The following is a 56,594-nucleotide window of genomic DNA, read 5'->3' as shown; positions in this document are numbered from 1 at the left end:
TCGTACAGGCTGCCGTTCCAGGAAATCTTCAGGTTGGCGCCTTCCTTTTGAGCCACGCCGATGCGGCCGTTATAGGCGGCGGACATGGCCACATCACCGGCCAGCAGCCATTGCGGCGGCTGGGCGCCGGCTTCCCACCACTGGATGGAGGATTTGATGGTGTCCAGTTTCTTGAAGGCGCGGTCGACGCCTTCGGGCGTGCCCAGCACCTTGTAGAGCTCGTCGCGGCTTACGCCATCGGCCAGCAAGGCCGCTTCCAGGGTGTACTTGGCGCTTTTGCGCAGGCCACGCTTGCCAGGAAATTTCTGCAGATCCCAGAAGTCGGCCCAGGATGCCGGCGCGGTTTTCAGCTTGTCGCCGTTGTAGGCCATCACCATCGACCACACATAGGTGGCCACGCCGCACTCACTGACGGTGCCCGGAATGTACTGGCTGGTGTCGCCAAGAATGGTCGGATCCAGGCGCTCGAACAGGCCCTCTTCGCAGCCGCGTTGCAGCTCCGGGCTTTCCAGTTCGACCACGTCCCAGGTCACCTGACCGACGTCGACCATGGCTTTGACCTTGGACAGTTCGCCGTTGTATTCGCCAGCGATTACCTGGCCGGCACCGCTCTGCTCGAAGGGTTTGAAGTAGGCGGCGGTCTGCGCGACCTTGGTGGCGCCACCGAAGGAAATCACCGTCAGGCTGGATTCGGCCAGGGCCGAGGTGCTGGCCCCGGCCAGAATGGACAGGCCGATGGCGGCCCGGATGCATGGACGCAAGTGCTTGAACATGGAAACTCCCTCGCTGTTTTTTACGTTGTAGGTCTGAGGCAGTAATGGCCGAATCGGCGAACCTGCGCGTCGTACCACGCGTCAGGGAATCTCTGTTGTTATGGGCGTCCGCTCCGTGGGGAGCGTGAACGGCAATCCGTTCGGGCCGTCGTGGCGACCCGTGGGGTGTTCGAGTGAGGGACATGGTGCGTCAGTCCGGCGAGGAGGAAAATTATTAAAAATATGCTCGAGACATACGAAAAAACTTTGCAAGCCTTCGCCCCGTAGCGGCGCATTACTGGGGTAAGGTGCAGGGAGTAATGGCGGTGAGATCGACACGTGGCTTCCTACACCCTCAGGCAACTCAAGTACTTCGTCACCACGGTGGAAGCAGGCAGCGTGGCCGAGGCCTCGCGGCAGCTGTACATCGCCCAGCCATCCATCTCCACGGCGATCAAGGGCCTCGAAGAAAGCTTCGGTGTGCAACTGTTCATCCGCCATCACGCCCAGGGTGTATCGCTCACGCCCAGCGGCGCGCGCTTCTACGAGAAGGCCCAGCAACTGCTGCGCATGGCGCGGGAGTTCGAGCAGAACGCCCTGGCCGACAACGACATCGTCGCCGGGCAGATCGATATCGGCTGCTTCGAAACCGTGGCGCCGCTCTACCTGCCCCAACTGATTGCCGGCTTTCGCGAGCGCTATCCGGGGGTGGACATCCGCATCCGTGATGGCGAGCAGCAGGAGCTGGTGCAGGGCCTGACCGCCGGCTCCTTCGACCTGGCCTTTCTGTATGAGCACGACCTCGATGGCACCATCGCCACCGAGCCGTTGATGCCGCCGCAGAAGCCCTACGTGCTGTTGCCCGAGCACCACCGTTTCGCCGGCCAGGCCCAGGTATCGCTGCGCGATCTGTGCCTGGAACCGATGATCCTGCTCGACGTGCAGCCGAGCCGTACCTATTTCGTCAGCCTGTTCCACGAGCTGGGGCTGACCCCCAATATCGTCTTCAGCTCACCGTCGATCGAAATGGTGCGCGGCATGGTGGGGCAGGGCTTCGGCTTCTCGCTGCTGGTCACCCGCCCGCATTCGGAATGCACCTACGACGGCAAGCGCGTGGTCACCGTGGACATCACCGAACCCGTCGCCACCTCAGGCCTGGTGGCAGCACGCCTGAAACGCGGCCAGCTCACCAAACCGGCGCAACTGTTCGTCGACTTCTGCCGGGAGCGGTTGAGCCAGCTTAGCGAGAGTGCCGGGCTGTAGAGCCGGGTAAACGCGGATATTGGCCCTCGCCACTGTGGGAGCAGGCCAATCGTGGTTGATGCACGGTGGATGGGTGAGGCGTCGGCTACCCTGCGATTCGCTCGTAGGGTGGTGCTTCAGCCCACCGTTGCGGGGTTGGGGTCGCGCTGACTCGCCGGATTCTGGTGGGCTGAAGCCCACCCTACGCCACGAAGTCACTCTCTCCTCTGTGGGAGCGGGCCATGCCCGCGATTTCGCGCGCATGGCGCGCTCCCACATAAAAGGGCCAATCGTGGTTGGTGCACGGTGGATGGGTGAGGCGTCGGTTACCCGCGATTCGCTCGTAGGGTGGCGCTTTAGCCCACCGTTGCGGGGTTGGGTTCGCGCTGACTCGCGGGATTCTGGTGGGCTGAAGCCCACCCTACGCCACTGTGAGAGCGGGCTAATCGGGACGGGTAAGGCGTCGTCCACCCTACGCTACGCTCTCTTCTGTGCCCCATCGAACAACCGGGAATCACAGCGGCTCGCGCAGGTAATCCGCCAGTCTCGAGAGCATCGCATCACACCCCTGGAGCTGTTCCACGCTGACGAACTCGTCGGGCTTGTGGCCCTGGTCCATGCTGCCGGGGCCGCAGACCACGGTGGGGATGCCGGCGCCGTCGAACAGGCCGCCTTCGGTGCCGAAGGCCACGGTGCCGAAATCACTCGACCCGCAGATCCTCGTCAGCAGGCGCGCGGCCTCGCTGTCGGGCGGTGTGGCAAGGCCGGGGTAGGCGCTCAGCGCTTGCAGGCGGATGTCGCTGGCGGCGCTCACCGCCTGCATCTTCGGCAGCAGTTGCTGGGCGGCGTAATTCTGCAGTTCATCCGCCACACTCTGCGCGTCGAAGCCCGGCAAGGCGCGCACCTCGAAATCGAACTCGCATTCTGCTGGCACGATGTTCAGCGCGCGGCCGCCCTTGATCAGGCCGGTCTGCACGGTGGAGAAGGGCGGGTCGAAGCGCGCATCGTGGTGCTCGGGCTGGGCCAGGCGCGCGCCGATGTCTCCCAGGTGGCCGATCAGCCGCGCCGCGTACTCGATGGCATTCACGCCGTAGGGCGCGTACGCCGAATGGCAGGCGGCGCCATGCACTTCACAGCGCATCGCCAGCTTGCCCTTGTGGCCGAGCACGGGCTTGAGTTCGGTGGGTTCGCCGATCAGGCACAGGGTCGGTTTGTGCGGGCGTTTTTCCAGCTCGGCGAGCATGGAACGCACGCCGAGGCAGCCGACTTCCTCGTCGTAGGAAAACGCCAGGTGCACCGGCACCTGCAGCGGGCGTTGCAGGAACCCTGGCACCGCTGCGAGTACGCAGGCGATAAAGCCTTTCATGTCCGCCGCACCACGGCCGTACAAGCGCCCGTCCCGCTCGGTCAACTGGAACGGGTCGAGGGTCCAGGCCTGGCCATCCACCGGCACCACATCGGTGTGGCCGGACAGCACCACGCCGCCACGATCCGGCGGGCCGATGGTGGCGAACAGGTTGGCCTTGGTGCCTTCGGCATTGTGGAACAGCTCGCTGTCGACGCCGAACCCTGCCAGGTAATCGCGGATGAATGCGATCAACTGCAGGTTGGAATCACGGCTGACCGTGGCGAAGCCGATCAGCCGCTCGAGCAGGGCGCGGCTGCTGGGCTCATTCATCACCCGGTACTCCGTAGCTTGGCGCGGCCGTCGGGTCGAGGGCGCGGGTCAGGTAATCCTGCATCTGCGGCCGGTAAGCCTGCCACAAGCCATCCAGCTGACCGATGGGGTCATCGTCGGCCCAGTCGACCCGCAGGTCGATGATCGGCCAGACCAGATCGCCCACCACCTTGAGCGCGGCCGAGTGCACCGGGCCGGCTTCGCCGCCAGCGGCCATCGCCCCATGCATGGCCGCGAGCAGGCGGTCAGCCAGTTGCCCGCTGGCATTCTCGAATGCCTCGACCATGGCCTGGATCACCGCTTCGCCCGACAGCAGATTACCCGCCGCCACGCACTGCTCACCGGCCACCGCGTTGTACAGCCCCAGCGCTTCCTTGCCGCTGAACAGCGCGGTGCGACCGTGGCTGTCGATCACCGTCACCTGGCGATACTGGCTCCAGCCATTGGCGCTCAGTGCGCGCTGCAGAGCGTCGTTCGGCTCCAGCGTCTGCTGTTCCAGCAGGTCGAGAATCTGCGGGCCGAGGGCGGGCAGGGTGACGTTCTGGGTGGCCACCGCCCCTACGCCGGCACGCAGCCAGGGGCAGCGCGCCCCTACGGCAATGCTCGACGAGCTGATGGCGATGCCCAGTTGCCCGGTTTCCGGGCAGCGCCCGACGATGGAAAAGGTCATGCCTGCCTCCTCATTTGGCTTGCCAGTCGTCCGGGATCACGGCGATCACGTCGATTTCCATCAGCCACTGCGGCTGACCGAGGGCCGACACCACCAGGCCGGTGGAGATCGGGAACACCCCCTTCAGCCATTTGCCGACTTCCTTGTACACCGGTTCGCGGTAGCGCGGGTCGATCAGGTAAGTGGTGGTCTTGACGATGTGCGAGAGGTCGCTGCCGGCTTCTTCGAGCAGTTGCTTGAGGTTCTTCATCGCCTGTTCGGTCTGCGCCTGCGGGTCGCCAAGGCCGACCAGGTTGCCGTCGAAGTCGGTGCCGACCTGGCCGCGCACGTACACCGTGTTACCGGCGCGCACGGCCTGGCAGAGGTCATTGTCCAGGGACTGGTTGGGGTAGGTGTCCTTGGTGTTGAACATGCGGATACGGGTATGAGTGGGCATCAGTTGACTCCCTGCAGGCGGGTGATGGGGGCGTCTGCCTGGCGCTGCGCGGCATCGCGATAGGCGGTGTACTTGCGTTGTGTGGCGATGTGATCGGCGACGTGCTTGGCGTCGTGCCACACGCCCCAGATGAACGACGAGCCCCGGCGCGACAGCCATGGCAAACCGAGGAAATAGATGCCCGGCTCGCGAGACACGCCGCGCTGATGCTGCGGCTTGCCGTTGGCGTCGAAGGTGTCGGCCTCCAGCCAGCTGAAGTCGGTGGCGAAGCCGGTGGCCCAGATGATCGACGTCACGCCGGCTGCGATCAGGTCCAGTTCGCGCAGCGGCTCGGTCATGCAGGCTGGATCTGCAGGGATTACGCGTGCCTCTGGTTCCTCCGGCAGATCCAGGCCATTGCGGGCGATGTAAGCATCCGCCGCATCGAGCAGCGCCAGGTAGTTCTCGTCGCCGCGGCGGACGTTATCGACCAGGTCGTCGGCAAACTGCACCACGCCGTTTTCGAACGAGCGGGTCAGGCCGACCAGCGTCATGCCTTCATGGGCCAGGCGGCGGAAGTCGATGGTCTTGCCGCCGCCGGCGCCGCTGACGGCGATGGTCACGTGCTCGCGGCCGGCCTTCGGGGTTTCCTGATCCCATTCGCCGAGCACGCCCAGCCACCAGCAGAAATCCCGGTCGCGATAGCTGCGCGGCGGGCGATCATGGGCGCCGACCGACAGGTACACCTGGCGCCCGGCCTGCATCAGCTCATCGGCGATCTGCGTGCCCGAGGAGCCCGCGCCCACCACCAGTACCGCACCGGCGGGCAACTGCTGAGGATTGCGGTATTCGGCGGAGTGGATCTGCGTCAGACGCTCGTCCTGAGGGGCGATGGCCGGGATAACCGGGCGCTGGAACGGCCCGGTGGCAGCGACCACGCGGTTGGCCTCGATCACCCCCTGTGAGGTTTCGACGGTGAAACCGGGGCGATTGGCATTGCGGCGGACCTTCTTCACCTCCACGCCGGTGCGAATCGGCGCGTTGAAGGTGCGCGCATAGGCTTCGAAGTAGGCGGCTACCTGCTCCTTGGCGGGAAAGGCATCCTCGTCGAGGTCGAATTCCAGGCCGGGAAAGCGGTCATGCCAAGCCGGCCCGTTGGCCACCAGCGAATCCCAGCGCATGGTGCGCCAGCGTTCGGCGATGCGGTCGCGCTCCAGCACCAGATGCGGTACGCCCAGCTTGCTCAGGTGCTCGCTCATCGCCACACCGGCCTGGCCCGCGCCAACCACCAGGGTGTCTATTTCGATCTTCTCGACAGTCATCTCTATGTTCCTCTGAAGGAGGCCGGGTGCCTTTCGGCCAAGGCTGGCCTTGGGGCACTTCGCGCAAGCCGCTCGTGCATTGAGGCCATTGTGTTCAGAGGCAGGGGATAGCGAAATTAGCGTTTTTGTAGTCGTTGACCAGCAAAAAGCTGGGCACCGCCGCACGGGGCGGCATCAGGCAGGGGCGGCGCCGGACATCACCCGGTTGCGGCCAGCGCCCTTGGCGGCATACAGGGCCACATCGGCAGCGGCGACCAGGGCCGCTGGCGTCGGCAAATCCCGCCCCGGCACGCAGGAGACGACGCCGATGCTCAGGGTCAGCGTGGCGTAGGGCGAGCCCTCGTTGGCAATCGCCAGCGCCTCGACATCGGCGCGGATGCGCTCGGCCACGGCCAGTGCCGGCGCGCTTTCCGCGCCCGGCAGGATCAGCGCCAGTTCCTCGCCGCCATAGCGTGCGGTGGTATCCGCGCTGCGCTTGGCGTGGCGCTTGAGCACCGCCGCCACCTGCCGTAGCGCCTCGTCACCGGCCGGGTGGCCGTACTGATCGTTGAAGCGTTTGAAGTAATCCACATCGACCAGCACGAAGGACAGCCACTGCCCCTGGGCCGCCGCCGAGCTGAACGCCGCCTGCAGCGCTTCATCCAACCGGCGCCGTGTGGCCAGGCCCGTGAGGGCGTCTTCACCGGCGATGATCTCCAGCGCCTGGTTGGCCTCCGCCAGCTCCCGGTGCATGCCCTTCAGGCTCGCCTCCATCTGGCCCTGACGCATCAGCGCACGCCAGATCAGCCAGGCCAGCGACACGAATAGCAGCAACACGATGCCGCTCAGCAACCACGTCTGCCGGGCGCGGTTTTTCCAGGCCTCTATCGCCTGCTCTTCGGACACCGCCGCAGCCACCACAATCGGGTACTCGGCGCTGGAGTCGAAGCCATAGATGCGCCGAACGCCATCGAGGATCGCCGTCAGCACCATGCTGCCGCGCGTCACGCCATCGTCGTTGATCATGCGCAGCACCGGGCTCTTCGAGACGTTGACCGCATAGTTCTCGGGCGCCATCTGCGACCGGGCGAGGATGGTGCCGTCGCGTTTGACCAGGCCGATCACCCCTTCGCTACCCAGGTCGATGGTCTGATAGAAATCCACGAAGCGCTCGATCACCAGTGTCGCCAGCACCACGCCGCGAAACTCGCCGCCGGCATCGTTGAGGCGCAGCGACAGCGAAATGACCCATTCACCGGTCATGCGGCTGCGAATGGGCGCGCCAATGAACAGGCCATGGTTCGCGTTCACGCGATGCAGGGCGAAGTAGTCCCGGTCGGCGGCGCTGTAGTTCGCGTTGGGTTCGGGGATCGTGGTGATCAGTGCCCGGCCATCCGTACCAATCACGGTAAAGCCTTCGACATCACGCAGCACCCCTAGCTGCGCGCGGGATACCTCCAGCACCTCATGCAGGTTCTGCGCGTTGTAGCCGGTAATCTCCAGCTTGCGCTTGATGCCGATCAGCACCGTGTGCGCATCGCGGATCGTCGACTCGGCCTGCCGGGTAAGCGCCGTCGACAGGTTCTGCATATCGTCGACATGCTGCTTCAGCGCCTCGCGCTTGTCCCATTCGACCTGCAGGTAGGTCAGCGCCAGAAAGGCAACGCCCACCACGAGGGTCATGAGCGCGACCAGGCGCCTGAGGTGACCGATTTTCGAAGTCTGACTCATCGAGTGTGCAGGCCCGGCTTAGGCAGTGTTGCTCGTATCGCCCTGCGCCATTGGCGGACTCGGCGGGATAGGCTGCGTTAGATGAACGCGCTGGTTCACCTAATGATAGAGGGCTATGCGGCAATTATGAATGGCTTGGCTGCAGGCTGGCAGTGCGCGCTCGAATTCCGTGAGATGGCGTCGTTGTGGCTTGTCGTGCAGGCCAGGCGATACTGCGATCCGGGCGGCGCGAGGGGAGAGTGGCGGATGGACACAAACAGCATTTTTTTCATGAGGGTCGGCAAGGCTACAAGCTGTCGCAAGTGCTGGAGCCTTACCGACGTCGTCAGGGTCAGTAGGTGATGCAGACCGACTTCGTCTCGGTGAAACCTTCGATAGCGGCTCGGCCAAACTCCCGACCGATACCAGACTGCTTGTAGCCGCCGAAGGGCAGGTTGGGGTCTACAGGTACGTGATTGTTGACCCACACCGTTCCGGCTTCGATACGCGGGATCAGATCCATCACGCGGCCCAGATCATTGCTCCAGATGCTTGCGGTGAGGCCATAGCGGCTGTCGTTGAGCATGTCCAGTGCCTGCTCGACATCGTCGAACGGCAGCACCGAAAGGACCGGTCCGAAGATTTCTTCCTGCACCGAGGTCATGTGCTGCTGCAGGTTGCTGAGTACCGTGGGTTGCACGAAGTAACCCGGCAGGTCTGGCTTGCCGCCGCCCGTAGTGAACTGCGCACCTTCCCGGCGGGCGATGTCCAGGTAGCGCAGCACGCTATCTTGCTGCTTGCGCGAAACCAGAGCATTGATCTGCGCGTCGGGATCCATGCCAGCGCCGATCTTCAGCGCGGAAACCTGGGCGGTCAGCGCCTCGACGAAATCCTTGTGACGGCTGGCATGCACGTACAGGCGTGAGGCGGCTGCGCACACCTGACCCTGGTTGAGCAGGCCGCCACCGATGGCACCGGCTACAGCCTTGTCGATATCGGCGTCAGCCAGTACCAGCATGGGGTTCTTGCCACCCAGTTCGAGGGTGAAGCGGGTCATGTTGTGCAACGCCGCTACGCCCACTTGCTTGCCCACCGCGGTTGAGCCGGTGAACGACACCTTGTTGACTTTCGGGTGCGCGACCAGTGCCGCTCCGGCCTCCGAACCCTTGCCAATGAGTACGTTGAACACACCTGCCGGTACACCGGCCTCGATGGCCAGCTCGGCCAGGCGCAGCGCAGTCAGTGGCGTCTCGTCGGCGGGCTTGATGATGATGGTGTTACCGCAGGCCAGGGCTGGCATGACCTTCCACAGGGCGATCATCAGCGGGAAGTTCCACGGCACGATACCGGCGATCACCCCGGCTGCCTCGCGGCGTGTATAGGCGTTGAAGCGCGCCCCGGCGGGGACCGGAATCGATACGTCCAGAGTCTGGCCCTCGATCTTGGTCGCCCAACCCGCCATGTATCGCATGTAGTTGAGTGAGGCACCCACTTCGACGGCGCGTGCCAGGTGGATCGACTTGCCCTGATTGAGGGTTTCCAGTTGGGCCAGCTCTTCACCGTGGGCTTCGACCAGATCGGCGAAGCGCAGCAGAATGCGCTCGCGCTGGGCCGGTGCCAGGCCGCTCCATATCCCGGATTTGAAGGCCTGCTGGGCACTCTGCACGATGAGCTCCACCTGATGGGCATCGGCCTGCTGTACGCGGCTGATCACTCTGTTGGTGGCCGGATTGAAGAGATCCTGGTGCGCGCCGGTGCGGGGCTGGCGCTGTTGCCCGTCGATGAACGAGGCATGGGTTCGTGCAAGAAAGGCCTCGACGCTGGCAAGAGTATCGATCTGGGAAGTTGTCACGGGCGGCTCCTGAAACTGGGCAGGTTGATAATTCGCCGATGGCGATCACCTGCTCAGCATAAGCAGGGGCGCCCGAGGTGACTTGACTCTGCCTGCCGGGGTGACATGACTCTGCGTGCATACGCTGGCGATCCGTGAGGCGAGCGGCTGGCCCGTGTCAGAGAGAGGCAAGGCGCGTGGCAAACAGGAGCAAGCGCAGAGTCGCCCGGCTCGTCATAGTCATGGCGTCGCTGCCGCGTGGTGGTTGCGGCGATGTTGGTCCACGTCATTACGCATCTCTTTACCGCCGGCTTGGTCTCTGGCGGTTTTTTTTGCCTGTGCACCCGGCCGGAAACGACAACGCCGCGGCACAGCCACGGCGTTGAGGGGCATGGCGGTTATCGTCAGAACGGTACGGCCACCACCAGTTGGCTGTAGACGTTGGTGCCATTGCCGCCGACCTGATTGCCGCCGCTGCGTTCATCCTTGCTCGGCTGGTACAGGCCCAGCAGCGGGCTGATGATCAGGTGCTCGCTGACCGCCCATTCGGCATAGATGTCCAGCTCCCGGGCATCGAGGTTCAGGGCATTGCTCTTGTGCAGCGTATTGAAGTCGAAGTACAGGGCGCCGAGGGTCAGGTTCTCCAGTGGCGTGACCTTGAAACCGACATGATGCACACCGGTGTTGCTGTTGAAGGGGCCTGAGTAGTTGGCCGCCACCTCGCCCTGGAACCAGGTGCCGTAGCCCGAACTCAGGCCATTGAACAGCGAGTCCCAGCTTTCGGAGTAGCGGCTGTAGCGGTAGGTCAGCTTGGGTGCCCAGGCGATATCGGCGAAGGTATAGCCGGCTTCGGCGTACCAGGCTTTCTCGATGCCGGCCTCCTTGTCCTGCCAGGCGTATTCGAAGCCGAAGCTGGCGTTCTCGATACCGGCGTCGCCTTCACCGCGCAGGCTGTACACATCCATGCCGTCGCGTTGTTGCTGGAATTCGCTGGCCCACTGGTCGGTAACGTCGAGCCCGTGGATCCAGGTCAGGCCGAGGGTGCCGGCCTTGGTGGTGTAGTCCAGGGTTCCGGCAGCCAGCTCGGTTTCCGCCTGGGCACGGTTGTCGGATTTCAGCCACAGCACGCTGCCGTGCAAACCATCCTGACCGCCGAGGCGCAGTACGGCCGTGCGATCGAAGGCATGACGGGCAGCGAGGTAATAGGCACCACCGCGATTCAGCGCGCCGTCGGCCGGGCCGTTGCCCAGGTTGGGGCCGTCATCGTTGAGCAGGAAACCGCTGCCGATCTTGATGATCTGGCGGCCAAACGAGGCATCCACGCTATCCTTGCCGAGCCGCGGGAAGAGGTTCGCCGAGCGCCAGCCCAGGTAGGCTTCCTCGATCTTGGTGGTGCGCTCGGAGCCGTCGGTGTTGCCGGCGGCATCGCCATCGCCCCAGGTACCCGAGCTCACCAGATTGAAGGCGCCGTAAGCCGTGCCTGCACCGGCAAGGCCCTGGTCACCGCTGATGCCATATTTGATGAAGCCTTCGCGCCAGGTCGAGCCACCCGCGGTGCCGTCGTAGTTCTTGCGGCTGTTGAACCAGCCGTAGACGGCCAGCAGATCGGCATTGAGGTGGGTGTCGTCGTCGGCGTATAGCTCGTACGCGTTGACGCCCTGGCTGGTAGCCAGCGTGGCGATGCTCAGGCAGATGGCCTGGGCCAGTGTTGGACGGCGGGTTGGTTGCGCCATGACGAGTGCTCCCCTGTTGCTGTTATCTGTATCCGGAATTTCTGCCGTTCCGGGTTGGCAGTAGTCTGCTGGCAGCGCAGCAGTTGCGTGCCTCGACGGGCCATTAGTCACGCCCGTGGGGAGCCACGTCTTGTCTGTGGCTGCCAGCGTTGTTGACCGCGATGGCCAGCGGGAGGTGTGGGGATGCTGGATGTCAGGCAGCAACAAGAACAGCGGCAGCCAGGGGCAAGACGACCTGCAGGGGCGGGCGCAAAGTGTCCCGTACTGGTCGCTGCAAGCGTTATGTGGTTGGTGATGTGTGCGGTGATCAGGTCGGTCGATCCGCTCACGGTGCCGCAAGAGTGCCGAGAGCCCTAATAATTAAAATCTGCTTTCGAGGTCCACGACGATGTCGACCCACGACAAACTTCATGAGCATCTGAGCCGAGGAACCGTGGGGTTTCCCACGGCCCTCGCCAGCACCATCGGGCTGATCATGGCCAGCCCGGTGATCCTCACAGCCACCATGGGCTTCGGGATCGGCGGCAGCGCTTTCGCCGTGGCGATGCTCATCGCGCTGGTGATGATGCTCGCGCAATCCACCACGTTCGCCGAGGCGGCTTCGATATTGCCCACCACCGGCTCGGTGTATGACTACATCTCCTGTGGCATGGGACGCTTCTTCGCCATTACCGGCACCGTCGCCGCCTACCTGATCGTGCATGTGTTCGCCGGGACGGCGGAAACCATCCTGGCGGGGGTCATGGCGCTGGTGAACTTCGAGCACCTCAATACTCTGGCCGACAGCGCTGGAGGCTCGTGGATGCTGGGCGTGGGATTCGTCATCGTCTTCGGCATCCTCAATGCCTTCGGTGTCAGCGTGTTCGGCAAAGCCGAGGTGTTACTCACCTTCGGGATGTGGACGACCTTGATGATCTTCGGTGTACTGGGGCTGTTGTCGGCACCGGCTGTGGCGCTCGAGGGTTGGTTTGGGGCATCACTGGTAGGCACCGATCTGCTTACCGTCCTGTCGCTGGTGGGCATGGCCATGTTCATGTTCGTCGGCTGCGAATTCGTCACCCCACTGGCTCCTGATCTGCGCCAGTCGCACAAGACCATGCCTCGGGCCATGGCTCTGGGGCTTTTGGGTGTCGCCTCCTGCATGTTCATCTATGGCGCGGCGATGAAGCGCCAGGTCGAGAACGTCCTGCTCGATGAGGCCAGCGGCGTTCATCTGCTGGATACGCCCATGGCCATTCCGCAGTTCGCTCAGCAGGTGATGGGGGATATCGGCCCGGTGTGGTTGGGTATCGGCTTTCTGTTCGCCGGGGCCGCGACCATCAATACGCTGATGGCCGGCGTGCCACGCATCATGTACGGCATGGCGGTGGATGGCGCATTGCCGAAAGTCTTCGCTTATCTGCATCCGCGCTTCAAGACGCCACTGGTGTGCATCGCCGCAGCCATGCTGATTCCCTGTGCGCATGCCGCCTACCTGGGGGGCAATACGGATCATATCGTGCCGCTGATCCTCGCCGCGGTCTGTGCCTGGGGAACCGCCTACCTGCTGGTCACCCTGTCGGTGGTGATCCTGCGCATTCGCCGCCCGGATCTACCGCGGGCCTACAAGTCACCGTTCTTTCCACTGCCACAGATCGTTTCCAGCGTGGGCATTCTCATCGGTCTGTGGTTCATCGCTCCGCCAGGCATGGAGCGCAGCGACGTCTACGTACCATTCGCCATCATGCTTGGCCTGACCGCCGTATACGCCCTGTTCTGGACGGTCGTGGTTCAGAAGGTCAATCCGTTCCGCCCGGTGCCGGTCGAGGAAATCCTGGAAAAGGAGTTTCGCAACGAATCGGGTGTGCACATCAGCGAGTCCTACGCCCATGCTTCGAAGGCTGTCTGATTTCTTCGCCAGGGCCAGTAGCCCCTCCGGCTATCGGCCGGGGGTAACGCTGGAGCACGTGCGTCGCAACCTGGCCGGGCTGGGCTTCGAGAAGCTGGACGGCACCCGGGGGCGTTTCGACGTTCCCGATGCGGGACTGCAGTTCGAGGCCCATGAGCGCACTCATTCGGAGCTGCTCATGCACCTGGTGCTGACCGACTTCGTGCTCAGCGTACCGTCGTGCAAAACCGAGCAGGCCAGGCTGGAGCTGCGCCACAGTGGTGCGATCAGGCGCGCCGGTATCGTTGCCCAGCGTCGCGTTGGCGATGTGCAGGCGGTGGAGGCCGCCATGCTGGCTGACGAGGCGCTCATGGGCGCCCTGATGCCGCTGGATTTCAAGCGCCTGCAGATCGTGCGCAGCGATGGCAGCTGGCACGTGTCCCTGGAGCACATGGCCGCCAGTGAGGTGGTCAACCGCATGCCGAGTTTTCGCCGTTACATTCGCCTCGACGACCGCCAGCGAGGCGCGCTGATCGCCGCCCTGAGCCACCTGCAACGCATCCTGCGCAGGCATTGAACGCGCCGCTGCTCCGCACGGCGCGCATTCGTTAACCTCTTATCGAACTGGCATCGAATCTGCATATTTTGCTGCAGAGGAATCCCTGTTGCGCCTCTATCGATAACATGTTAACTATTTAGCGACAAAAACAAATCAGCATCCCCCGGAGGTGCGTATGAACGGCCAGCTCATGGCTCACGAAGGATTGGAGGGTTGGCAAACCGCCCTGCAGGCGATCTGCGGTCAGTTCGAGACCCAGATGGCGTTCAACCGATCCCTGTTCATCGGGGAAATATCGCTGCAGTGTCATGCCAGCCTGCCGATGGCCCACCTGCGTACCAATGCGGGGCTGATCGCCCGAAATTCGATCAAGGCCGATCACGACAATGACCAGAGCTGTTTTCTGGTCAGCCAGCGCAGCGGCTTTTCCCAGATTTCCCAGGATGGCACCAGCATCCAGCTGGCGCCGGGCGACCTGCTGCTGATGGATTCCGTGGGCTCCTGCGAGATCACGCCATTCGGCCTCATCGAGCATGCCTCGCTGTCCTTGCCGCGCCACGAGGTCGAGCGTGTGCTCAAGCACGCCAAGTTCGGCAAGATCAGCACCGCCAGCCCCAGCGGCAAGATGCTGCACATGCTGGTCGATCAGCTCTGCCGAGAGCCGGAAAGCGAGTATGACCAGGGGGGCGAGAGCGAGGCGCTGCGAACTGCGTTCATTTCCCTGCTGGCCCCTGCGCTGTCGCAGGGCTACAAAGAAGCCCTGCCGGCCGACGCACTGCATGGCGCCAATCTGCGCAGCTACGTGCAGAAGATCATCGACGAGTCCCTGACCCAGCCCAATCTCAATCCGGTAGGGCTGGCAGGGCGCCTGAATATCTCCGTGCGCCACCTGTATCGGCTGTTCGAAGAGCAGAACGACAGTGTTTGCCGCTATATCCAGCGCTCGCGCCTCAAGCGCAGCGCGGAAGACCTTTCCAACCACTTCCTGCGCAGCGAGTCGATCACCTCGATCGCCTACAAGTGGGGTTTCACCGACTCGGCGCACTTCAGCCGTGCCTTCAAGAAGCACTTCCAGTTGTCGCCCAAGGAATATCGCGCCATGGCGCTGATGGAGACGGCAGGCGCCGCCTGACGCCGCCACCGCGTATCCGACGCTCGGCGGATACGCGGCTGGCATCATGCGCAAAGGGTCGCCAGGGTTTCCGGCAAGGTGGCGCCGCCATCGACGATGATGGTCTGCCCGGTGATATAGCGCGCAGCGTCCGAGGCGAGAAACAGCATGGCGCCGGCGATGTCCTCCGGCTCGCCGAGGCGCCCCAGTGGAACCGCCGCAGCGATACGGGCGGCGAGTTGGGCGTCGCCCAGATTATCCATTGCCGGGGTACGGATCATGCCCGGCTCGACACCGTTGACCCTCACACCCTGCTTGGCCAGCTCCAGAGCGGCGCTGCGGATGAAGCCGTTGACCCCAGCCTTGGAGGCGGCGTAATGGCTGAGCCCGGGATAGGCCACGCGGGGGCCGGTCACCGATGAGGTGACCAGTACGCAGCCGCTGCCTCGCTGGGTGAACAGTGGCAGAGCGCCCTGGGTCAGCCAGAACAGCGCGCTGAGATTGACGGCCAGGGTGCGTTCCAGCGTTTGCGCATCGATATCGGCGAGTGCTGTCAGCGGAAAGTAGCCTGCGTTATGTACCAGTATGTCGAGCTGCGCGAGGTTGCCCAGCAACTGCAGAGTCGCCTCGCGATCGACGAGATCGAGCCCGCGTGCCGTGACGCTATGGCCCTCTGCGCCCAGGCGCTGCGCGACACGTTGTGCCGTCGGCAGATCGAGGTCGACGATCAGCACCTCGGCGCCAGCACGGGCGAAGCCCTCGACGATGGCCGCGCCGATTCCCTGAGCGCCCCCGGTGACCAGTACGTGGCGCCCGCTGAAGTCATGATTCATGTGGTGATCCCCATATTGGCGAAGGCGAGCGTCGGCACGTCGACGATGCTCGAGCCACCGTCGGCGACGATGCAGGCTCCGGTGATGATCGATGCCAGGTCGCTGATCAGGAAACGGCAGACATTGGCGATTTCATCGGGTGTGGCAGGGCGTCGCAACGGAACGTTGGCACACACGCGGGCATAGGCGGCATCCAGATCATCGCCATGGTGCTGCATCAGTGGCTGCATTTCCGCATCGGCCATCGGCGTGCGCACCCAGCCTGGGCAGACGCAGTTGACCCGAACGCCAACGGCGCCGTAATCGTTCGCCAGGGAGCGGTTGAGGCCGAGCAGCGCGTGCTTGGCCGTGGTGTAGCCGCAGACCTCGGGGCCTGCAGCGAGGGAGGCGATGGAACCCAGCAGCACGATGCCGCCGCGCCGCTCGATCAACAGGGGCAGGCACGCCCTGGCGCTATAGAAGGCGCTATCCAGGTTACTGCGCAGTGCCGCTTGCCAGGTCGCGTCGTCCGTATCGGTCACACTACCCAGACCGTGCCCGCCGGCGCAGGCCAGCAGGGCGTCGACACCGCCGAAGCGCTCGCGAATCCGTCCGATGAAGCCTGCCCAGGTTTCGCTGCTGGCCGCGTCGCCGACCAGCACCAGGCCACCGGTTTCCTCGGCGACCCGCTGCAGCGGCTCGGCGCGTCGGCCGATCAGCACCAGATTGGCGCCTTCGCCCGCCAACTGACGGGCGCAGGCTTCGCCTATCCCCGTGCCAGCTCCGGTGATGACGACGGTTCTAGTCATCGCCATGCTCCGTGTGGTTGAGCAGGTCGCAATAGGACGCTACCGGGAAATTGGACAGGGTCTCGAAGCCGTCACCGGCGTAGCCGAAGATCTTGCCGTCGCTGCGATGGTTCTTGAGGTCGATCATCACCAGGCCCAGAGTTGGGACGATCTTCTCGCGCCAGACGAACAGGTACAGCTCATCGGTGATCTTGTAGTAGTGACAGCGGTCGGTGTCGCACAGGCCCTGCTCGACGCCTTTCAGGCACTGCCAGGCGTAGTAGTTCTGATTGAGGTAGATGTGTTCGTAGACCTCGGTCGGGCTGTAGCGATAACGGTTGCGGATGCCGACCAGTTCATCGGTTGGCGCATGCGGGCAGGCACCTTCGCGCCAGGGACGATCCAGCGTGCCATGGAAAAACGTCGCTTCGACGCTGGTCAGCGGTTTGCCAGCCAGCGCGCGGGCGTACAGCCCTTCACGGGTTTCGGTGGCGCTCGGCAGTTTGCCGATCACGGCGGTAAAGGACTGGCTGTGGGTATCCAGCACCAGGCTGATCGACCAATCCTGACCCCGCTCGTTCTTGAGAAAGTCGACCAGATAGATGCCTGGGCGGATCGACGTGGCGCGGTAGCTGGCGCTGCCCGTGGAGTGGCCATCGGCGGCATGCCAGTGCAGTCGCTCGGCATCGAAGCGATGCGCGATCTCCCAGCCGTTGGCGAACAACAGCGTGAAGCTTTTGCCAGCCAGCTCGGCGAGGTTCGGCAGGATGAATGCTGCAGGGGCGAAACCGTCGGCCAGGGCGCCTACGGTGATCCAGTCGGATGTCGTGCTCATGATGATCTTCCAGTGGGTTGCGGGAAGTCCATGTTGCGTTGGCCGAGATGCGGCGGGTATCAACCGGATGGTTGATGCCCGCCACCTGTTTCAGCCGTGCAGCGCGTTGATCGGCGGCACGCGTGCCGCCCAGGGTTGGGCCTGTTCGAGCTGTGCCGCCAGCGCGAGCAGGGTGCCCTCCTCGGCGAAGCGCGCGGCGAAATGCGAGCCGATGGGCAGACCGTCCGGCGTCCAGTACAGCGGTACCGACATTGCCGGCTGGCCACTGGCATTGAACAGTGCGGTGAATGGCGAGTAACTGTGGAAGTGCTCGATCAGCGTGGCCAGATCGATACTCTCGTCGAAGACATCCAGGCTGCCGATCAGCGGTGGCTCGCGTGTCAGGGTAGGGGTCAGCACGATGTCGTAGTCGACGAAGAAGTGCGCCAGCCTGCGGCCAAGGGCGTGGATGCCTTCAACGGCGCTTGCATAGCGGGCACCGCTGACACCGCCCTTTTCACGCAGGATCACCCGCGTCCGCGGCTCCAGTTCCTCATTGACAACTGCCCGCCCACGCATCTCGCCGACCAGGTCGAGGTAGCTACGGGTACTGGCGCCGATCACGTCGAATACCTGATCGAGAAACTCCAGTGGCTCGACCGGCAGCACCGCCGGTTCTACATGGTGGCCCAGGGACTCGCACAGTCTTGCCGTATGGCGAACGGCGGCAAGCGCTTGCGGGCCGCTGCTCCAGGGCGCCAGGTTTTCCACCAGGGCGATGCGCAGTCGACGCCGTGGCCGGTGCAGACTGTCGACGAAGGGACCGTCCTGCCAGGGTGCAGCGTAAGGGGCACCCAGGTCGGCACCTGCCGTGATGTCGAGCAGCGCAGCGCTGTCGCGTACCGACAGGGTGATCGCATGGGGTGTGCCCATGCCGGCCCAGCCTTCGCCCACCAGCGGGCCGCTGGGCATGCGACCACGACTGGGCTTGAGGCCGAACACGCCGCAGCACGAAGCCGGTACCCGCAACGAACCACCACCATCGTTGCCGTGGGCGAAGGGCACCACCCGTGCAGCCACCAGTGCCGCTGCGCCGCCACTGGAACCACCCGAGCTGTGTGCTGGATTCCAGGGGTTGCGGGTGGCGCCGAAGCGGGTCGACTCGGTGGTGTACGAAGTGCCGAATTCCGGCGATGTGGTGGTGCCGATGAACTGGCAGCCAGCCTCGCGCAGACGTCCCACCACGGCGTCGTCCAGGCCCAGCCTGGATTCGCCGAGCGCCAGGGAGCCGTTGCTCATCCGCGCTTCGGCGAGTGGCGAAAAAAGGTCCTTGATCAGCGTCGGTACACCAGCGAGTGGCCCATCGACGGGAGCTGCGTTGCGGGCGCTGTCATAGAGCTTTTCGGCTACGGCATTGAGCTGCGGCTCGACCTTTTCCAGGCGGGAGATACTGGCTTCGAGCAGTTCGTTACGGCTAATTTCGCGATTGCCGATCAATTGCGCCAGGCCGGTGGCGTCGTGTCGATCCATGAGGGCGTGGATGTCTTGCATGGTGATCCTCGAACGATGATGGCCACCATGGGCAGTGCCCATGGTGGCGATGGAGGGTATTCAGAGGTGAGTGCCGAGTGCGTCGTGGCGCGGCTTGAACAGGGCCGCCAAGGTCCATGCTGCGGCTGCCACCAGGCTGGCGATGGCCAGCCACTGGATGGCACTTCGCAGGTCGTGGCCGAAGCCGCCGAGCATGGCCACCACCAGCGGGCTGACGAACTGGCCGATGTACAGGCAGGCCGTGAAGATGCCCAGGCCCCGGCCGCGGGTACTGGCGCTCAGGGCGTTCATGACCGGTGCCATGGCGTTGGGTACCAGCAAGCCTGCGCCGAGACCGTGGATGGTCACCGCCAGCAGAACCTCCTGGTAACTCTGCGCCCGCAACAGAAGCCACAGCCCCAGGGCCAGCAGCGTCAGCAGTAGAGCGTTGCAGCCGGCGATGCCCAGGGTTCTGCGCAGCACCGGCCAGGTCAGCGAGCCGCCCAGGGTCGCCAGCAGGCCGAGCCCGGCACAGGCACCGATCATCGTGCTGGAGGTGACGCCCATGCCGACCAGCAGGATGGGGGTCTGCACGGGCACGATGAAGTTGAGGATCATGCCGCCGAGAACCAACAGATAACCGACCAGCAGGACGGGGATGGAGACCTGCTCATCTCCTTCGCGGGTGATGCTCGTGGTAGCTGTTCGCGATGGTTCCCAAAGCACGCGGATCATCGCTGGAACCAGCAGCAGCGGTAGCAGGTACAGGTAAAACGGCAGGCGCCAGGAGTGCTCGCCGAGTATGCCGCCGAGCACGAAGAACAGCGCGCCGACCAAACCGATGGTGACCACCTGCAGGTTGACGAAGCGCATGCGCTCCTCGCCACGCCAGTAGTCGGCGATCAGGGTCGCGCAGCAGGTCATGATCGCGGCCTCGGCGCAACCGAACAGCAGGCGTGCGCCGACGATGCTGGTCAGGTCGTTGAGCAGTGCCGGTACCACACCGAGCACTGCGTACAGCAGCGTGGCGACCACCAGCAGTGCCTTGCGCCCGACCTTGTCGGCGAGCCAGCCGGCAAGTGGCGCGACAATGGCGATGGCCAGTGCCGGGCCGGTAACGGCCAGGGGAACCAGCAGGTCTGCACGTGGATCAACCGGGCCGAACTCGGCGCCGAGTTTGGGCAGAATCGGGGCGACCATTACCGCCCCCATGATGGTCAGGCTGCTGCCCAGCAACAGCACAACCCCTTCACGACGACCGCTGGCCTGGCGTGACGGCGCCACCGCGGAAACGGATTGTTCTATGGACATGGTGATGGCCTCAGAAACTGTGGGACATGCGCAGGGCGATGGTGTGGCCTTCGGCGCGGTTGCGGGCGCCGAACTCTTTGTAGGCGTGCAGCCACACCGGCGGTAAGCCGGGTTTGAAGAAGCTCACAGCTGGGCCGACCGCCAGCACTCGTGCACGGTTGCCGTGATCCAGGTTGGGGCCGTCGTCGTCAGTCAGTTGACGGTAGTAATAACCGCCAAGGCCGACCGTCCATGGGCCTACGTGCTGACCAACCGCGAACTCATGGCGGTACTCGACCCCATTGCGGTAGTCGGTGGCATGGTTGCGGGTGTTGAAGTCCAGCTGGAAGCTTGAGGAGGCTTCGAAGCCGGTATCGCTGATCCAGGTGGCGTTGAGCAGTGGCGAGACTGTCCAGTGGTTGAGGCCCGGCGATATCAGTCGATCTTCGTCGTAGTCACCGGTGGGGGCCTGGACCTGCAACTGGCTGTTGACGAACAGGTTGCGCGACAGGTTCCACTGCAGGATCAGCGGTATCACCTGCAGGTCCGCCTGGCGGAACACTTCCTCCTGAAAGCGCAAGGGGCCGAACGGCGTGTTGACCTTGAGGCGCGCGTCCATCTGGAAGAACGGCATCACCGCGCCGAAGCCGTACTGGGCGCCGAACAGTTGCTGGTCGGTCATGCGGATGTAGGCCAGACCGACCGACAGGACGTCCAGGGAAAAGGCGTTGTCGGCCTTGTCGCCGTGACGATCCTTTTGAACGTTGGCCGAATAGTACGCAGTGCGAATGCCCAATGTGCCGAACGGCGTGGCTGGCGGCGACATACCGGCACCGAAGTCGTAGACCCCGGCCGGTGTAGTGGGGGCACCGTTCTCGGTGGCTTCTGCAGGTGCTGAGATAAGTAATGGAAATAGCAGCAAGCCTGAGGCGATCAGCGGCGATTTTCTTTCTGTGTGCATGGAAAACCCCTTTCTTATGTTGGCTGGTACGGGCTCCAGCCTAGGGGCTCTCAATGGCGAGCGTTATCCGATTTCAGCACAGACGCCACGTGCCCGGCGCAGGGTGTCGGAAGGGCGTTCGCCGAATAGCTGGCGATAATCCGTGGCGAAGCGGCTGAGGTGCCAGAAGCCCCAGTTCGCCGCTACTGCCTGCACCGAGTCGGTGCCGTTGCCCTGACGCAACTGGCGATGCACGGCGTTCAGCCGCAGGGCCCTCAGGTACGCCACCGGGTTGGTGCCCAGGGTTTCCTGAAAGCAGTACTGCAGCTTGCGTCGGCTGGCGCCAATCTGGTTGCACAACTCGAGAATGTTCAAGGGGCGGTCGCAGTTGGCCAGGGCGTAATCGCGGGCGCGGTCGACCATGCGCTTGCGGGCGCTGAGTGGCAGCGGGTGATCGTCTTCGCTGTCCATCAGTTCCAGCAGGTGCATCAGAATGGCATCGCGTATGGCGCCGCGGATGGTGATGTGATCGAGCAGCGCCGTGCCGTTGCCATACTGATCGAGCACGTCACCGAACAGGCGGACCAGCTCCTGCTGATTGGCGTCGCTGAGCAGTCGGTAGCATTTGGGCAAATGCTTCAAGTCGAGCTCGCGCTGCTGGCGCTGCAATGCCTCCTGCAGCGGCTGCTCGTCGATGGCGATGCAGATCAGGTCCAGGCCGCCCGGTACGCGCAGCTCCGGCAGTTGCTCGGAGCGGGCCACCAGCAGGCTGGGTTGATGGATCGAGTGGCCGGTGCAGTGAAAGTGCGGGTCTGCGCTTAGCGGCATGCTGAAGGTGATCGCACCGGGCCAAGCCGCACCATTCTTGACCATCGCCTGGCTGGCACGGTCGCGAATCAGTTGCATGCCACTGAGGTGGATCTCGGTCAGCTCGCCGCTGAATTGGCCGGCGCCGAGCTGGTCGTAGCGCAGCTGCCAGCCTTGCAGGCTCTGGGCATGCTCCTCGATGTCCTGGGTTTGCCGGTAGTGCACGAGGTTGTCTGCGATGGCAGCTACGGATCCGGGATTACTGCTGACGACGGCATGACTGTGCATTTTCGAAACCCTTTCACGACGACCGCTGATATTGCCGTGAACAGGCAATTTTCGTTCCTTCGGGCTGTTGAGGAGCGAGCTTTGCCGAAAACGGATAAAGCCCGCCAGCGCAGGGCTGTAGCCTGGCAGTCAGGGCCAAGAACAGTGGCAAGGCGGAACAAGCATCGGTGTCCGGCAGCGCGTAAGAAAGGGCTCGCCAATCACCCTGGGAGCGTCTCGTCATGCTTAGAAGCTGGTTCAACAAACCGTCACCGCAGGACAGTGCGGTGCCTGTGATTGTTACCGAAGTACCACTTGCACCGCCGAGCGCGACACAGTGGCTGTCGCGGCGCCTACTGGAACTGCTGAGCAGTCTTACCGGCGCTGTCGCCACGGGCTTGGACAGCTCCCGTCAGGCTTGTATCGAAATTCACCGCAGGGGCCAGCAAATGGAGCACGCATTGGCCGACTCGGCCGGGCACATGAGCCAGAGCAGTGCGTTGGCCGAAGCCATGCAGCGGGCGTTGAGCGAACACCTGCAGCAGGTGGAGCGCGATATTCGTCAGCATCTGGATGACGTGGCTGTGCAGATCACCACCAAATCCGACGAGGTGATCACGGTGCTGAGCGACATTGGCGATATCGCCAAGCAGGTCAACCTGCTGGCGCTCAACGCGGCCATCGAGTCGGCCCGGGCCGGGGAGGCAGGACGGGGGTTTGCAGTGGTTGCCGACGAGGTGCGCAAACTGGCGCAGCGCACTCTGCTCAGTGCCCGCGATGCGACCGAGCGCATGGACCTCAGTCACCTGCAGAAACGCATGAACAGTGTGTCGTCCCATAGCCAGGGTAGCTTCGACCTGCTGACTCGCCGCCTGAACGATTCGCTGGGGCAGATGAACGCACTGTTCGCCACCGTCAGCGGTAACGTCGAAGGGCTGCAGCAGACCAACCGGGTTATTTTGGAAAGTGCCCCGCAGCTGGAGCAGCGGTTGGGCTACCTGCTGGGGCTTGCCGAGCGTGCCGCCAGCCTGGGGCGCGGCGCCGCACAGGTGCTGGTCAAGGATGCTGCGTTGCCGGAGCAAGGCCTGCAGCGGCTGCTTGCCGAGCAGCACATCGCCATCCGCCCCGATCAGGATCGCCTGGCCGACGTGCTCCAGCGTGGCCGCCTGCGGGTGGCCATCGAGCCGCAGCTGGTCGGTTTGTCGTTTCGCCAGCGGCCTGGCGAACCGTTGCGTGGCATGGATGCCGATTACGTCAGAGCCTTCGCGCATTGGCTTGGCGTCGAGGTGGAGTTCGTCGAGTATGGCTGGGAGCAGTGCATGTCGTTGCTGGCCTTTGGCCGTCGCCCGGCAGAGGCACCTGCCGACCTGATGTGGAGCGCGCTGCCTGCTTCGCCTGTTTTCGAGGATCTGGCGTTTTCCCGCCCCTACAGTTTCGCTCCGCTGATTCTCGCGCGGCGCAAGGGTGACGAGCGCATCGGCGGTCTGGCCGACCTGCAGGGGCGGGTGCTCGGTTGCGGAAACGATCCCGTGGCCCTGGAAACCCTGGCCCAGCTGGGTGTGCGCTGGTCCGCCAATCGCCACCTGCCCGGTGGCCGTGTCGAGCTGGCCAATCTGATGGTGTTCTCCGATCAGACTCGTATCCACGACGCCCTGGCTGAAGGCGTGGTGGATGCCTTCACCGTCGAGCGACCGATCTATCACTGGGCCGCTACCCATCGCCAGAGCCGCTGGTTCGGCAAGCTGGACATATTGCCGCAACCGCTTGGTGATCGACTTTGGTGCTACAGCGTCGGGGTGGCCAGGCGGGCGGAAAACGCCAGGTTGCTGGCCAAGGTCAATGAGTTCCTCGTGCAGTTCCAGGACAGTCCGCGGCGCAAGGAAATCGAAACCAACTGGCAGGGCGGAGCACTGACTCCACCCGCGGGCAGCTTCGAACTCAAAGGTGTTGTGGATGCCAGTGAGCTGGCCCGTCTACCGTGCTGAGAACGATCAGGCAGGCGACCCGAATCCGCGGCGCCTGCGACGGGTTAGGGCCCCGGCAGCCCAGGCCTGGTTTCAGAGAAACAGGCTGCTGATCAATTCGGTGCGGTTGCTCACACCGAGCTTGCGATAGAGATGCAGCAAGTGCGTCTTGATCGTCGGCAGCCCAAGGCCCAGCTGGCGCGCGAGGAGTTTGTTCGGCAGGCCGTCGCGCAGCAACAGGGCAAGCTCGCGCTCCCGCGGTGTGAGCGCCTTCAGGCGATCGCCGGCACTCTGTGGCTGGCTGCGCGCAGCCAGCTCCATCAGACCATGCAGGGGCAGCAGGCACTGCAGTTCTTCGGGGCGAAAAGGCCCCAGGTGGGCGCCGCGCAACAGCGAGACGCCAGCGCTCGGCTTGCCATCGACATGGGCGATGATTTCCACCACGTCCACCACGGCGTGGTGCTGCAGGAAGCGACGGTATTTACGGTTGTCTGCCTCGCTCTGCTGTGCCAGGCCCGTGCGCAACGGTACCACCGGCAGGCCGGCTGCCTGGCAATGGTCGGGGCGTAGCGGATCGACATGGCGGTAGTGGCGCAGATAGGCATCGTGCATGGGTTCGAGCATGTCCAGCAGGATGAAGTCGTACGCCTGCAGGTGTGCATCGATACGGTAGAACGCACCTTGCGAGGCGGGCACCACCTGGCGGAAGGCATTGAGGCAATGGCGACCGAAGTCGCCGCAGGACCCGCTGGCAGGTGGATGCATGGCGTGTCCTCGGCAAGTGAGGCGCCAGCCGAGGCTGGCGCAGCTGGATCAGGCGACCGCGTAGTAGTGTTTGACGAAGCTGTCGCTGACGATTTCCCACAGCACGGGCGTGCCCTTGGTCACGAACCAGGTGTCGCCGGTCTTGAAGCGACTGGTCTGGCCGGTGGATTCGTCGGTCAGCAGCACTTCACCGGTGACGACCGTGGCCTGCTCGCTGAACGGATAAGTCATGCGGAACTTGCCCTTGGTGGTGCCGAAGTAGGCCGAGCTGACCGGGTCGGTCGGCGCGCCGGCGGTCATCTTGCCAAAACACCTGACTTCGCCTTCGAGGATTTCCGAGCCGAGATCGGCAACGGTGCCCCAGGCATCCAATTGGTCGAGGGTGATGCCGTTCTTGATGGCAGTGAGGGACATGGGTGGTTGCTCCTGTTAGAGGGTGTGAATGCTTCGATGGAGCAAGTACCTGTGATGGCCTTGCCCGGTATCAGCGGCGACCGTTCCAGTAGCCGGACAGTTGGTGCAGGGTCTTGCCGCCGGTAAGCAGCAGAGGGCGGAAGTGATCCTTGCCGATGACGTTGATGCGGCGCACCGAACTGACCAGGTCGTAGCGCGCGGAGCCTTCGCTCATGCCCTCTGCCAGCACCTTGCAGATGATGTGACTGGGCGTGACACCGAACCCCGAGTAGCCCTGCACGAAGAAGGCGTTGGGGCGACCCGGCAGGCTGCCTATCTGCGGAAACAGATTCGGGCTGGTGGCCATCGGGCCGCCCCAGGCCAGGTCGATCTTCACGTCCTTGAGGTAAGGGAAGATCTTCAGCATCAGGTTGCGGTTCCAGGCCTTGAGGTCGTTCGGGATGTGTTCGATGAAAGGCGTGGCTGCCCCGAACAGCAGCCGGTTCTCCTTGGTGACGCGGTAGTAGTCGATGACCGGGCGGATGTCGCTGTAAGCACCGCGGATCGGGCTGATGCGCTGGATCATCTCGTCCGACAGCGGCTCGGTCATGATCTGGAAGGCGTAGGTGTTGATGGTGCTGCGGTGCAGCTCCGGTTCCAGTTTGTTGAGGAAACTGTCACAGGCCCACAGTAGTTTGCTGGCCTTGACCGAGCCCTTGCCGGTGCGCACGGTGATGCGCTCGCCGTAGGTCACTTCCAATGCCGGGCTGTACTCGAAGATCCTCACGCCATGGCTGCTCAGGGCCTTGGCCTCGCCCAGCAACAGGTTCAGCGAATGCACGTGACCGCCGCCCATGTGCAGCAAGGCGCTGCCATAGGCATCGGAGCCGATGATCTGCTTGACCTCGGAGCCACCCAGAAAACGGATTTCATGCGGCGAGCCGAGGGATTTGAATTCCTTCTCCCAGGTGCGCAGGGTCTTTTCCTGGCGGGCATTGAAGCCCAGGTAACCATAACCGTGGCAGAAGTCGGCATCGATCTCGTACTTGGCGATCCGGTCCTTGATGATGTCGGCACCCATGTCGCTGATCTCGAAAATCTGCCGCAGGCCGTCTTCGCCTACGTCCTTGCGGATCTTCTCCATGTCGTGACCGATGCCGGCCATGATCTGCCCGCCATTACGCCCGGTGCCGCCGAAGCCGAGGTAGCGCGCTTCCAGCACGACGATATTGGTGATGCCTTTCTCCGCCAGCTCCAGCGCCGTGTTGATGCCGGAGAAACCACCGCCGATCACGACTACATCCGCCTCCAGATCCTGATCCAGTGAAGGAAAGCTGAGGTCGTACTTCTTGGTAGCGGTGTAGTAGGTAGGTGTTTCGATGTTGATCATGGCAACGACCTGGAAACGGTGAGAGATACCTGCGTTGAGGGATAGTAGTCCCCTGCACCCCCTGTGCGTCTTGTCCCTGTCTGTCGTCAGTCTTGACCGGGACTGACAAGGCGCCTCGCGCTGCTCTCGCCCGCCTGGCGCAGCGTCCTCGCGCGCGCGAGGGTGCCCCGTGTGCACGACTCATCGAGCGCTTGAGAAACCAGTGCCGGATGGTGTGCGTTCGTCGTGATCGTGCAAGGCCGTGAACAGATTAACGACAGGGCGGGGGTGTGATGGCCCTGGCACGCCGGTGCAAAAGCCTGGCAGGCACGTGCATGACCGCTGGCGTTTCGCTGTTTCAAATGGCGATGCCTGCCTCGTCATGGCGTAAGCTGGCGGCCTGGTTAAATTATTAACGAATCATCATTGCCTGAGATCATGTCGAGCCCACGTCTTTCCCTGACCCTTACCCTGTTGCAGGCCCGCGAGTCGGCCATGCGTTTCTTTCGTCCTCAACTCAATCTGCACGGGCTCACCGAACAGCAATGGCGGGTGATTCGCATCCTGCGTCAGCAGGGCGAGCTGGAGAGCCATCAGCTGGCGCGTCTGGCCTGCATTCTCAAACCGAGCATGAGTGGCGTGCTGGTGCGTCTCGAACGCGATGGCATGGTCTGCCGGCGCAAGATGAGCGAAGACCAACGCCGCGTGCTGGTCGGGCTGACGGAAAAGGGCGAGCAATGTTTCCAGGCCATGAGCGTGGAAATGGAGCGTAACTATCAGCGTATCGAGGAGCAGATCGGCGCGGAAAAATTCGCCCTGTTGCTGGATCTGCTCAAGGATCTGAAAGCGGTCAAGCCCTGATCGCGTGCAGGCCGCGCGCTGCTGGCCGTGACGGCACAGCATCGCCATTCACTGCAGCGGGGCGTTGAACTGCTCTGCGACAAAGCGCTGCAGGGTCGCCGCAGCAGCGTCGTAATCCCCCTCTCTGGCCTGTGCCAGTGCCTCGACCTGAACGCGCTCCTGTTCGATCACATAGGCCCAGAACGCCTGAGTCTCTGCGTCGCCCGGGCGCTGTACGGCCTGCAGCTCGGCAAGGTAGTCGGCCGTGGCATTGGCCAGCATCTTCACGAACGCCTTTTCCTGCAGCCAGGAGAATGCCAGTGAGGCCTGAGCCTTGAAGCCGCCACTGCGTGTTCGCTGCAGATCATGGCGGCGGGCTTGAGCCTGGTAGCGAGGCAACTGGGCGGCCTCGAGCACCGCATAGGCACTCCAGAACCGACCTTGCGCGGTGCCGGCGTGGCGCTCAGCCAATGCCGGTACTACGTCGAGGGCAACCGCTCGGTTGTCCAGCTCCTTGTCCAGCGCAGCGAGATAGGCCGCATCGTCCGCCACGGCCGGACGTACCAGCGCCAGCAGGCACAGCATGTGGACAAGGTGTTTCAGGGGCTGGCGCAGCATCGAGAAATCTCCAAAAAAATGGCCCTATCAAGGGCCCAAGGGTGACAAGCAGCGGGAGATACCTAGGCCTCAGTGGATGCCCAGGCACATGTACTTCAGCTCGATGTAATCATCGATGCCATATCGGGAACCTTCGCGGCCGAGGCCGGACTGCTTGATGCCGCCGAAGGGCGCAACCTCGGTGGATATCAGCCCCTCGTTGACGCCGACCATGCCGTACTCCAGCGCTTCGCTGACGCGCCAGGCGCGGCCCAGATCACGGGTGTAGAGGTAGGACGCGAGACCGAACTCGGTGTCGTTGGCCATGGCGATGGCCTGCTCCTCGCTGTCGAAGCGGAAGATCGGTGCCAGCGGGCCGAAGGTTTCGTCGCGGGCGACCAGCATGTCCGGGGTGACGTCGCCCAGCACCGTAGGCTCGAAGAAGTTGCCACCGAGGCGATGGGACTTGCCACCGGCCAGCACCTTGGCGCCTTTGCCGAGCGCGTCCTCGATGTGCTCCTGAACCTTGGCCACTGCCTTGGCGTTGATCAGCGGGCCTTGCTGGGCTCCTTCGTCATCGGCCGGGGCTACCTTCAAGGCATTCACGGCGGCAACCAGGCGGGCGCTGAATGTCTCGTATACGCCGCTCTGCACCAGCAGGCGGTTGGTGCACACGCAGGTCTGCCCGCTGTTGCGGAACTTGGAGCCGAGGGCGCCCTGTACGGCAGCGTCCAGATCGGCGTCATCGAAGACGATGAAGGGGGCATTGCCACCCAGCTCGAGGCTGACCTTCTTGATGCTGTCGGCGCACTGCGCCATCAGCAGTTTGCCGATGCCGGTGGAACCGGTGAACGACAGCTTCTGCACCTGCGGGTTGCCGGTCAGTTCAGCGCCGATCTCCCGCGAGCGGGTACCCGGAACGATGTTCAGCACACCGGCCGGAATGCCGGCACGTTCGCCGAGCACGGCCAGCGCCAGTGCCGACAGGGGCGTTTCCGAGGCGGGCTTGAGCACTACCGTGCAGCCGGCAGCGAGGGCCGGACCGACCTTGCGGGTGATCATGGCGTTGGGGAAATTCCACGGGGTGATGGCAGCGACCACACCGATGGCCTGCTTGATCACCACCAGACGGCGGCCTTGCTTGTCATGCGGGATGACGTCGCCGTAGATGCGTTTGGCTTCCTCGGCGAACCATTCGATGAAGCTGGCGCCATAGGCGATTTCGCCACGACTTTCGGCCAGCGGCTTGCCCTGTTCCCAGCTCAGCAGGCGGGCGAGGTCTTCTTGATTTTCCAGTATCAGGTTGAACCAGTTACGCAGGATGCTGCTGCGCTCCTTGGCGGTCTTGCCACGCCAGGCAGGCAGCGCAGCTTGGGCCGCGTCGATGGCCCTTGCTGTTTCGGTGCGGCCAAGGGAGGCGACTTCGGCGATCAGCTCGCCGTTGGCCGGGTTGGTCACGGCGAAGCGTGCCTCGTCGTCGGCTTCGATCCACTGGCCATCGATGTAGGCTTGTTCGCGCAGCAGGTTAAGGTCGGTGAGTTTCATTGAGGTCTCGGCAATGCGTGGATATCGTCGTGGCGGCGCTCAGTAGACGCCGCCCCCGCGGGTAGTCGGCGCTGGCGCAGCCTTGAAATCGGCCGCCAGGGTCTGCAGGCCGCGCATCAGTACCGTGGTGTCGACCCCAACCGCGACGAAGCGCGCGCCCAACTCGATATAACGGCGGGCCAGTGTCTGATCGGCGCTGAGAATGCCCGCCGCCTTGCCAGCCTTCTGGATACGCACGATGGCGTCCTCGATGGTGGCCTGGACGTCCGGGTGGCCGGGGTTGCCACGCTGGCCCATCGACGCGCTGAGATCGGCCGGGCCGATGAACACGCCATCGACCCCGTCGACCGCGACGATCTCGTCCAGCCGGGCCAGGCCGTCGAGATTCTCGATCTGCACCAGCAGGCACATCTGTTCGTCGGCCTTGTCCAGGTAGCCGGGGATGCTGTTCCAGCGCGAAGCGCGGGCCAGCGCACTACCAACGCCACGTACGCCCGACGGCGGATAGTGAATGGCGCGCACCAGCTCGCGTGCCTGTTCGGCACTTTCCACCATGGGCACCAGCAGGGTCTGGGCGCCGATGTCGAGAATCTGCTTGATCAGCGCGGTGTCGCCGATCACCGGGCGAATCACCGCTTGTGAGGGGTAGGGCGCCACGGCCTGCAACTGGCCGAGCAGGCCGCGCAGATCGTTGGGCGCGTGTTCACCATCGATCAGCAGCCAGTCGAAGCCGGCGTTGGCGGCCAGCTCGGCGCAGTAGGGGTCGGCCAGGCCCAGCCACAGGCCGATCTGCGCATCGCCCGACTGCAGGCGTTGTTTGAAGCTATTGATGGGCATGTCCATGGCAGGCTCCTTGCGGCTCAGACGAATCGGCAGGCGATGCTGCCAAGCTGGTCGTAGTCGACGTGGAAGGTGTCACCGGGGTTGGCCGCGACCGGGCGGGTGAACGAGCCGCCAAGAATGATCTGGCCAGGCTCCAGGGTGACGTCATAGGGCGCCAGCTTGTTCGCCAGCCAGGCCACACCCTTGGCCGGGTGGTTGAGCACCGCGGCGGAAACGCCGGACTCTTCGATCACGCCATTGCGATAGAGCACCGCAGGCACCTTGCGTAGGTCGATCTCGGTCGGGCGCACGGCGCGGCCTCCCATCACCACGCCGGCATTCGCCGCATTGTCGGAAATGGTGTCGAACACCTTGCGGGTCGCCCTGGTATCCGGGTCGACCTGCTGGATGCGTGCATCGATGATCTCCAGCGCAGGTATCACCCATTCGGTGGCCTCGAGTACATCGAACAGGGTCACGTTCGGCCCCTTCAGCGGCTTGCCAAGGATGAATGCCAGCTCCACTTCCACACGCGGCACGATGAAGCGGTCGAAGGGAATGTCGCTGCCCTCGTCGAAGAACATGTCGTCGAGCAGCGCACCGTAGTCCGGCTCGGTGATGTTCGACGATACCTGCATGGCGCGGGAGGTCAGACCGATCTTGTGGCCGACCAGCCTGCGGCCGTCCTCGATCTTGCGCGCTACCCAGGCACGCTGGATGGCGTAGGCATCCTCGATGGTGATCTGCGGGTGATCCAGGGAAAACTGGCGCACCTGCTGGCGTGACCGCTCGGCGGCGTCGAGGCGGGCGGCAGCCTGCTGGATGAAGGAGGAGTCGAGCATGGAAAACCTCAGGAAGTCTTGTTGAAAAGAGGGTGCAGGCTGCTGTGCTTGCCGTCGTAAACCTGGGCCTGGCCTTCGTCGATCTGCAGGGTGATGCCCACCGGGCGCTGCTCGAGGATGTCGCCCAGGCAGGTACGCAATACCGCCAGCAAGCTGTCGCCGACGCGTCGGTGTACCTCGGCGCTGCGGCCTGTCCCCATGCGCAGATTGGCGTACAGAAAACCGTAATCGCCATTGCCGTCGGCGACCGCGCAGTGCGTCGCCGGGTAGGCCAGCACGCGGGTGCCGCCAGTGGGGAACACCGCCTTGCCTTGCTCGTCACGCTGCGCCAGCATGCTGTCGGCCAGTGCCCGGCACAGGCCGGGAATGTCTGCCTCGCGCTCGAGGTCGGGGGTGTAGAGCAGCACCAGGTGGGGCATGTCGATCTCCAGTTGCGCCAACACGAGCGCAGTCGTGCCAGCGCCAGTTGCACGGTGGCGTTGAGGTGACGGCGTGTGGCTACAGACGGCTGGTCGAGACCACGCCCGCCGGGTTGGCGGCCTGTGGCGGCGGCAGTGCCGAGCCATCCTGGGGCGTCACCGGGAAGACCGCGTTGATCTGCCCGGTGCCCGAGGCGGCGAAGTAGGGCGTCAGCACCTCGACATTGCCGTCGTACTTCGACCAGCCCATGGCACCCAGCAGCATGGCGGTGTCATGCATGAAGCCCTCGCCGTGCCCCTTGGCCGCGTACTCGGGCAGCATGTCGCAGAACGCTTCCCACTCGGCGTTCTGCCACATCTGCACGACGCGCTCGTCGAGGGTTTCCAGGAACGGGCTCCAGATTCTGGTGGCGAACTCCGGCGCCTGGCCGTTCTGGGCAAAACGATGCGACAGCGAGCCGCTGGCCAGAAACGCCACGGTGCCGTCGTAGTGCTCTTCCACCGCCTTGCGCATGGCCCAGCCGAGGCGTGCACTGTCGTGCAGGTAGTGCGAGGTGCACAGCGAGGAGACCGAGATCACCTTGAAGTGCTGATCCTTGTTCATGTAGCGCATCGGCACCAACGTGCCGTATTCCGGGGCGAGCGTGGTGGCGTGGTGAGCCATGGTCTCGACGCCGAAGCGGTTGCACGCGTCGGCGAGAATCTTGCCCAGCTCCGGGTTGCCCGGAAACTCGTACTCCATGTTGCTGATGAAGTGCGGCAGCTCGTTGCTGGTGTACAGGCCCTTGAAGTGAGGCCCGCAGTTGATGTGGTAGTTGGCGTTGACCAGCCAGTGGGTATCGAACACCACGATGGTGTCCACACCCAGTTCCCGGCAGCGTCGGCTGATCTCCAGATGACCGTCGATGGCCGCCTTGCGAAAGCCCTGGCGTGGGCCTGGCAGCTCCGACACATACATCGACGGCACGTGGGTGATCTTTGCGGCCAGAGCGAGTTTGCCCATGACGGTTCTCCTTGCGGGGCCGCTGCCGGCCCAGGTTCTTGTGATTGCTATGCACGCAGGAATGGAGCGCCCGTACCGGGTCATACGGCCAGGTACGGGGCGAGCGAGTCGTTACACGCCCCAGCGAGGAATGTGGTGACTGCCCATGGAAATGCACACGTTCTTCACTTCGCTGAATACCTCGAAGCTGTACTCACCGCCTTCGCGGCCGGTACCCGAGCCCTTCACGCCGCCGAATGGCTGGCGCAGATCGCGCACGTTCTGACTGTTGATGAATACCATGCCGGCCTCGATACCGCGGGCCAGGCGATGAGCCTTGCCGATGTCCTGGGTCCAGATGTAAGAGGCCAGGCCGTAATCGGTTTCGTTGGCCAGGCGCAGGGCTTCGGCCTCGTCCTTGAATTTGATCAGGCACACCACCGGCCCGAAGATTTCTTCCTGGGCGATGCGCATGCGGTTGTCCACGTCAGCGAATACCGTCGGCTGGATGAACTGGCCTTTGGACAGGTGCGCTGGCAGGTTGGCTGGGCGCTCCAGGCCGCCAGCCAGCAGGTTGGCGCCTTCCTCGATGCCGATCCTGATATAGCCGGTGACCTTGTCGTAGTGGGCCTGGGTGATCATGGAGCCGACCTGGGTCTTCGGGTCCTGCGGGTCACCGACGATCAGGCGCCTGGCGCGCGCCGCGAACTCGGCGACGAACTGGTCGTACACGGTTTCCTGGATGAAGATGCGGCTGCCCGCCGTGCAGCGTTCGCCATTCAGGGAGAAGATGGTGAACAGCGCGGCATCCAGCGCACGATCGAGATCGGCGTCGTCGAAGATCAGCACCGGGCTCTTGCCGCCCAGCTCCATGGAGTACTTCTTCAGGCCCGCGGTCTGCATGATCTTCCGGCCGGTGGCGGTGCCGCCGGTGAAGGAAATCGCACGCACATCGGGGTGGCGAACCAAGGCGTCGCCAGCAGTGGCGCCATAACCCTGCACCACGTTCAGCACGCCCGGTGGAATGCCCGCTTCCAGCGCCAGGCGGCCCAGCTCGTTGGCGGTCAGCGGTGACAGCTCGCTCATCTTCAGTACGGCGGTGTTGCCCAGCGCCAGACAAGGCGCGGTCTTCCAGGTGGCGGTCATGAACGGCACGTTCCAGGGCGACACCAGGCCACAGACACCCACCGGCTGGTACAGGGTGTAGTTGAGCATCTGATCGTCGACCGGGTAGCTGTGGCCGTCCATGCGCGTACAGACTTCGGCGAAGAAGTCGAAGTTGTGCGAAGCGCGCGGGATCAGCACGTTTCGGGTCTGGTGGATCGGCAGGCCGGTGTCGAGGGTTTCCAGTTCGGCCAGTTGCGGCACGTTCTGGTCGATCAGCTCACCCAGCTTGCGCATCAGACGGGCGCGCTCCTTGGCCGGCGTGTTTGCCCATTTCGGGAAGGCGTCCCTGGCGGCGGCGACCGCCAGGTTGATCTCCTCGGCGCCGCCGCTCGCCACTTCGCCAATGGCTTCACCGGTGGCCGGGTTGTAGTTGGTGAAGGCGTCCCGGCTCTCGACTTCCTGGCCGTTGATCCAGTGCTTGATCATCTGCTGTTCCTCTCTTGTTCCGGGTTAGCCGCGCGCGGCGAAGAATTCGCGTTCGCTGACGATGTGGTTGACCAGGCGGCCAACGCCTTCCACTTCCGTCACCACCACGTCGCCCGGTACCACGTCGGCCAGGCCCTCGGGGGTGCCGGTGGCGATCATGTCGCCCGGTTGCAGGGTCATGAAGCTGGAGAAGTATTCGATCAGGTAGGGGATGTCGAAGATCATGTCGGCGGTGGAGCCTTCCTGCTTCAGCTCACCGTTGATCCAGGTGCGCAGCGTCAGCCTCGAGGGATCCGCCACGTCGGCGGCGTCGACGATCCATGGGCCCACTGGGGTGGTGGCGTCACGGTTCTTAACGCGCAGGTTGGGGCGGTAGTAGTTTTCCAGGTAGTCGCGGATCGCGTAGTCGTTGCACACGGTGTAACCGGCCAGGTACTGCAGGGCATCCTCGCGTTTGACGTTGCGCGCCGGCTTGCCGATCACCGCCACCAGCTCGCACTCGTAGTGCATGTACTTGACGTTGTCCGGGCGCCAGGTGACCCCGTGGTGGCCGGTGTAAGTGCCGGGCGACTTGATGAATGCCAAGGGTTCGGTGGGCGCCTTGAAGGCCAATTCCGCGGCGTGGTCGGCGTAGTTCAGGCCCAGGGCGAACATGCTGCCCTCGGCCGGTGGCAGCCACTCGACGGCGCCTTCGGCGAGCAGGCGACCGTCTGGCAGGCGTACGGCGTTGTCGGCTTCGACGGTGACCGCGTGAACGGCATTTTCAAAGCGAATGCGTGCGTGCTTCATGTGCGTTTCCTTATTGCGCCACGACGGTATTGGTCAGGCGGCCCAGGCCGCTGATCTCGACGACCACTTCGTCGCCCGGCTGAACGTCTACGCGCCCCTCCGGTGTGCCCGTGATCAGTACATCGCCTTCGTGCAGGGTCATAAACTCGCTCAGTTCGGCGATCAGCTGGGGGATACTGCGCACCAGATTGGCGGTGCTGTTTTCCTGGCGGACCTCGCCGTTGACAAGCAGCTTGAGGCTCAGCGCGTGCGGGTCGGCCAGTTCGATCACCTCGCTGCCCAGCGCGCAGAAGCCGTCGCGGCATTTAGCCTTGACGGCCGGCCGGTAGTAGCTCTCTTCCGGCAGGCTGAATTCATTGACGATCAGGTACCCGGCCACGTGGGCGAGGGCATCGGCCTGGCTGACCCGGCTGGCGCGCTTGCCGATCACCACGCCGAGCGCCGGGCCCGGTTGCAGGCGCTCGCCAGCTGGCGCGACCACGGCCTGGCCATCGCCGTTGCGGGTGTTCGGCGTCTTGATGAACAGCACCGGCTTGACGGGTGGTTTCTGGTAAGGGGGTTCGTTGAACTCGCTCAGGCGGCTGTCCAGCAGGCCTTTGTAGTTCAAGGCGATGCCGAACAGAGTACCTGTGGCGATTTCGCTAGCGGCGCGACCCATGCTTCACTCCTGAATCGGACTGGAGCTATCCCAGGTGGAGAACACAGGCTGCCGTGCAAGGCGACTCGCCCGATCGGGTTAGCATCTCGATTATTTAATTAATATATTAACGATGATCGGGCCATGGTTCGCATCGGCTCGATCCCCGAGGGCTATTTAAACCGTCATCGACGCTTATCGATTGTCTCGGGCTGCCAGGCTTCTTGATCGAGCGTGCCAAAGGTCGAGCGGGCTTCACCCGTGTTTGCGCAGGCCCGGCAGTTGTTGCTTAAATCGGGCCTGCCGTTACCCACCTGCCATGAGCGAGCCGATGTCCGCACCCAGACCCTCACTGACCCTGACGCTGCTGCAAGCCCGTGAAGCGGCCATGGGGTTCTTTCGGCCGTCGCTCAACCAGCATGGCCTGACCGAGCAGCAGTGGCGGGTCATCCGCATCCTGCGCCAGAGCGGGGAGATGGAGAGTTACCAGCTGGCGCAGCAGGCGTGCATCCTCAAGCCGAGCATGACCGGCGTTCTCGCGCGCATGGAGCGCGATGGCGTGGTGCGCCGCTGGAAGGCACCGCAGGATCAGCGCCGCGTGTACGTCGGCCTCACTGAAGCGGGCCAGCAGTGCTTCGTCGCGATGAGCGAGGACATGGAGCGCAACTACCAGCGAATCCTCGAGCAGTTCGGCGATGACAAGCTGCAGCAACTGCTGGGCCTGCTCAACGAACTGAAACAGATCAAACCCTGAGCCCAGGGGAGGGTGAGCCATGGCGAGCCGCCCACCGATTCCCAATATCGACATCGGCCAGGTCTACGACCAGCGCTATGCCGACTCCGATGTGCACTACGAGGCACTGGGCAAACTCGCGGATTTCTTCGGGCGCAACATGCCGGTGCATCGGCATGACCGCTTCTTTCAGGTGCATTACGTCAAGAGCGGCACGGTGCGCGTGTTTCTCGATGACCAGCGCTACCAGCAGCAAGGGCCGATGTTCTTTCTCACGCCGCCTACCGTTCCTCACGCCTTCGTCACCGATGCCGAGGCCGATGGGCATGTGCTGACCGTGCGTCAGGAATGGGTATGGCCCTTGCTCGAAGCCAGCCATGGGCTGGCTGATGGCCCGCGCATCGGTGCGGTGTGCGTGGCCTTCGACGAACTGGGCGGCAGTGTCGATGCGGAAGTCGCCCGGCTCGATCTGTGCTTCGAACAGTTGCGCAGCGAGTTCGCCGCTATCCGTCCTGGCCGGGCCGCCAGCCTGGAGGCGCTAACGCGGCTGATCATGATCGGTCTGCTGCGCTTGTCCACACGCTCGCTCAAGGCCCAGCCGGAGCGGCGTGATGACCTGCAGTTCTTCCATCGCTTCAACGCGCTGATCGAGCGGCATTACCAGCAGCATTGGCCCTTGGCTGCCTACGCGACCGCCATCGGCGTCACCGAGGCGCGCCTCAATGACATCTGCCGGCGCATTGCCGGTCTGCCCTCCAAACGCCTGGTTCACGAGCGCCTGATGCAGGAGGCCAAGCGGCTCCTGCTGTTCGGCGGCGCCTCGGTCAGCGAGGTCGGCTATCAGCTCGGCTTCAAGGATCCCGGTTACTTCAGCCGGTTCTTCGCCCGTAATGCCGGCATGGCCCCTGGTGAATACCGGCAGCGGCACTGGGAAGACAAGCAGGACGCCTGGCGCTGAATTCGCACCGCCGTCCAGGCTGGCGGTCTGCTGTCTGTTTTTTATTTCTGGTGCTCGCCGTGTTGGCGCTTGTTGATCGTTATGAAAATAAATTAACTTATTAACGAAATTGTCGCGGGTCGGCCTGAATCGGCCTGGAGCAGAGGCGCAGATAACCCATGAGTGCCGTAGCCAGAGCGTGGCAGGCACGACTGTCGCCAGCCGCCAGACTGCTCATCCTCGCTGCCGTGCAGTTCCCAACCATCACTTCCAGCGGCCAGCCCTGCGGCGTCGAGCCCGGGTGATCGCTGTGCTCTATCGGTCGCCCGTGGCCGGCGTTCTTCCCTGACTGCCTGGAGTCTTGCATGTCACTCGTTCACCAGCCTAAACGGCTGATCGTCCTGCTTGCCGCCCTGGTGGCGTTCGGCCCGCTGTCGATCGATATGTATCTGCCCAGCGTGCCGCTGATCGCTGGTGACCTGCAGGCCAGCGAACGCCAGGTGCAAATGACCATCGGCCTGTTCCTCGCCGGGTTCAGCCTGGGCATGCTGTTCTACGGGCCCTTGTCCGACCGCTTCGGTCGTCGACGCCTGCTGCTGGGTGGCATCTGCCTGTACATGCTGGCCAGTCTCGGTTGCGCACTGGCCAGCGAGCCGGAGCACCTTATCGCTTGGCGCCTGCTACAGGCTGTTGGTGGGGCCTCCGCGTCGGTGCTGGCGCGGGTCATCGTGCGTGACCTGTTCCCGCTCGACGAGGCGGCGCGGGTGCTGTCGCTGATGCAGCAGGTGACCATGATCGCCACGCTGATCGCGCCATTGCTCGGTGGCTACCTGATTCTGCTCAGTGGCTGGCGAGTACTGTTCTTCATCCTGCTGGGTTTCGCCGGGGTGTGCCTCGTGCTGGTCTGGCGCGGCATTCCCGAGACCCTGCCCAGGGAATCGCGAGGCGCCTCGCTGGGGCTGGCCTTCCGCGCCTTCGTTGATATCGCCCGGCAGCCACGGGCCATCGGCTACATCCTGTGCATGGGCCTGGCGTTCGCCGGCATGTTCGCCTTCATCACCGCTTCACCCTTCATCTACATCGAGTTCTTCGACGTATCGATGCAGCACTATGGCTGGCTCTTCTCGCTGAACATCCTTGGCATCATGTGCATGAGCTTCGTCAATGCCCGCCTGGTGCGACGCCTTGGCTCATCGAGCATGCTGGGTTTTGGGGCCAGCATCAGCGCGCTGTCAGGGATTGCCCTGCTGCTTTGTTGCGCCACGGGTTGGGGCGGCTTGCCGGCTGTGGTGGTGTGCGTGCTGGCCTACGTCAGCGTGACCGGGATGATCGCGGCCAACTGCCTGGCCTGTCTGATGTCGCTGTTTCCCCGTCAGGCCGGTGCTGCTGCCGGCCTCGCGGCGGCCATGCAATTTGGCCTTGGCACCCTGGGTAGCGCCCTGGTCAGCATGCTGTATGACGGCAGCCCTTGGCCGATGGGCCTGCTGATCGGCTGTGCCGGAGTCGGTGTGCTGCTGGCCTACGTTCTGAGCCGTCGCTGAACCCTGGCCAAGCCCCTCACGAGCCATGCGGCGCGCGCAACGGCAACCTCGCGGGGCGCTCGGCCAGCGGCCTGACGCTTTTCCAGAGAACGTCGAAATGGCCATGAAAAGTACATTATTGCCTGTGGAACGTGCATGTTTGCCGCCCATGGTGCTCTGCATAATGACCTCGCAAACGTTCCGGTATACCCGTACAGCACAGGCGCTGCGTGACCTACACGCCGCCTCTATCCCTTCGGGAAGCGTCTCGGGGTGCATGGCCGACATCTAAAAAAAACAGGTCGAACAGCATGAAAAAGTCAAATTCGCTCCTTGTCGCGCTACGTGAAATTCTTCCTGCCATCGCCGCCAACGCGAGCCAGGCGGAAAAGGATCGGATGGTCCCCGCCGAGAACATCGTCTTGCTCAAGGGCATTGGCCTGCATCGCGCCTTTCAGCCCGAAGCCTATGGCGGCCTGGAAATATCCCTGCCCGAGTTCTGCGACTGCATCGCGCTGCTGGCGGGGGCCTGCGCCAGTACCGCCTGGGCCATGAGCCTGCTGTGCACCCATAGCCACCAGCTGGCGATGTTCCCGAAAAAACTGCAGGACGACGTCTGGGGGGATGACCCCCATGCCACCGCCAGCAGCTCCATCGCGCCCTTCGGCAAAGTGGAGGAGGTCGAGGGTGGCGTGCTGTTCAGCGGCCAGATGGGCTGGAGCAGCGGCAGTGATCATGCCGAGTGGGCCATCGTCGGTTGCCGTCGCCAGAATGCCGAGGGCGGCCAGGATTACTGCTTCGCCGTGCTGCCGCGCAGCGACTACCAGATCCGTGACGACTGGTATGCCGTGGGCATGAAGGGCAGCGGCACCAAGACCCTGATCATCGACAACGTGTTCGTGCCGGAGTATCGCATCCAGAAAGCCAAGGACATGATGGAAGGCAAGTCGGCGGGCTTCGGCCTGTACCCGGACAGCAAGATCTTCTACAGCCCCTATCGCCCGTACTTCGCCAGTGGTTTCTCCACCGTCAGCCTGGGCGTTGCCGAGCGCATGCTCGAAGCCTTCCAGGAGAAGACTCGCAACCGTGTGCGTGCCTATACCGGCGCCACTGTCGGTGCTGCCACCCCGGCGCTGATGCGCCTGGCCGAATCCACTCACCAGGTCGCCGCTGCCCGCGCCTTCCTCGAGAAGACCTGGGGCGAGCACGCCGAGCATGGCGAGCGTCACCAGTACCCCAGCCGCGAGACGCTGGCCTTCTGGCGCACCAACCAGGCCTACGCGGTGAAAATGTGCGTTCAGGCCGTTGACCGCCTGTTCGAAGCGGCGGGCGGCACTGCCTGGATGGAGAGTAACGAGCTGCAGCGCTTGTGGCGTGACGCGCACATGACCGCCGCCCATGCCTACACCGACTACGACGTTTGCGCGCAGATCCTCGGCCGCGAGCTGATGGGGCTGGAACCTGACCCGAGCATGGTCTGAGCCCGCCACTCCCTTTTCCGCGATTCGATAGGCCGGGCCCACGTCCGGCACTGAGGACATCATGACCGATCAACAACCGACGGGCTTCGACCCGCGTGCCTTTCGCCGTGCTCTGGGCAACTTCGCCACCGGCGTGACCATCATGACCGCCGCCGCTGGCGGCCGGCGGGTCGGCGTTACCGCCAACAGTTTCAACTCGGTTTCCCTGGAGCCCGCGCTGATTCTCTGGAGCATCGACAAACGTTCCACCAGCTACGAGGTGTTCAACGACGCCAGCCACTTCGCGGTGAACATCCTCGCGGCGGATCAGATCGACCTGTCCAACCAGTTCGCCCGGCACAGCGAAGACAAGTTCGCCGGCGTCGAGCAGCAAACCGGTGTCGGTGGCGCTCCGCTACTGGGCGATTGCGCGGCACGCTTTCAGTGCGAGATGCACCAGCAGGTCGACGGTGGCGATCACTGGATTCTGATCGGCAAAGTGATCGCCTTCGATGACCTGGGGCGTGCGCCGCTGCTCTATCACCAAGGCGTCTACTCATCGGTGCTGCCACATCCGCGTTCGTTGAAGAAGAGTGAAAGCGTCGGCAAGACCGCCTTTCAAGGTCGCCTCAGCCACAACCTCTACTACCTGATGACCCAGGCGGTGCGCAGCTACCAGAGCGACTATCAGCCGCGGCAACTGGCCACCGGCCTGCGAACCAGCGAAGCGCGCATGCTCATGGTGCTCGAGAAGGACGCCAGCCTCGGCATGGCCGACCTGCAACAACTGGTCGCCATGCCGGTACGGGAAATCGAAGAGTCGCTGGAAACCCTCAAACGCAAAGGCCTGCTGCGTGATTGTGGGGCAGGGGTAGGCCTTACCGAACAGGGCCTGGAGCAGGCCGATACGTTGTGGAACATCGCCGAGCAGCAACAGATTCGCGCTTTCTCGGCGTTTACTGAAGACCAGATCGACACCTTCAAAACCGTCCTTCGCGGCATCGCCAAGGGTTTGTGACGCGAGGCTACAGCCTGCCTGAGGTGGGCTGCGGAGATTCGAGTACTCGGTGAGCGGCGGCTCACCGGGATTTGGCCGCGTCCGCGCATTGCCGCACCCCCCTCATCTTCCCTGGCGCAAGCCATCGCGCCACCAGCGCCCCAGCCACGAACCTGCCGGGGAGGGCGCCGCCTGCGGTTGTCCATGCAGGCGCGGCAGTTCATCCAGCGCGACCCACAGCTCACCCTGCCACGCCAGCAGATTGACCTGCCCGTTGCCCCAGGCCATCAGGCAACGTGATGGCTCATGCGTCTCGGCCGCGTCGCTGTCGCGCAAGGCAGGCAGCGCCACGTGGCTGAGCCAGCGTCGCAGGTGACGGTTCTCCGGGTGCGAGAAGCGGCACAGCGCCCGGTACATCCCCGACTCACTGAGCACCTCCACGGCCTCCAGCTGCCCGTTGGGCAACTGCAGATGCACCCTGCGCAGCTGGTCGGCATCCATCAACCGACAGACCCGCTCCGGGCGCCGATGCCCCAGCAAACGCGCGAACTCCACTGCGCAGACCCAAGGCTGCCGATCGATCATCACCCCGCGCAGCGGTTGGCGATGGCGCATCAGCACCAGGGGAGTAAAGGCTTCATCCATAAGGCCTCCTGAATACAGTTTCGAACGTTAATAGCGTGTGGTAGTACTGTCTGGATCGCAGCGCTCTGCATCCAGATAGTCTCGCAATGAACAGTATACGCTGTAGCAGTATACTGCGCGTAATGGCTCGATTGGCTACTCATCATTAACTGGGTAGTGGATCGGTGGAGCTGAAAAAGGCATTCGGCGCGGCGTTGAAGCACGCGCGAGCGGTTCAAAAAAAGACGCAGGAAGATTTTGCTGTCGTCAGTAGTCGTACGTACCTGAGCGCTCTGGAGCGCGGGATGTACAGTCCCAGCATGGATAAGCTAGATACGCTGGCCTCAGTGTTGGAACTGCATCCGGTCACATTGGTGGCGTCGAGTTACCTGAACGCGGAGCCTGAGATGGGGGTTGATGTGTTACTGGAGAGGTTGAAGGAGGAGCTCATGGTGCTCCATGGTCCTGGTAAGTGATCCATGTGTTCTGCGAGGGCGTTAGCTCCAAACCTTTGTCTGTTCTCACTGAACATGCCTTGCTGAGATGAGATCCTTGCGCATCGGATTGGCGCTCGGCCAGGTGCATCGGTATAATCCGCCGGCCTCTGAGGGCCTATAGCTCAGTTGGTTAGAGCAGAGGACTCATAATCCTTTGGTCCACGGTTCGAGTCCGTGTGGGCCCACCACCTTCAAAGCCGCGCACTGCGCGGCTTTTTCATGCCTGGTCGAAAAACAGCTAGACCAGTCCTATAGGCCAAAGGTACGAATTCAGTACAGCGATATCGAAAGTGCTTTCAGAGCGTATTAGTGGGAAGGGGGGCGCTACTTCGGTTCTTTTCAAGATGCTCCCGATCCCACAGCCCAAAGCCAGTACCAACAGTCATATCACGAAGTCTTTCGTAGATATCGGCTTCATTGCCGAGAACGCTGGTGGCTACCAGCTCACAGAGAAAGGACAAACTGCGTACGACGCCGCCAAATCGGGTTTCTGCTACACCAATGGCTATCAGATTGGTGACAGCAAGGTCATTGGTGAAGAAGCTGCAAACGACCTACCTCCAGCCCTTTCCTGAGCCTGGTATGTCAGCTTCAACGTCGCCCCAAGCAATGTCGATGAATGGGTCAAGAACCCTGACCAGGCGCGCTCATCAAGCCAAACAGCATGGCTTGATGATTAGACAATGAGCCGTATGGCCTGCATTATCAGCTCATATGATGAGCCGAATAGATTCGCTAATCGGCTCACAGGCGAGTAATGCACATGAACGCCCCTTTCTGGATCTGGCAGCAGTCCGAGTGGCCTCACTTCACCTGGCAGGCTGAACAACTCGCTCCCTTGCTGCGCACCTGCGTTCATGCACAGGGGCGTCTGCTCGGCATGTTGGGTGCAGTAGGAAGTGATACAGCGGTTCAGAGCAGTCTGGATGCCATGCTGCAAAATATCGTCACGTCGTCCGCAATCGAAGGCGAGCAACTGAACGTAGGGTCGGTGCGCTCCTCCTTGGCAAGGCGCTTGGGTTTGAGTGAGGATGGTCGCACGACACCCCGTTCGGAAGGGTTGGCAGAGCTGTTGATCGATGCCACACAGGGATGTCAGCCATCGTTGGATCTGCCGCGCCTTCTCAACTGGCATCGCTGGCTGTTTCCTGTCGATGAGAGCCTATCGGTTCGCCCCCTACACATTGGTGAACTGCGTGGTCAGGAGCCGATGCAAGTCGTTTCTGGCCGGCTTGATCGACCAACCGTTCATTTCGAAGCACCGCCAAGGGATGGGCTGGACCAACAGCTAACAGATTTCCTCACCTGGTTCGAAAACAGCCGCAGTGATGCAGCCCTAGATCCATTGCTCCGAGCCGGCATGGCACATTTCTGGTTCGTCACCTTGCACCCGTTCGATGATGGTAACGGTAGGCTCACGCGGGCGATTACCGATATGGCATTGGCCCAAAGCGAGCAACAGGCCATCCGCTTCTACGCCATGTCAGCGAGCATCCTGGACGACCGCGCAGGTTACTACCGCGTCCTCGAGGCCAGCCAGAAAGGTGGGCTGGATATCACCGATTGGCTGCACTGGTTCCTGACCACGCTGCTGAAAAGTCTGGAGCAGGCCTTGGCGCGTATCGACAGAGTGCTGGCCAAAGCACGCTTCTGGCAGGCGCATCGTGGCCAGCCTCTGTCGACAGAACAAATCAAGGTGCTTAATCGGCTGCTCGACGGTGGCGAGCGTGGCTTTGAGGACGGCATCAGTGCAGCTCAGTACCAGGCTGTTGCTAAGGTTTCCAAAGCCACAGCAACACGGCATTTGAGCAACCTACTTGATAAGGGCTGTATTGTCCGTCTACCTGGCGGTGGGCGTAGCACTCGCTATAAGGTCGGAGTGGGCTGAATATCAATCAAAGTGCAATTAAGCTAAATTTCTGTAATATCCTGATGGCGAAAAATATTCGAGAGACTGAAAGTTAGAATTCATATTCTCATCGCTAGGGCCTGGTGAAGGTTGAGCTGTTTTATCCCATGAATGCTTCAGGTCGCCTTGATCAGATCACTATGAGATAACGAGACTTTTAGTAGTTAGTTTATTCGCCACATAAGCCGAAGTAAATAAAAGGAGAAAATACAAAAATGATATCAAGGAAAAGCTGCAATTGCGGGGCGGGGCAGAATACGATCCAGTTTCAGAAAATAACCATAAATAGATCGGATCTAAAGCTATATATCAGGGAATATGAGGATGCCCGGAAGGCGAAACAGTCATGGCACTTTCCTTTAACTGTATTCGTTTCACTTGTAATCGCAGTAACGACAACCACATTTCAGCCAAACATTACCATTCCTATAACAGGTTATACCGTGAGTATTCCAGACGGTATGAGTCTTGTGTTGTGGTTCTCTACATTGCTTGTAATGTTATGGGCTCTGAGTAGTTTGTTAAGCTCATCAAGGATAAAAAACCCGCACGAAGACCTTCTGAACAAAATTAACTTTTCAATACTCAATAGGCCTGACCGTACGTCAGTATTTATTATAAAGAGAGAATCATCCGGGCAAGTAGAACTACTTGTTGAGAAGAAAGAATCTTGGGGATGTTATTTTTTGCCTTATGTGAAGCAAACGGTGCTAACCGAATACACTAAGAGTGAAAAAAGCGGGACCACAAAATCTTTAGGCGACAAGCTCGGAGTGAAAGCTGAAAGTGTTGATATTGATTTGCTGCAAGCGTTTAACTTTAAATCCGAGAAGTTTGACCCTCCACAAAAAGTCGTGAAAGAATACCACTTTGAAGTTTTTCACGTAAAAATCAAAGGAGGAGAATTGCAAGGTAATGAAATCAAAGTGGGCGACAGAATGTATTGTTGGAAAACTCTAAATGAATTAGAGCAGGATGATGACACCAAAAGGAATAACAAAGACATAATTAGGCACTTGAGGGAGAACTACAACGATCTAATACTGAAAGTCAGCGCATACAATGGCTAAAAAAGAGCTTGATATAATCTGGAATGTTACTCTTGTGTGTCCGTGGGACTGCGAGTTTTGTTGCACTGATGCAGTTCATGTGTCATCACAACATAGCAATATAATTGTAAGAGAGAGCTCTCTACATGAAATATCGATTGTAGGAACGGTCGCTAGAGAGAAATTTGAAGAGAAGTATCCAGGTATCAAACCTAGCAAATTTGATCTGGCATTAATTAGCAGGCAAATGGAAGGGAAAGAGCCAATTTATGAGGAAAAAATTAAGATTATAGAGAATTTAAAAGGTAACAAAGTAAAAATTGATTTTGCCGGTGGAGATCCTCTAGCGTGCCATGAAAATTACCTAGTAATCAAAGAAGCTTCCAAGGTATTTGGAAAAGACGCCATATCCATAACGTCTACAGGTGTATTCGTAAAAAAATATGGCGTGAAACACATATCCGAGATAATAGGAGAGTACGAGTTTACTTATGATGAACCTGCAGGATTGAGCCAAGAGGCGCGACCAGCTGGATACAATAATGTGAATATTAAAATTGCTGCGGAATTCGCGAAACACGGAGTGCGAACTAAAGCTCAAGTCCCAATACATCTGGGCAATGCAGAGATAGAAAAAATAAATAGGATATACAGTGATTTATGTGACATGAGCATTAATGAGCTTCTGTTGATGCGGACGTTTCCTGTTGGCCGGGGCCAGAAGTACCTGCAAGCACACAAATTGAATAAACTTCAGTTAATGGGAGCCATTCAGCATTTCAAGAAAATCGAAGACAGGAGTAAAACAAATATTCGACTTCAATGTGCCTTGAAGCATACCTACGAAGACCTCTCGAAAAAAGAAAACCCTTGTGACTTAATGCATGAGTCATATGGAATAAACTTTAGAGGAGACTTATTGCTAAGTGCATGGGCCAATAATGAGAAAGGCCTGCCGATAAGTGACGACTTTGTACTAGGAAATCTTTGCAGTCAAAGCTTCAAGGAAATCTCAAACTCTGAAAAATTTCGCAGGTACGAAAAAAGGTTGGATGAAAATTTTGGTCATTGCAAAGTATTTGCATATTTGGCTACAGAAAGTAAATCTGAAGATGCGTTATTTCAAAAAAGAGACCCTCTGTATGCCGAAGATGAGTGCTTTAACTAAGAAAGAACAGGAAAGCTAAAGCACTCTATAAGGCTCGTTTAACGGGCGATGAAACATTAAATGTACATGTCGCGCGTTATATGAAATCAGCTAGACATGCACATATTGTGCAGCAAGTGGCTGGGGGCTTGCTGGGTGATATTGCTGCTAGCTGAATTTCGCATGCCCTTTGGTTGCCAAGCGCAGATACTCTGAGTCTACAATCCCTATTCTCATCCAAACATTAGCCAGGGCAGCTACCTCGCTAGCTGCGCGGCTATAGCGAATTTCGCCCAGCCATTCGAACTGTATAGGCGCGGGGCCAGAAGAAGAGAACTCATAGCGAACAGCGCCATCTTTCTCGACGCGTTGAGCTCGTACCCTTTCAGTCTCTGCATCAGGACTAAACCCAAAAGTTTTCACGCTGGGGTACTTCTTATCAAAAAAAACGCCAATACTTACATCGTTATCTTCAATTATTACAGAGTTGTAAGGCGTGTCACTAATGTAGCCCTCAAGAAAAACGAATGGCCGATCCTGCAGCAATCGAAGAGCATCGCAGGCAGGCGTGAAACACATCAAATACTTTGTGACCTCACCATCATTCATTTTTAAAACGGTGCCAGTGGTTAAAGAAGGAAGCCAGTCCGGATTCATCGACTTTGTACTAGAACCGTATGCTTCTCTTCGAAAGGATACAAGTCTAGAGAACTTGTTTTCTGAGGCCTTTGACAGTTCAGGACTTCCAGCAAGGCTTTCAGAAATTCGTTTTCGATAAAATTCAGGGAGCGGTATTTCATTATTTGCACCATCAAAAAAGCTACGATCTTCAATGCCGTTGATTAGGAGTGCATTAATTAAATCTCTTGTTAGCTGCACTTTTGTTTTGTTTGCAGTGTAGTTAGTGTATTTTATTTTTTCCGAGTTCGCATCAAGCCACAGAGTAATAGCCTTTTTATCCAGATAGTCATCCGCAATACGATCTAATCCCAGTGCATTGTCACATTCAGCTACTAGAAGCTCACGCATTAGCTCTGCGACATCTCCAGGAGGATTGGTTATTAGCCTGTTAGAGATATATGCAGAATCCAGAGATGACTCAAATCTAGTAAGCATATGATGAGTGTTTTTTCTAATTGCACCTACTGCAGCTAATGCGAATGTAGGGATCAGGCCATCTGCTAGGCATGAAAATAGGCTAATTAGCTTTTCTGGCAGCTGTTCAGGAGTAATTTCTCGCTTGTTTATTAAGACCACTAGCGTATTGTCCGCTTGTGCGCAGTAGCTGATTTCTGGGGTGTCAACAAGCTCTATTCCCCCTTTCTTAAAATGCTCCTTAACATCTATGAATATCCCTGTTTCAGGCGCCTGTCCAGTATAGACACAGACGAGGCGAAGGCGACCACTTTCGGATTGGTCTGACTTAGCTATTTCCTCAAGTACCTGGAGAGTCAGTGAAGAATCTTTATCTTTCAAATACCAGTCTATAACGACAAGGTCAGATACTTTCGCAGCATTGAGAATACGTGTTATTTTCGCTTGATCATTGGAATCTTGATCATCCGGCAATACGAATGCACAGGCAATTCCCACGCCTGCAAATTCATCCGATATTTTCCTTACATCTAAATGATGAGCACTAGGAAGGGACTCATTAGCGATTGGTTCATCCATGACCTCTGCTTCTTCATCGAACCATGGCTCTGTAACCTCATGGCTTGAGCTGGCTGCAGTAGTGGTGTTGACCACATATGGCATATTATCTATAACCACTGCTGTTTTTAAGAAGCTTTTAACTGCACTACTGATATGATTACGCCAAGCGGCAGTAGCGTCTAACGTTGATTCCATCGTGCTCACGACGACTTCTCCTGATCTTCCTTGGAATAAATTCTAAATTGCGGAGAGGCATCCGCTCCTGATACTGAAAGGTCAATATCTAACCCTTCACGTCGCAGAGTTTGCCGTGCGATAGATAACCCCATACCTCTACCACCAGGCTTTCTAGTTTCGCCAAAGTCAAAAATTCGATCTTTGATTCTTTCCTCTATCCCTGGGCCAGTATTAGATATAAGAAACCCAGAGCCATCAGAGTCTAGGGTAATGCGTTTGTCGTCTACGGCTCGGCTATTCAACCAAAATATCGCATTATCGATGACATTTATGAATGCACCCAGGACTGCAGATGACTTGCACCGAATTGTTTGGCTACGAAAGCCTAATGTTGCCTCAAGGTGGATTTCAGAAGACTCTAGTCGATCTTTGAAAACGCCACGAATAACATCGAGTATTTCCCCGCCGGATACATCTATAGTGGGGCGGTGCATTCTTCGGCCTAACGGATCTAATACTTTTAAATAACCTTCAAGGTGATCGATATGAGTGCGGAGCTTTTGGTAAATATTGTTAAGCTTTGGATTTTTATCTGCCCAAGGTTTTAACTCAGACATCGAACTTCGTATGCCTTGAGATGCTCCCTCAAATTCATGCTGTAAAATTCCAACAGACATTCCCATTTGAGCGAAGTCAGAGTAGAACTCAATCTGTTCTTCCAGTACTTGGTTGCGTGTTTCTAGTGCAGCGAAGCGATCATCGAGTGTCTCCCGATTTCTTACGCCCTCTGTCAGCTCGATCATCTGTCGTTTGAACGAGTCAAGAAGCTCATGCTCACGGGCACGAATGATTTCAATTCCACTCTCGGCTTCATGTTGAACTCGATCAAGGTCTTCAGGATTTTCTGCTGAGCGCCGTGTAAACTCTTCGACCAGTTCTTCTATGTTTACCCTAAGCTGAGAGAACTCTTCCTGCAGGACATCCTTCATGGCCATCTGCATGAGCTCGGCCGCTTCAGCTGTCTCTCTACGCCTTATTGCTAAGTTGCGAACCACATCGTCTCGCTCACGCTGAATGTCCTGAAGCGCAAATAATCGTCTTTCAGAGTCTGCAACGCGCCCACTGATTGCTTCTCTGAAAACTTCATCAGACTTTAGACGCAGCGGAGCAATAATTCTTTCTTTTACTTGGCCGGAAATGACCTCGTAAGACGCCCAGTCCTTTTTTAAATTATTAGTTAAAGCGAGTCCGCGCGGTAGTGTCAGGTTTAGAGTCTTAGATAATGACTTTATACGCTGTTTGATATCCAATTCTAAAAGTCGAATTTTTGATGCAAAGTCCCCCAAATCCAATTGCATACAGAAAAATTCAATTCTATCCTCCAGATATGCTAAGATCTCTTCGGACTGAGCCTCGAAGGCCCCTTGATTGTACAAAGTAAAGAATTCTTTAAAAGAATCCTGTAGCTCTTTACGTCTTCCCGCTGCTTTTTCCTGCTGTTTCTTAAGTAGGGCAGCCTGGGTTGAGAAGTGTACTTTACCTTCCCAGTAATCTTCTCCTTGCGGTGACGTTTGTCTAAAAAACTCATATGCAAGTTGTTTGAAAAAATTTACAAGAATCGAACGAAAGTCTCGATAGGCTAAATTTTCTCTAAAGCCTTCTCGTCCAGCTTTCTCTGTAAGAGATCCATTTTCAACATGGCTTATTGCAACATAGCCAAAGCCACGACGATAAGAGAAGAACCAGTCTTTTGCGGCATAAGTTCTCCGCTTTTCGATGTCTAGCCAGTCAACATCTGAGTTCCCATAAGGAAGAACCCTTATCTCGTCCCTATAAATATATAGACCGCCAATCTTCTCTGTTTTTCCTGTCATCTGAGTCCAGTCTTCAGGGGAAAGACTGGTTTCTGAAGCGCGTCCTTGAACATAGCCGTAGCGAAATGAGAAGGGCCCGCACCGTGGCGTCCTGCCTTTACCTTCTGCCCAGTTACAGACGAAAGGCCTAGACTTCCCATAGATAGTGACCGTTCCAACAAACTGACCGAATTCGTCAAATTCACCTTCAAAATACTGGTCAGTTTTTGAGAAATCACTATTTGAGAAAAAGCTGCTCTGTCCAATCCTAGGAGTTACTTCGTTTAAAGCATGGTCTCTGAACTCAGTTTTTATTATCGGGGTTATCCCCGACATGCCATTAGAAAAGCCTAGGAGATTTCTCTCTAGTTTAGATGACTCTTTATCTGATCCGCTGTCAATGTCATCGTCAAGTTCAGGGGCAACAGGTAGTAAAATGAAATGTGTACCACAGCCACCATCCTTAAGGCTGAGTGAGTTTTCTATGTTGCTATTCAAGGCTTTGTCTAGGTTGTCTGGCCCGATTAGTCGAACTTGCTCCAGCTCTTCATTTAGCCGCTTAAATGAATCGGGGGCTATTTCGCTCTTGAGGCTAGTAAGATTTGATGATACTCGATCAGCTAGAGATGAAATATCATCTTTGCTCGGGATAGCGCCTCCCGAGAACTCCTGAATAGCAACGTCAATTTGACTAATATCTAAACCAGGCTGTTCAAAAAGTCCCCAGTGAACTAACGCTACCACTAAGTCATGAGTTCCGTCGGGCCGACTAGCTCTAGTCATTAGCAGTGTTATCGGCGCTATCACGGCAATAGCTAATCGCCCAATACCTTTTTCACCCATAATTGAGCGTTTAGGTAGGTTTTTGGGGCCGCGCCACTCATTTTCATCGAGAATTTTATTCGCGTTCACCCGAGACTCGGTGCCTAGCGTTAACCAGCGACTTTCGACATCATGCCGCGTCATTCCGTATCCGTCGTCGCGAAGAACGAGAACACGACTTTTTCGGAAATAATCGACCTCGACTCTTTCCGCATAAGCATCATGTGCATTCTTGAACAGCTCGTGGATTGCGGTGGGGATACCTGCAATTTGCTGACGACCGAGCATGTCAACGGCCCTAGCTCTTACCCTGAGCTTTGTCATGAAGACTCCAACATTTTTGGGAGTTACTAGTTCTTCTGCTAAGAAGGTATGGAGCCGGGGCATATATGAAGTCCCCGGGCGGGGTCACCAAGGGTTACAATGATTACTCACTGCTTCCCCTTTAGTTTTCACCTATTTTGATCGTACGTTGATCGGCGCGGCATGCCAAAGGATTGGCCGACAAAGCTGCTACAGCCCTTTGCATTGATCAAGTGTATATCGTGCAGGCACGCTCTTAAATATGAGCAGTAGCCAGCAGAGCTTGAGAAACATCCCGAGGTTGAGCTGACTCTGCATGCTTGTGGCTCCTATCTCGATCTTGAATTATGTCTGTTAATGAGGGTGGAGGCTTTCTTCGTTTGAGGTCTGAAGCGCAGCTATAAGGCTGGAGGCGATAGTGCGCATCATCTCAGGTGGTACTGCATTCCCAATTTGGGTAGCGACTTGACCCGCATTGCCATGAAAAATATAGCTATCAGGAAACGACTGAAGCCGTGCTGCCTCGCGAAGAGTGATAGCTCGATTCTGCTCTGGATGGGCATACCGTCCCCGGGTGATATCCGTACAGCCAGTGGTTAGCGTAGGGGCGACGTCTTCCCATGCCATTCGGCCATACGTATCAGAAAAAGAGCTTTTCTTGGCGTTCTGATGACAGGCTAATTGTAGGCGTTTTGGTAGCGACTCTCGCCCCCCCCCATTGTGGGGAATGTTTTTAAGACGTTCTATGTTTAGCGGGGAGTGCTGTCGTGCGTAATGAAGGGGATCTTTGCCTGCTGACAAGCGTCCCACGGGCGGTTCAGGTAAATCGCTAATCATCTGACTGACTGACTTCTTGCTACGACGTGCAATGGCTGTAGCCTTTTCAAGCGAAACACCTTTAGCGGCAACAAGAATCATACGAGTGCGCCGTTGAGCAACGCCTAGTTCAGAGGCGTCAACGCGCATGGGGTTTGCCACATCGTATCCCTGAGAGCTACGCAACCACGTATTGAAACCATCGAAGATATCGGTGGAGGCTAAACCTGGAACGTTTTCTAAAAAAACCAGCGAAGGACTGAATCGTTCGATGAATTTTTTTGACTGCTCTACTAAATTGTTCCTAGCATCACTTTTGCTTTTGTGCCGATTTTGGCTGCTGAACGGCTGGCAAGGCGCGCATACCACGAGGAGATCGAGTTTGCTTGGAATGAGGTCAGAGAGCTCGTCAGGATCAACTGTACGAATATCCCTCTCAATCAGACGAACCTCTGGATGGTTGGCCCTATAGGTACGGCATGCACCTGCATCAAGATCTACAGCCCCAACGACATTGAAACCTGCCTGCTTAAGCCCCAGAGAGACTGCTCCAGATCCACAAAATAGATCTAAAGCAATTGGCTTTTTAGGAGGCTGGGCCATGAGCATTTCCACAACGAGTAGATGAGTGTCCTACACCCTAATCGTGACGGGTAACGAGAACAAATTTGATGGCCATACTAGGTGCAAGCGCCTTTCGAGTCTAGGGTCTGTTCCCGTTTCAGCGCGAGCCGCGTTGCAACGAGAAATGGCCTCCGGCTAGGCGCAGGACATGGACTAGCCGTCCGCGTCGTCCCTTACCAATTCCTGCAACGACAGCGTAGGTCATCTCCCGCGCAACCTAGGCAGCCCCATCCACATGGCCGTGCCATTTTTTGAGCGATGCGGCGTTACTAGATGGCTCATTTGGCCCGCCAAACCTTGCATCTTGTGCCTTGCCTTGCGCAAAAACTATTGGTGAGAAACGAGCGCCTTCTCCGGGTTGGGTGTCCACATACTGTCCACGTTTGGCGTAATTAGCGCGGCGTTCGGTGAGGTCCGTGCTGTTGCCTCAAGATCGCGATGGCCTGCCGTACTTTCTCTTCAGCTTGGTCACGATAAGGTTGAGAAGGCGGCTGCCATGCCGGAAAGGCTCGTGCTGGACCACTGATGCGCTATTCCCCTTTCACCGCGGTTTAGGCGGGAGCGTCCATTGGTTTGGTCCGTTCACGAGGTGCGTGAATGGATTTTTCTCTTTGCTGAGAACCCTGAATATCTCTCTCTCGGCTTCTGCAGATGGCCCTTCTGGCGTGTCCCAGAGCCGCTTTTTTGCCAGACGCTCGTCTCATTTCCGAGCAAATTGCGCTGGCTCATTAGTGCTTTATCGCCAAATCTGCCCCTGCTCAGGATCTTTTCAAAGCATCCGGGGGTCTATGTCGCTTGGCTGGCATCTGCAGGGAGCGATAGGCCAGCCCAATCCGGCGCAGACTGAGAACCAGATCGTGGCGCCTCCATGGATATGACCGTAGTCTCAGCTCATGATGAAAATATCCTTATGATCGATCGTTCCCCGCAAGACCGCATCATCGTGGCCGATGATCACCCGGTCTTTCGCGAAGGCCTTAGCCGTATCGCGCAACGCGTTTTTCCCCATGCCTGCATTCTCGAAGCCGGTGACATGGACGAGGTGCTCGACCTGGCCACTGCCGGCGCGCCACCTAGCCTGTTCATGCTCGATCTGCTGTTCCCGGGGCAGTCGCCGCAGGCCATTGGCGCCTTGCGCCAGCGCTTTCAGCGCAGCTCCATCGTGATCGTGTCGATGGTCGACAACCGAGAGCTGATCGACGAGGTGATGGCGGCGGGTGCCGATGGTTTCATCGGCAAGGCGACACCGCCCGATGAAATTGCCGATGGGCTGCTGGCGGTGTGCGCGGGAGATTTCGTGCTCAGCCTGGGCCCCGCCGGGGTGCCGGCCTTTACCGAGGGCAGGCAACTGCTGGAGCAACTGACGCCGCGCCAGCAGGACGTGCTGCGGCTGGTGGTGCGCGGCCTGTCGAACAAGGAGATCGCCCGCGAGCTGGACATCTCTCCCTTCACCGTGCGCATTCATGTCTCGTCGTTGCTGCGCACGATGGATGTCAGCAGCCGTGCAGCGGCAGCCGCCAAGGCCGCACAGGCCGGGCTGCGCTGATCGTCAGGCAGCCTGCGTTTTGAGCTTCAGCGCCACCAGTAGCGAGCGCAGCTCGGCGGGCTGTACCGGCTTGGAGAGGATCGGGATATCGTCGTCGCCCAACTGTTCCTGAACGCGGCGCACGTCGTGGCCGGTCATGATGATCGCCGGTACGTTGCGCCCGCTGAGGGCGCGCACGTGGGCGATGCAATCGGCTCCGGAGGCCTCGCGGCCAAGGTCGAAGTCGGTGACCACCAGATCGAAGTCCGGCGACACGTTCGGTAGCGAGGTGAAGGTGGCCACTTCGCAGCCCCACTTCTTCAGCAGGGTGGCGGTGGCCAGCAGCACGTTCTGATCATCCTCGATCAGGCACACCCGCAGCCCATCCAGCATACGCGGTGCCTGGCTGACGCCCGGTGCCGGAGAGGTGCGTTCGACCGGGGCCGCTACCCGTTGCAGGCCGTCGATGGCCGCGAGGGTGCCGCGGCCCTCCACGGAGCGGATACGGATGCGCAGGTCCATCAGCGTAGCCAGCCGCCTGACGATGGTCAGCCCCAGGCCCATGCCTTCGACATCACTGTCGCGGGCCTGACGCACCCGGTAGAACTCTTCGAAGATGTTATCGAGGTGCGCTTCGGCGATGCCTCGGCCCTTGTCGTAGAGCTCGATCGACAGGCCCGTGCCTTTGCGTCGGCAGGCGATCAGCACCGGTTGCCCAGGGGCGTACTTCAGCGCGTTGGAGAGCAGGTTCTGCAGCATGGTGGTCAGCAGACCATGATCGGCGCGCACGTATAAGGGAGGGCAGTGCAGGCGAATATCGACCCCGGCCCAACGAGCGGCCTCGGTGTTCTGCTGGACCAGGTGCTGCAGCAACTTGTGCAGTGGCAGAACCTCCATCTGGGCAACCACCTTGCCGCTGTCCAGCGAGTAGATATCGAGAATCGAGCGGAACAGGCGGGCAACGCTGTGCAGCGATTTGTCGATGTTCTCGACCAGCCGCTGTTGTTCGGCGCCCAAGCGGCTGTCGCGCAAACACGCGGTAAACAGGCTGATGGAATGAATGGGCTGGCGCAGGTCGTGGCTGGCCTGTGCCAGGAACTGCGACTTGGCCAGGTTGGCGGCCTGCTCGGCTTCCGTTGCCAGGCGCGAGCGCTTGAGCAGCGTGTGTATGTAAGCGGGCACCATCAGGGTGGTGAGCAGCAGGGTGATGATCAGATAAGGTTGCGACTGCCAGTAGGCCGAAGTGCTCGCGATGATTAGCAGCGAGAGTGTCGCCATGATGGTCGCCAGCAGCAGGTAGCCCGACCTGTAACGCAACCCATAGCCGACGGTTATCCAGAGTAGCGCTGCGTAGATCGGCAGCATGAGCGCGCCACCCGTGGCAATGGCCAGCGTGATGGCGCAGTAGTCGATGAGCATGGTCAGCACTCGTCGCACTGGTCGGTTGCCGGGGCGGCGACAGATATCGAACCAGAGCGTCAGGGCGGCGACACAGAACACCGCTTCGAGTGGGAAGATCTTCCAGGCCAGCGCTTCCCCGATTATGGATTGCTGGAAAAGCACCAGTGTGTAACCGATGGCGATAGGCGTGATGATCAAGCGCACCGCCGCCTGTGCACGCTCTGTATCGTATGTGGGAGAGCCGGTCGCGAACATGGGAGTTCTCTAGAAGCCATGTGGTTCTGGTACCCGCACACCATGGTCCGCGGGCATTTATTTACAGGCGCGATACAGCAGTGAACGCGCACAGCACCTTTCGCACCCTGGTACTCGCTGGGCCTCGCTACCCGCCCGGTTGCCGCATCCAAGGCGGCGCAGGCTGGGTTGCGCTCATCGTCAGGCTGCTTGCGATCCGAGTTTCAGCGCCACCAGCAGCGAGCGCAGTTCGGCGGGCTGCACGGGCTTGGACAGGATCGGAATGTTCTCGTCGCCCAGTTGCTCGTGCACGCGGCGCACGTCGTGGCCGGTCATGATGATGGCCGGTACGTTGCGGCCGCTGACTGCGCGCACATGGTTGATGCAGTCAGCCCCGGAGGCTTCACGGCCGAGATCGAAGTCGGTGACCACCAGATCGAAGTCCGTCGACACGTCGGGTAGCGACGTGAAGGTGGCGACGTCACAGCCCCACTTCGTCAGCAGGGTGGCGGTGGCCAATAGTACGTTCTGATCATCCTCGATGAGGCACACCCGCAGCCCATCCAGCATGCGCGGCGCCAGGCTGTTGCTCCGTGCCGTGGCGATGCGTTCGAGCGGTGCCGCTACCGTCTGTAG

The 56,594-nt window shown here is 60.4% G+C and carries 50 protein-coding genes, 1 tRNA gene and 1 pseudogene (2 of these 52 cut by a window edge); 19 read left to right on the top strand and 33 right to left on the bottom strand.

Translation table 11 applies throughout. The features are described 5' to 3' along the window. Positions 1-773, bottom strand: the 5' portion of a protein-coding gene (locus QRN22_RS02340) for a gamma-aminobutyric acid-binding protein (protein ID WP_042554707.1). 280 nt of this gene lie to the left of the window's left edge; 773 of the gene's 1,053 nt are visible here — the first part of the coding sequence; the start codon lies at positions 771-773; its stop codon lies beyond the left edge, outside the window. 318 nt (positions 774-1,091) lie between these two features. On the opposite strand from QRN22_RS02340, the gene QRN22_RS02335 reads away from it, so the two are divergent. Further along, on the top strand, positions 1,092-2,015 hold the full coding sequence (locus QRN22_RS02335) for a LysR family transcriptional regulator (RefSeq protein WP_042554708.1): 924 nt from the start codon (positions 1,092-1,094) through the stop codon (positions 2,013-2,015). 493 nt (positions 2,016-2,508) lie between these two features. Here QRN22_RS02335 and argE read toward each other — a convergent pair whose 3' ends face one another. From argE to QRN22_RS02300, 7 genes are all read right to left on the bottom strand, one after another. After that, positions 2,509-3,672, bottom strand: coding sequence for an acetylornithine deacetylase (gene argE / locus QRN22_RS02330; protein ID WP_042554709.1), 1,164 nt, complete (start codon positions 3,670-3,672; stop codon positions 2,509-2,511). Further along, the gene (locus QRN22_RS02325) at positions 3,665-4,342 is read right to left on the bottom strand and encodes a DUF1028 domain-containing protein (protein WP_042554710.1); all 678 of its coding nucleotides are present in this window, start codon (positions 4,340-4,342) and stop codon (positions 3,665-3,667) included. Before QRN22_RS02325 ends, argE begins: the two co-directional genes overlap by 8 nt. A 10-nt stretch (positions 4,343-4,352) precedes the next feature. Then, positions 4,353-4,778, bottom strand: coding sequence for a RidA family protein (locus tag QRN22_RS02320; RefSeq protein WP_042554711.1), 426 nt, complete (start codon positions 4,776-4,778; stop codon positions 4,353-4,355). Continuing rightward, entirely contained in the window at positions 4,778-6,079 is a 1,302-nt protein-coding gene (locus QRN22_RS02315) for a flavin-containing monooxygenase (RefSeq protein ID WP_042554712.1), read from the bottom strand. The genes QRN22_RS02320 and QRN22_RS02315 overlap by 1 nt, the downstream gene beginning before the upstream one ends. 174 nt (positions 6,080-6,253) lie before the next feature. Continuing rightward, positions 6,254-7,741: a sensor domain-containing diguanylate cyclase gene (locus QRN22_RS02310; RefSeq protein WP_197077033.1), complete on the bottom strand. Its 1,488-nt coding sequence runs from the start codon at positions 7,739-7,741 to the stop codon at positions 6,254-6,256. 379 nt (positions 7,742-8,120) lie between these two features. Further along, a complete protein-coding gene (locus tag QRN22_RS02305) occupies positions 8,121-9,620 on the bottom strand; it encodes an aldehyde dehydrogenase family protein (protein ID WP_042554715.1) in 1,500 nt (499 codons plus the stop codon). A gap of 383 nt (positions 9,621-10,003) precedes the next feature. Further along, complete coding sequence (locus tag QRN22_RS02300) at positions 10,004-11,332, bottom strand: alginate export family protein (protein WP_042554716.1); 1,329 nt, start codon at positions 11,330-11,332, stop codon at positions 10,004-10,006. Between the two features lie 388 nt (positions 11,333-11,720). Here QRN22_RS02300 and QRN22_RS02295 point away from each other — a divergent pair, with 388 nt between their 5' ends. From QRN22_RS02295 to feaR, 3 genes are all read left to right on the top strand, one after another. Next, on the top strand, positions 11,721-13,220 hold the full coding sequence (locus tag QRN22_RS02295; RefSeq protein WP_042554717.1) for an APC family permease: 1,500 nt from the start codon (positions 11,721-11,723) through the stop codon (positions 13,218-13,220). Beyond that, positions 13,201-13,776, top strand: a complete 576-nt coding sequence (locus QRN22_RS02290; protein ID WP_042554718.1) for a DUF3156 family protein — start codon at positions 13,201-13,203, stop codon at positions 13,774-13,776. The genes QRN22_RS02295 and QRN22_RS02290 overlap by 20 nt, the downstream gene beginning before the upstream one ends. Before the next feature lie 157 nt (positions 13,777-13,933). After that, positions 13,934-14,890, top strand: coding sequence for a transcriptional regulator FeaR (feaR, locus tag QRN22_RS02285; protein WP_042554719.1), 957 nt, complete (start codon positions 13,934-13,936; stop codon positions 14,888-14,890). A 44-nt stretch (positions 14,891-14,934) separates the two neighbouring features. On the opposite strand, the gene QRN22_RS02280 is transcribed toward feaR, so the two are convergent. From QRN22_RS02280 to QRN22_RS02250, 7 genes are all read right to left on the bottom strand, one after another. After that, on the bottom strand, positions 14,935-15,702 hold the full coding sequence (locus QRN22_RS02280; RefSeq protein WP_042554720.1) for an SDR family oxidoreductase: 768 nt from the start codon (positions 15,700-15,702) through the stop codon (positions 14,935-14,937). Then, entirely contained in the window at positions 15,699-16,496 is a 798-nt protein-coding gene (locus QRN22_RS02275) for an SDR family NAD(P)-dependent oxidoreductase (protein WP_042554721.1), read from the bottom strand. Before QRN22_RS02275 ends, QRN22_RS02280 begins: the two co-directional genes overlap by 4 nt. Further along, positions 16,483-17,304 carry a molybdenum cofactor biosynthesis F family protein gene (locus QRN22_RS02270; RefSeq protein WP_042554722.1) on the bottom strand — a complete coding sequence of 274 codons (822 nt, stop codon included), beginning with the start codon at positions 17,302-17,304 and terminating at the stop codon, positions 16,483-16,485. The genes QRN22_RS02275 and QRN22_RS02270 overlap by 14 nt, the downstream gene beginning before the upstream one ends. Positions 17,305-17,394: 90 nt before the next feature. After that, positions 17,395-18,834 carry an amidase gene (locus QRN22_RS02265; protein WP_042554723.1) on the bottom strand — a complete coding sequence of 480 codons (1,440 nt, stop codon included), beginning with the start codon at positions 18,832-18,834 and terminating at the stop codon, positions 17,395-17,397. Between the two features lie 60 nt (positions 18,835-18,894). Next, positions 18,895-20,124, bottom strand: a complete 1,230-nt coding sequence (locus QRN22_RS02260) for an MFS transporter (RefSeq protein ID WP_042554724.1) — start codon at positions 20,122-20,124, stop codon at positions 18,895-18,897. 10 nt (positions 20,125-20,134) lie between these two features. After that, entirely contained in the window at positions 20,135-21,064 is a 930-nt protein-coding gene (locus QRN22_RS02255; protein WP_082045825.1) for a SphA family protein, read from the bottom strand. A gap of 63 nt (positions 21,065-21,127) precedes the next feature. After that, entirely contained in the window at positions 21,128-22,138 is a 1,011-nt protein-coding gene (locus QRN22_RS02250) for a helix-turn-helix domain-containing protein (RefSeq protein WP_042554975.1), read from the bottom strand. 221 nt (positions 22,139-22,359) lie between these two features. Here QRN22_RS02250 and QRN22_RS26510 point away from each other — a divergent pair. Together QRN22_RS26510 and QRN22_RS02245 are read left to right on the top strand one after the other, a co-directional pair. After that, a pseudogene (locus QRN22_RS26510) lies at positions 22,360-22,902 on the top strand (methyl-accepting chemotaxis protein); the annotation flags it as partial. Positions 22,903-22,908: 6 nt separating this feature from the next. Next, complete coding sequence (locus tag QRN22_RS02245) at positions 22,909-24,102, top strand: substrate-binding periplasmic protein (RefSeq protein ID WP_502945144.1); 1,194 nt, start codon at positions 22,909-22,911, stop codon at positions 24,100-24,102. A 72-nt stretch (positions 24,103-24,174) separates the two neighbouring features. Here the strand turns inward: QRN22_RS02245 and QRN22_RS02240 are convergent, their stop codons facing one another. The 3 genes from QRN22_RS02240 to QRN22_RS02230 form a co-directional block, all read right to left on the bottom strand. Beyond that, on the bottom strand, positions 24,175-24,846 hold the full coding sequence (locus tag QRN22_RS02240; protein ID WP_042554725.1) for a helix-turn-helix transcriptional regulator: 672 nt from the start codon (positions 24,844-24,846) through the stop codon (positions 24,175-24,177). 48 nt (positions 24,847-24,894) lie between these two features. Then, complete coding sequence (locus tag QRN22_RS02235; protein WP_042554726.1) at positions 24,895-25,260, bottom strand: cupin domain-containing protein; 366 nt, start codon at positions 25,258-25,260, stop codon at positions 24,895-24,897. A 70-nt stretch (positions 25,261-25,330) separates the two neighbouring features. Then, entirely contained in the window at positions 25,331-26,629 is a 1,299-nt protein-coding gene (locus QRN22_RS02230) for an NAD(P)/FAD-dependent oxidoreductase (RefSeq protein WP_042554727.1), read from the bottom strand. 417 nt (positions 26,630-27,046) lie between these two features. Between QRN22_RS02230 and hpaR (QRN22_RS02225) the strand changes: the two genes are divergently transcribed. Further along, the gene (gene hpaR, locus QRN22_RS02225; protein WP_042554977.1) at positions 27,047-27,469 is read left to right on the top strand and encodes a homoprotocatechuate degradation operon regulator HpaR; all 423 of its coding nucleotides are present in this window, start codon (positions 27,047-27,049) and stop codon (positions 27,467-27,469) included. 48 nt (positions 27,470-27,517) lie between these two features. Here the strand turns inward: hpaR (QRN22_RS02225) and QRN22_RS02220 are convergent, their stop codons facing one another. From QRN22_RS02220 to QRN22_RS02180, 9 genes are all read right to left on the bottom strand, one after another. Continuing rightward, complete coding sequence (locus QRN22_RS02220; RefSeq protein ID WP_042554728.1) at positions 27,518-28,066, bottom strand: hypothetical protein; 549 nt, start codon at positions 28,064-28,066, stop codon at positions 27,518-27,520. 69 nt (positions 28,067-28,135) lie between these two features. Beyond that, complete coding sequence (locus QRN22_RS02215) at positions 28,136-29,590, bottom strand: NAD-dependent succinate-semialdehyde dehydrogenase (RefSeq protein ID WP_042554729.1); 1,455 nt, start codon at positions 29,588-29,590, stop codon at positions 28,136-28,138. Between the two features lie 39 nt (positions 29,591-29,629). Next, positions 29,630-30,433 (bottom strand): 4-hydroxy-2-oxoheptanedioate aldolase, encoded by an 804-nt coding sequence (hpaI, locus tag QRN22_RS02210; protein ID WP_042554730.1) that lies wholly within the window; start codon positions 30,431-30,433, stop codon positions 29,630-29,632. Between the two features lie 17 nt (positions 30,434-30,450). Continuing rightward, entirely contained in the window at positions 30,451-31,254 is an 804-nt protein-coding gene (gene hpaH, locus QRN22_RS02205; RefSeq protein ID WP_042554731.1) for a 2-oxo-hept-4-ene-1,7-dioate hydratase, read from the bottom strand. 8 nt (positions 31,255-31,262) lie between these two features. Beyond that, complete coding sequence (locus QRN22_RS02200) at positions 31,263-31,673, bottom strand: 5-carboxymethyl-2-hydroxymuconate Delta-isomerase (protein ID WP_042554732.1); 411 nt, start codon at positions 31,671-31,673, stop codon at positions 31,263-31,265. Between the two features lie 79 nt (positions 31,674-31,752). Further along, a complete protein-coding gene (gene hpaD / locus QRN22_RS02195; RefSeq protein WP_042554733.1) occupies positions 31,753-32,676 on the bottom strand; it encodes a 3,4-dihydroxyphenylacetate 2,3-dioxygenase in 924 nt (307 codons plus the stop codon). Between the two features lie 111 nt (positions 32,677-32,787). Next, the gene (gene hpaE / locus QRN22_RS02190) at positions 32,788-34,248 is read right to left on the bottom strand and encodes a 5-carboxymethyl-2-hydroxymuconate semialdehyde dehydrogenase (protein ID WP_042554734.1); all 1,461 of its coding nucleotides are present in this window, start codon (positions 34,246-34,248) and stop codon (positions 32,788-32,790) included. A gap of 24 nt (positions 34,249-34,272) precedes the next feature. Beyond that, positions 34,273-35,037 carry a fumarylacetoacetate hydrolase family protein gene (locus QRN22_RS02185; RefSeq protein ID WP_042554735.1) on the bottom strand — a complete coding sequence of 255 codons (765 nt, stop codon included), beginning with the start codon at positions 35,035-35,037 and terminating at the stop codon, positions 34,273-34,275. Positions 35,038-35,047: 10 nt separating this feature from the next. Further along, positions 35,048-35,695, bottom strand: coding sequence for a fumarylacetoacetate hydrolase family protein (locus tag QRN22_RS02180; RefSeq protein WP_042554736.1), 648 nt, complete (start codon positions 35,693-35,695; stop codon positions 35,048-35,050). 310 nt (positions 35,696-36,005) lie between these two features. Here QRN22_RS02180 and hpaR (QRN22_RS02175) point away from each other — a divergent pair, with 310 nt between their 5' ends. The 5 genes from hpaR (QRN22_RS02175) to QRN22_RS02155 all read left to right on the top strand — a co-directional run bounded on the left by hpaR (QRN22_RS02175) (position 36,006) and on the right by QRN22_RS02155 (position 41,342). Next, positions 36,006-36,428 carry a homoprotocatechuate degradation operon regulator HpaR gene (gene hpaR, locus QRN22_RS02175; RefSeq protein ID WP_042554737.1) on the top strand — a complete coding sequence of 141 codons (423 nt, stop codon included), beginning with the start codon at positions 36,006-36,008 and terminating at the stop codon, positions 36,426-36,428. Positions 36,429-36,447: 19 nt separating this feature from the next. After that, the gene (hpaA, locus tag QRN22_RS02170; RefSeq protein ID WP_042554738.1) at positions 36,448-37,365 is read left to right on the top strand and encodes a 4-hydroxyphenylacetate catabolism regulatory protein HpaA; all 918 of its coding nucleotides are present in this window, start codon (positions 36,448-36,450) and stop codon (positions 37,363-37,365) included. Positions 37,366-37,709: 344 nt separating this feature from the next. After that, positions 37,710-38,885: a Bcr/CflA family multidrug efflux MFS transporter gene (locus QRN22_RS02165; RefSeq protein ID WP_042554740.1), complete on the top strand. Its 1,176-nt coding sequence runs from the start codon at positions 37,710-37,712 to the stop codon at positions 38,883-38,885. Positions 38,886-39,175: 290 nt separating this feature from the next. Beyond that, positions 39,176-40,345: a p-hydroxyphenylacetate 3-hydroxylase oxygenase component gene (locus QRN22_RS02160; protein ID WP_042554741.1), complete on the top strand. Its 1,170-nt coding sequence runs from the start codon at positions 39,176-39,178 to the stop codon at positions 40,343-40,345. A gap of 61 nt (positions 40,346-40,406) precedes the next feature. Next, positions 40,407-41,342 (top strand): p-hydroxyphenylacetate 3-hydroxylase reductase component, encoded by a 936-nt coding sequence (locus QRN22_RS02155; RefSeq protein WP_042554742.1) that lies wholly within the window; start codon positions 40,407-40,409, stop codon positions 41,340-41,342. Positions 41,343-41,444: 102 nt separating this feature from the next. Here the strand turns inward: QRN22_RS02155 and QRN22_RS02150 are convergent, their stop codons facing one another. Continuing rightward, complete coding sequence (locus QRN22_RS02150) at positions 41,445-41,966, bottom strand: BRO-N domain-containing protein (RefSeq protein ID WP_052493821.1); 522 nt, start codon at positions 41,964-41,966, stop codon at positions 41,445-41,447. A gap of 164 nt (positions 41,967-42,130) precedes the next feature. On the opposite strand from QRN22_RS02150, the gene QRN22_RS02145 reads away from it, so the two are divergent. The 6 genes from QRN22_RS02145 to QRN22_RS02120 all read left to right on the top strand — a co-directional run bounded on the left by QRN22_RS02145 (position 42,131) and on the right by QRN22_RS02120 (position 46,568). Then, on the top strand, positions 42,131-42,421 hold the full coding sequence (locus QRN22_RS02145; protein ID WP_042554743.1) for a helix-turn-helix domain-containing protein: 291 nt from the start codon (positions 42,131-42,133) through the stop codon (positions 42,419-42,421). Between the two features lie 132 nt (positions 42,422-42,553). Further along, positions 42,554-42,630, top strand: a tRNA-Ile gene (locus QRN22_RS02140). Between the two features lie 156 nt (positions 42,631-42,786). Next, positions 42,787-43,017 (top strand): hypothetical protein, encoded by a 231-nt coding sequence (locus tag QRN22_RS02135; protein ID WP_052493822.1) that lies wholly within the window; start codon positions 42,787-42,789, stop codon positions 43,015-43,017. 188 nt (positions 43,018-43,205) lie between these two features. Beyond that, positions 43,206-44,330: a Fic family protein gene (locus tag QRN22_RS02130; protein WP_042554979.1), complete on the top strand. Its 1,125-nt coding sequence runs from the start codon at positions 43,206-43,208 to the stop codon at positions 44,328-44,330. A gap of 464 nt (positions 44,331-44,794) precedes the next feature. Continuing rightward, complete coding sequence (locus QRN22_RS02125) at positions 44,795-45,421, top strand: hypothetical protein (protein ID WP_156152731.1); 627 nt, start codon at positions 44,795-44,797, stop codon at positions 45,419-45,421. Next, the gene (locus QRN22_RS02120) at positions 45,414-46,568 is read left to right on the top strand and encodes an SPASM domain-containing protein (protein ID WP_156152732.1); all 1,155 of its coding nucleotides are present in this window, start codon (positions 45,414-45,416) and stop codon (positions 46,566-46,568) included. The genes QRN22_RS02125 and QRN22_RS02120 overlap by 8 nt, the downstream gene beginning before the upstream one ends. A gap of 147 nt (positions 46,569-46,715) precedes the next feature. On the opposite strand, the gene QRN22_RS02115 is transcribed toward QRN22_RS02120, so the two are convergent. From QRN22_RS02115 to QRN22_RS02105, 3 genes are all read right to left on the bottom strand, one after another. Continuing rightward, on the bottom strand, positions 46,716-48,398 hold the full coding sequence (locus tag QRN22_RS02115) for a response regulator receiver domain (RefSeq protein ID WP_042554980.1): 1,683 nt from the start codon (positions 48,396-48,398) through the stop codon (positions 46,716-46,718). Between the two features lie 5 nt (positions 48,399-48,403). Beyond that, positions 48,404-51,379, bottom strand: coding sequence for an ATP-binding protein (locus QRN22_RS02110; RefSeq protein ID WP_042554745.1), 2,976 nt, complete (start codon positions 51,377-51,379; stop codon positions 48,404-48,406). Positions 51,380-51,712: 333 nt separating this feature from the next. Continuing rightward, entirely contained in the window at positions 51,713-52,777 is a 1,065-nt protein-coding gene (locus tag QRN22_RS02105) for a DNA cytosine methyltransferase (protein ID WP_042554746.1), read from the bottom strand. A 931-nt stretch (positions 52,778-53,708) separates the two neighbouring features. Between QRN22_RS02105 and QRN22_RS02100 the strand changes: the two genes are divergently transcribed. After that, the gene (locus QRN22_RS02100) at positions 53,709-54,344 is read left to right on the top strand and encodes a LuxR C-terminal-related transcriptional regulator (RefSeq protein WP_042554747.1); all 636 of its coding nucleotides are present in this window, start codon (positions 53,709-53,711) and stop codon (positions 54,342-54,344) included. Positions 54,345-54,347: 3 nt separating this feature from the next. On the opposite strand, the gene QRN22_RS02095 is transcribed toward QRN22_RS02100, so the two are convergent. Together QRN22_RS02095 and QRN22_RS02090 are read right to left on the bottom strand one after the other, a co-directional pair. Further along, positions 54,348-55,979: a hybrid sensor histidine kinase/response regulator gene (locus QRN22_RS02095; RefSeq protein ID WP_042554748.1), complete on the bottom strand. Its 1,632-nt coding sequence runs from the start codon at positions 55,977-55,979 to the stop codon at positions 54,348-54,350. Positions 55,980-56,159: 180 nt separating this feature from the next. Next, positions 56,160-56,594 carry the final stretch of a hybrid sensor histidine kinase/response regulator gene (locus tag QRN22_RS02090; protein WP_042554749.1) on the bottom strand. 1,197 nt of this gene lie beyond the right edge of the window, so the window shows 435 of its 1,632 coding nt (coding positions 1,198-1,632); the start codon falls outside the window, past its right edge; its stop codon occupies positions 56,160-56,162.

The sequence above is a fragment of the Pseudomonas sp. MEJ086 genome (assembly GCF_030209025.1).
In the GTDB taxonomy this organism is placed as follows: domain Bacteria; phylum Pseudomonadota; class Gammaproteobacteria; order Pseudomonadales; family Pseudomonadaceae; genus Aquipseudomonas; species Aquipseudomonas fulva_A.
Note: the sequence above shows the minus strand (reverse complement) of the source record. Positions and strands in the feature narration are given on the sequence as shown.

Excerpts from the sequence above, each read along its gene's own strand:
- argE (WP_042554709.1), bottom strand. The coding sequence starts at position 3,672 with ATGAATGAGCCCAGCAGCCGCGCCCTGCTCGAGCGGCTGATCGGCTTC.
- QRN22_RS02325 (WP_042554710.1), bottom strand. The coding sequence starts at position 4,342 with ATGACCTTTTCCATCGTCGGGCGCTGCCCGGAAACCGGGCAACTGGGC.
- QRN22_RS02320 (WP_042554711.1), bottom strand. The coding sequence starts at position 4,778 with ATGCCCACTCATACCCGTATCCGCATGTTCAACACCAAGGACACCTAC.
- QRN22_RS02315 (WP_042554712.1), bottom strand. The coding sequence starts at position 6,079 with ATGACTGTCGAGAAGATCGAAATAGACACCCTGGTGGTTGGCGCGGGC.
- QRN22_RS02310 (WP_197077033.1), bottom strand. The coding sequence starts at position 7,741 with ATGACCCTCGTGGTGGGCGTTGCCTTTCTGGCGCTGACCTACCTGCAG.
- QRN22_RS02300 (WP_042554716.1), bottom strand. The coding sequence starts at position 11,332 with ATGGCGCAACCAACCCGCCGTCCAACACTGGCCCAGGCCATCTGCCTG.
- QRN22_RS02295 (WP_042554717.1), top strand. The coding sequence starts at position 11,721 with ATGTCGACCCACGACAAACTTCATGAGCATCTGAGCCGAGGAACCGTG.
- QRN22_RS02290 (WP_042554718.1), top strand. The coding sequence starts at position 13,201 with ATGCTTCGAAGGCTGTCTGATTTCTTCGCCAGGGCCAGTAGCCCCTCC.
- feaR (WP_042554719.1), top strand. The coding sequence starts at position 13,934 with ATGAACGGCCAGCTCATGGCTCACGAAGGATTGGAGGGTTGGCAAACC.
- QRN22_RS02280 (WP_042554720.1), bottom strand. The coding sequence starts at position 15,702 with ATGAATCATGACTTCAGCGGGCGCCACGTACTGGTCACCGGGGGCGCT.
- QRN22_RS02275 (WP_042554721.1), bottom strand. The coding sequence starts at position 16,496 with ATGGCGATGACTAGAACCGTCGTCATCACCGGAGCTGGCACGGGGATA.
- QRN22_RS02270 (WP_042554722.1), bottom strand. The coding sequence starts at position 17,304 with ATGAGCACGACATCCGACTGGATCACCGTAGGCGCCCTGGCCGACGGT.
- QRN22_RS02265 (WP_042554723.1), bottom strand. The coding sequence starts at position 18,834 with ATGCAAGACATCCACGCCCTCATGGATCGACACGACGCCACCGGCCTG.
- QRN22_RS02260 (WP_042554724.1), bottom strand. The coding sequence starts at position 20,124 with ATGTCCATAGAACAATCCGTTTCCGCGGTGGCGCCGTCACGCCAGGCC.
- QRN22_RS02255 (WP_082045825.1), bottom strand. The coding sequence starts at position 21,064 with ATGCACACAGAAAGAAAATCGCCGCTGATCGCCTCAGGCTTGCTGCTA.
- QRN22_RS02250 (WP_042554975.1), bottom strand. The coding sequence starts at position 22,138 with ATGCACAGTCATGCCGTCGTCAGCAGTAATCCCGGATCCGTAGCTGCC.
- QRN22_RS02245 (WP_502945144.1), top strand. The coding sequence starts at position 22,909 with ATGGACCTCAGTCACCTGCAGAAACGCATGAACAGTGTGTCGTCCCAT.
- QRN22_RS02240 (WP_042554725.1), bottom strand. The coding sequence starts at position 24,846 with ATGCATCCACCTGCCAGCGGGTCCTGCGGCGACTTCGGTCGCCATTGC.
- QRN22_RS02235 (WP_042554726.1), bottom strand. The coding sequence starts at position 25,260 with ATGTCCCTCACTGCCATCAAGAACGGCATCACCCTCGACCAATTGGAT.
- QRN22_RS02230 (WP_042554727.1), bottom strand. The coding sequence starts at position 26,629 with ATGATCAACATCGAAACACCTACCTACTACACCGCTACCAAGAAGTAC.
- hpaR (WP_042554977.1), top strand. The coding sequence starts at position 27,047 with ATGTCGAGCCCACGTCTTTCCCTGACCCTTACCCTGTTGCAGGCCCGC.
- QRN22_RS02220 (WP_042554728.1), bottom strand. The coding sequence starts at position 28,066 with ATGCTGCGCCAGCCCCTGAAACACCTTGTCCACATGCTGTGCCTGCTG.
- QRN22_RS02215 (WP_042554729.1), bottom strand. The coding sequence starts at position 29,590 with ATGAAACTCACCGACCTTAACCTGCTGCGCGAACAAGCCTACATCGAT.
- hpaI (WP_042554730.1), bottom strand. The coding sequence starts at position 30,433 with ATGGACATGCCCATCAATAGCTTCAAACAACGCCTGCAGTCGGGCGAT.
- hpaH (WP_042554731.1), bottom strand. The coding sequence starts at position 31,254 with ATGCTCGACTCCTCCTTCATCCAGCAGGCTGCCGCCCGCCTCGACGCC.
- QRN22_RS02200 (WP_042554732.1), bottom strand. The coding sequence starts at position 31,673 with ATGCCCCACCTGGTGCTGCTCTACACCCCCGACCTCGAGCGCGAGGCA.
- hpaD (WP_042554733.1), bottom strand. The coding sequence starts at position 32,676 with ATGGGCAAACTCGCTCTGGCCGCAAAGATCACCCACGTGCCGTCGATG.
- hpaE (WP_042554734.1), bottom strand. The coding sequence starts at position 34,248 with ATGATCAAGCACTGGATCAACGGCCAGGAAGTCGAGAGCCGGGACGCC.
- QRN22_RS02185 (WP_042554735.1), bottom strand. The coding sequence starts at position 35,037 with ATGAAGCACGCACGCATTCGCTTTGAAAATGCCGTTCACGCGGTCACC.
- QRN22_RS02180 (WP_042554736.1), bottom strand. The coding sequence starts at position 35,695 with ATGGGTCGCGCCGCTAGCGAAATCGCCACAGGTACTCTGTTCGGCATC.
- hpaR (WP_042554737.1), top strand. The coding sequence starts at position 36,006 with ATGTCCGCACCCAGACCCTCACTGACCCTGACGCTGCTGCAAGCCCGT.
- hpaA (WP_042554738.1), top strand. The coding sequence starts at position 36,448 with ATGGCGAGCCGCCCACCGATTCCCAATATCGACATCGGCCAGGTCTAC.
- QRN22_RS02165 (WP_042554740.1), top strand. The coding sequence starts at position 37,710 with ATGTCACTCGTTCACCAGCCTAAACGGCTGATCGTCCTGCTTGCCGCC.
- QRN22_RS02160 (WP_042554741.1), top strand. The coding sequence starts at position 39,176 with ATGAAAAAGTCAAATTCGCTCCTTGTCGCGCTACGTGAAATTCTTCCT.
- QRN22_RS02155 (WP_042554742.1), top strand. The coding sequence starts at position 40,407 with ATGACCGATCAACAACCGACGGGCTTCGACCCGCGTGCCTTTCGCCGT.
- QRN22_RS02150 (WP_052493821.1), bottom strand. The coding sequence starts at position 41,966 with ATGGATGAAGCCTTTACTCCCCTGGTGCTGATGCGCCATCGCCAACCG.
- QRN22_RS02135 (WP_052493822.1), top strand. The coding sequence starts at position 42,787 with ATGCTCCCGATCCCACAGCCCAAAGCCAGTACCAACAGTCATATCACG.
- QRN22_RS02130 (WP_042554979.1), top strand. The coding sequence starts at position 43,206 with ATGAACGCCCCTTTCTGGATCTGGCAGCAGTCCGAGTGGCCTCACTTC.
- QRN22_RS02120 (WP_156152732.1), top strand. The coding sequence starts at position 45,414 with ATGGCTAAAAAAGAGCTTGATATAATCTGGAATGTTACTCTTGTGTGT.
- QRN22_RS02115 (WP_042554980.1), bottom strand. The coding sequence starts at position 48,398 with ATGGAATCAACGTTAGACGCTACTGCCGCTTGGCGTAATCATATCAGT.
- QRN22_RS02110 (WP_042554745.1), bottom strand. The coding sequence starts at position 51,379 with ATGACAAAGCTCAGGGTAAGAGCTAGGGCCGTTGACATGCTCGGTCGT.
- QRN22_RS02105 (WP_042554746.1), bottom strand. The coding sequence starts at position 52,777 with ATGGCCCAGCCTCCTAAAAAGCCAATTGCTTTAGATCTATTTTGTGGA.
- QRN22_RS02100 (WP_042554747.1), top strand. The coding sequence starts at position 53,709 with ATGATCGATCGTTCCCCGCAAGACCGCATCATCGTGGCCGATGATCAC.
- QRN22_RS02095 (WP_042554748.1), bottom strand. The coding sequence starts at position 55,979 with ATGTTCGCGACCGGCTCTCCCACATACGATACAGAGCGTGCACAGGCG.